We start from the raw sequence: 56,377 nt of genomic DNA on the forward strand, positions 1-56,377 counted from the left end.
CCGACGGCTGCGGTCGTGAACTACCTCGTCACCTCGAGCGCAGTGTCGGACGAACTCGCCTACCAGATGACCAAGCTGGTCTACGAATCGCTGCCGGAACTGGCCAATGCCCACGCCGCGGGCAAGGAGATCAAGCTCCAGGCCGCCGCGACCGGCAGCCCGGTGCCGCTGCATCCCGGCGCGATCCGCTATTACAAGGAAAAGGGCCTGATCAAGTAAGGCCGTTACCTTCGAGGGTGTCATGGCCGGGCTTGACCCGGCCATCCATCTTTCTAAAGATTCTGATTTTCGATGGGTGCGCGGGTCAAGCCCGCGCATGACGTGCAGGGGGGCGGTCGGGGCACTGGACGGGTGCCATCGACGTTGCGGGCACGGCGGGGGACTTATTCAATGCAGCAGCAGGTTGCGGGCGAGGAGCCCATCAAGGTTGAATTCGACAATTTCGAGCATGGCTTTCCGGAGGGCTTCGGCCCGGGCGCGTGGGGGCATCTGGCCTACGCCATCGGTCTCGCCTTTGCGGTGTTCCAGCTCTATGTCGCGGCCTTCAATTATCTGCCGAGCCAGGTGGTCCGCGGCGTCCATGTCGGCTTCCTGATCCTCCTGACCTTCGGCCTGATCGGCAATTTCACCGCCAAGACCGACTTCGGCCGCGCGGTGAGCTGGATCGTCGGCGCGAGCGGCTTCCTCTGCGGGCTCTACCAGTGGATCTTCTATGCCGATTTGATCGCCCGCGACGGCGATCCGACCCACATGGACCTTGCGGTCGGCACGCTGCTCGCGGTCCTGATCTTCGAGGGCACGCGGCGGCTGATGGGCGCGGCGCTGCCGCTGATGTGCGGCGCCTGTCTGCTCTACTGGTTCTTCGGACAGTACCTGCCGTCGCCGTTCAACCATCGCGGCTATGACTTCGACCAGATCGTCACCCATCTCTCGTTCGGCACCGAAGGTTTCTACGGCGTGCCGATCTACGTCTCGGCGACCTACATCTTCCTGTTCATCCTGTTCGGCTCGTTCCTCGAACGCGCCGGCATGATCCAGCTGTTCACCGACGTCTCGCTCGGCCTGTTCGGCCGCACCCGCGGCGGCCCGGCGAAAGTCGCGGTGTTCGCCTCGGGCATGATGGGCACGATCTCGGGCTCCGGTGTCGCCAACGTCGTCACCGTCGGCCAGTTCACGATTCCCCTGATGATCAAGTTCGGCTATCGCCGCGCCTTCGCCGCCGGCGTCGAGGCCACCGCCTCGATGGGCGGGCAGATCATGCCGCCGGTGATGGGCGCGGTCGCCTTCATCATGGCGGAGACGCTCGGCGTCCCCTATTCGGAGATCGTCAAGGCCGCCGTGATTCCGGCGATCCTGTATTTCGCCTCGGCGTTCTGGATGGTGCATCTGGAGGCCGGCAAGCATGGTCTCGTCGGCATGAAGCGCTCGGAGATCCCGAGCGCCTGGAAGGCGCTGGTGGCGCGCTGGTATCTCGTCTTGCCGCTCGCGGCGCTGGTCTACATGCTGTTCGAAGGCTTCACGCCGCTCTATGCCGGCAGCATGGGGCTGGCACTGACCGTCGCGCTGATCCTCGGCGCCAGCATCGCGCTCGGCTTCTCCAACACCGTCGTGCGCTATATCTTCTGGATCGGCCTTGCGCTGGTGGTCGCGGCGGTGTCGCGCCACGGGCTCGAGATCGTTCCGGTCGCGAGCGTCGTCGTCGGGCTGATCGTGATCGCGGCGATCACGCGCGGCGGCCGCGCCACGCTCAGAGCCTGCCGTGACTCGCTCGCCGATAGCGCCAAGTCGGCGCTGACCGTCGGCATGGCCTGCGCCATCGTCGGCACCATCATCGGCATGATGACGCAGACCGGCGTCGGCACCATCTTCGGCAGCTGGATCATCGGGCTCGGCGCCAAGAGCCTGTTCCTGGCGCTGATCATGACCATGCTGCTGTCGATCCTGCTCGGCACCGGCATCCCGACCATCCCGACCTACATCATCACAGCGGCGCTGGCCGCACCCGCGCTCGCCAAGCTCGGCGTGCCGCTGATCGCAAGCCACATGTTCGCGTTCTACTACGGCATCATGGCCGACCTCTCGCCGCCGGTGGCGCTCGCCGCGCTGGCGGCGGCGCCGATCGCCAAGGAAAACCCGGACAAGATCGGCTGGGAGGCGATGCGGATCGCACTCGCGGGCTATGTCATCCCCTTCATCTTCGTCTATTCGCCGGCGCTGATGCTGCAGGCGGGCGATCCGATGCAGGCGCAGCTCGGCTTCTACGGCGCGGTGGCGCTGGCGACCTTCAAGGCGCTGGTGGCGATCGCGCTGTTCGGCATCGTCGCGATCGGATTCCTGTTCACGCGGCTGAGCTTGATCGAGATCCTGGTCGCGTTCGGGGCCGCGCTCTGCCTGCTCGGCGACTTTCCGTTCTCGGACACGGCGGGCTTCACGCTCGCCGCTGCCGTGGTGCTGTGGCAATGGCGGCAGCGGCCGCGCGATGCGGTGGCGGCGGCTTGAGCCTCTGCCTCGCCTCCGCAGGTGTCGTGAAGGCGCTGTCGATCGCGGCCTTTACGCTGGCCTGGACGCATTCGATCGAGAAGACCGCCTGGCAGGAAGACTGGCAGGTCACGCCGGCCGGGCTCGTGCTGCAACAGGCCCGGATCAAGGGCACCGGCGCCGGCATGGAGCCGCCGCCGGATGCGCGTCTCGTCGACGGCTGGTTTCAATGGTCGCCACAACCTCTGCCAAGGGCGGAGGTCGTGCTCGGCAATTCCGGCGCGGCGGGTGAATGGCACCTGTGTCAGGCGGGACGCTGCCAGACGCTGTCGGAGATTTTCGGCCATCCGATCGGTGCTAATGTCACGACGATGAGTGTGTGCAAAAATCCGCAGTAAGAATCCGTAGCCCGCATGAGCGGAGCGATATGCGGGGACACTGCCCCGGATATCGCTGCGCTCATCCGGGCTACAATGACAACAACAGGGAGAACAGGCGATGGATCGGCTCAAGGGCAAGGTTGCGATGGTGGTCGGGGCGGGCTCGATCGGGCCCGGCTGGGGCAATGGCAAGGCGACCGCCGTCACCTTCGCGCGCGAGGGTGCCAGCGTGTTCTGCGTCGATCGCAACGGCGCCGCGGCCGAGGAGACGGTCAAGATCATCACCGAGGAGGGCGGCAAGGCCGCCGCGTTTACCGCCGATGTCTCGCGCGCCGCCGAAGTCGAGGCGATGGTCGCGGCCTGCCTGAAGGCCTATGGCCGCATCGATGTGCTCGACAACAATGTCGGCATCGCCGAGGTCGGCAGCGTGGTGGAAGTCGCCGAAGCCGAGTGGGACCGCGTCTTCGCGGTCAATCTCAAGAGTGCCTATCTGTCGATGAAGCACGTCATTCCCGTCATGATCAAGCAGGGCGGCGGCTCGATCATCAACATCTCCTCGATTGCCTCGATCCGCCATGTCGGCATTTCCTATGTCAGCTACAATGCGAGCAAGGCGGCGATGAACCAGATGACGCGCTCGACCGCGGTCGAGTTCGCGTCCAAGCATGTCCGCGTCAACGCGATCCTGCCCGGGCTGATGAAGACGCCGATGGTGGCGCATTCGGCGGGGCTCGCGCAGAGCTACGCCAAGGGCGACGTCGAGGCGATGTGGCGCGCCCGCGACGCGCAGGTGCCGATGGGGCATATGGGCGACGCCTGGGACGTCGCCAATGCCGCGCTGTTCCTCGCCTCGGACGAATCGAAATATGTCACCGGCATCGAGCTCGTGGTCGACGGCGGCATCACATCCAAGTCGGGGGCCTGAGCAGGCTCATTGCGCCAGCGCCAGGATGCCGCCGGCCAGCGAATGCCAGGCGGCCGAGGTGCTGATCGGCCAGTTCAACAGCTTCACCGCGATCAGCGCCAGCCCGCCATAGATATAGACCGGGTGCGGACGGCCGCGGGTGCGCCAGTCGAACACGATCGCGACGACCAGCAGCAGATAGGCGACGAACGCCGGCGCGATCGTGACCGGGACCGGAGGCGGACCAACCGGTCCGGGTGGCGCGAGGAAGGTCAGGAACCAGCGCGCCACCGCCGCATCGAGGATCGAAATCGACGCAAGCAGCATCAGCCGCTTGTGGGCGTCGCGATCGCGCAGGTAGATGATCGCAAGCGCGAAGACGACGGCAAAGAACAGGATGCCGCTGAGCGGAACGATTGCAAACGCAAGGCCTTCATTGGCCTGTCCGATCGCTGCCGAACGCTTCATGACACTGATCGAGGCCACGATGCCCATCATCGTCATCGCGGTCGCCAGCGATATGCCGATCAATCCGACGCTGCGATGCCGCGCGATCCGCCCCGAGGCCGCAAGCCAGCTCTGCAACACGAAATAGAGCGTCCAGGCGAAGAACAGCAGCCCATGCAGATGGACCACGGGCGGCGTCGACAGCGCGCCTTTCGCCATCGGCAGCCAATAAGTCGGCGCAAAGCCGAGGAAGGCGACCGCCATGCACGACAGCGCCATATAGAAGTAGAAGAACTGCGCCTCGACTTTCGCCGAGGTGCGGGGGGAATTGCGATCAATGAGGATTGTCATGATGTTAGGTCTGACAAACCCGGTGATGGTTCAAACCATCTCGATCGTGGGCTATGCCCGCTGTCGTGCTTCAGGCCTCGACGCTGAGCTCAGCGCGGTCGAGCTCCTCCTCGACCAGATGGAACGCGTCGTCGCCGATCGTCTCGGTGCGGCGCAGCTTGAGCAGGGCCTGACGCGCGGCCGCGATGGCGCGGCGGCGCAGCGGATCGGACGGAAGCTCGCGCGAGGTCAGGCCGCCATCCGGGTCATTCTCGGCGCGCAGCAGCACGGCGCGGTATTCGAGCCGGAGGATCTCGGCTTCCTCGGACGGGTCCTGGTCGATCGCATCGAGCGCGGCGCGAAACACGACGCTGCGGGCACGGGCCGCCTCGCGCCCGACCGGATCGTCGTCATCGAAATTCAGCGCCATAATCAGCGGCCGCAAGGTCAGGCCCTGGATCACGAGCGAGCCCAGCACCACGGCAAATGCCGTCAGCAGGATCAGGTCGCGATAGGGAAACCATTCGGGCAGCGCGAACGCCGCGGCCAGCGTGACGATGCCGCGCATGCCGCACCAGGACACGATGAAGCCGCGCTTCAGGGTGGGCACGGCGTCCACCACATGGGCGGGCAGCCAATGCCGCGCCTTCAACGCGCGCAGCAGGGCGCCGTAGGGCATCACCCAGAGGATGCGGGCGAGGATCACGACGGCGAGGATCGCGGCGGCAAAGCTGCAATATTTCCACCGCACCTCGTCGTCGAGCTCGGACCAGATCGGGCGCAATTGCAGGCCGATCAGCATGAAGGCGAGCACGTTGAGCACGAGGACCACGGTTTCCCACACCGCATAGGACGACACGCGCAGCCGCGCCGAGGTGCGGGCCGGCGCGGTGCGGGCGATGGTGATCGCGTAGGCGATGATGGTGAGGATGCCGGACAGACCGAGATGCTCGGCGACGATCCACACCATGAAGGTGCCGCCGAATTGCGTGATGATCGCGCTCGGCGCCTCGGTGATGCGGCGGGTGATCATCATCCAGACCTGCGCGAACACGTAGCCGGCGGCGAGGCTGCCGACCAGTGCGACCGCAATCGAGGGCACGAACTCGCGGATCTTCATGTGCTCGGCGGCGACGAGACCGACCGCGACACGATAGATCAACAGCGCCGAGGCATCGTTGAGCAGGCTTTCGCCTTCGAGGATCTTCTGGATCCGGTAGGGCAGGCTGACCTGGCGCAGGATCGCAGTGGCCGCGGCCGCGTCCGGCGGCGCCACGATGGCGCCGAGCGCGATCGCGACCGCCCAGGGCATGTCCGGGCGCAGCCAATGCGCGACCACCGCAACCGCCGCCGTGGTGACACCGACCGCGACCACCACCAGCGTCGAGACCGGCAGCCAGTTGTTGCGAAGATCGCGCAGCGAGGTGTCGAAGGCGGCATCGAGCAGCACGGGTGCCACGAACAGCGCCAGCGCCAGTTGGGGTTCCAGCGCCCAGGTCGGGGCCCAGGGCAGCAGGGTCAGCAGCACGCCGCCAAGCGCAAGAAAGGTCGGGTAGGGCACCTTGATCCGCCGCGCCAGCGCCGACAGCGCCACTGACGCGAGCAACAGGCCGATGATCCATTCGAATGTCAGCAAGGCGAACCCCCAAAAGCGGCTTCAAGTGCGGCCCAAACTGCAGCCGATCGGCGCAATTGACGTATAATCCAGCGTGTGGTTTTGCGGCAAATGGCGCCATCGGATATCGGGGCCGGTGGTTCAGGCGCGGGATGTCTTGATGGGAATGCGACGCAACGCTGCAAATCTGGCCATGATGCTGATCTGTGCCTGTCTGTCAGGCGCGCTGACGTCAGGCGTCGTGCGCGCCACGGGCAGCGAGCCGGGCGAGAATGTGCAGGCCAATCCCGGCCCCTGCATTGCCGCGGCTGCGGCAGCCGATGACGACAAGACCATCGAGGTCTGCGGCGCGCTGATCGACAATGAGAAGGCGACCAAGCCCGATCGCGTCAAGGCCCTGCTGGCGCGCGCCGGCGCCTATGATCGCAAGCAGATGATCGACCGCGCGATCGCAGATTACGACACCGTACTCAAGCTCGATCCATCGCTTGCGGATGCCCACAATGCACGCGGCGAGCTGTGGCGGCGCAAGGGCGACCGGCCGAAGGCGATCATGGATTTCGGCGCCGCGGTCAAGCTCGATCCCAACAACGCGGTCGCCAAGGCCAACTACAAATCGCTGTCGCTCGAGCTGGAGCGGATCGGCGCCATGATGGCGGTCGCCGGCAAGCCGAGCTTCGATTGCCGCAAGGCGCGCCGGCCTGTGGAGAAGGCGATCTGCGCCAATCCCGCGCTCGCCGATCTCGATCGCGAGATCGTCGCATCGACATTCCGCACGGTGCGCGAGGCGCAGAACCCGGGCCAGGCGCGCGAGCTGCAACGCGCGCAGGATCAGTTCATCGCCCGCCGCAATGCCGAATTCGGCAAGCCGGGCTACGACCTGCAAAAGGCGATGCGCGAGCGGCTGCAACGCATCAACGGGGTCGACGGATACTAGCCGGCCCCATGGGCCCGGCCGAAGGTCGCGGTCATTTCGGCTTGAAACGGCGCCACTTCCCGTGACAATGGTCGGCAAATGACGCGCGATCGCGCGAGGGAGAAACGCGATGAATAGCCAGCAGAGCCGGTATCATGAGGTGTATGCCCGCTCGCTTCGAGACCCCGAAGGATTTTGGGCGGAAGCAGCGCGCGAGATCGACTGGATCGAGCCGGCCAGGAAGGTCTTCGATCCCTCTGTCGGCGCCTATGGACGCTGGTTCGCCGGCGCAATGGTCAACACCTGCGCCAACGCGCTGGATCGCCATGTCGCCGGTGGCCGCGCCGGCCAGGTCGCGCTGATCCACGATTCCCCGCTCACCAACACGATCACCAAATTCACCTATGCCGAGCTGCTGAAGGAGGTGCAGACGCTCGCCGCCGTGATGCAGGATTTCGGCGTGGCCAAGGGCGATCGCGTCATCCTCTATATGCCGATGGTGCCGGAAGCCGTGGTCGCGATGCTCGCCTGCGCGCGGATCGGCGCGGTGCACAGCGTGGTGTTCGGCGGCTTCGCGGCCAAGGAGCTCGCGACCCGGATCGACGATGCCAAGCCGAAGCTGATCTTCTCGGCGAGCTGCGGCCTCGAGCCCGGCCGCATCGTGCAATACAAGCCGCTGCTCGACGAGGCGATCCGCCTCGCTACCGCCAAGCCCGAGACCTGCATCATCCTGCAGCGGCCGCAGCAGGCTTGCGAGCTCACCGCGGGGCGCGACCACGACTGGGCGACATTGCGCCGCTCAGCGCTCGATGCCGGCAAGGCCGCGCCCTGCGTGCCGGTCGCCGCGACCGATCCGCTCTACATCCTCTACACGTCGGGTACGACCGGAATCCCGAAGGGCGTGGTGCGCGACAATGGCGGGCATCTCGTCGCGCTGAAATGGTCGATGGAAAATCTCTACGGCGTGAAGCCCGGCGAGATCTGGTGGTGCGGCTCCGACATCGGCTGGGTGGTCGGCCACTCCTACATCGTCTACGGCCCGCTGATCCACGGCGCGACCACGATCATGTATGAAGGCAAGCCGGTCGGCACGCCGGATGCCGGCGCGTTCTGGCGCGTGATCAGCCAGCACAAGGCGGTCGCCTTCTTCACCGCGCCGACCGCGTTCCGCGCGATCAAGAAGGAAGACCCCGAAGGCAAGCTCCTCAAGAGCTACGATCTCTCCAGCTTCCGCACTTTGTTCCTCGCCGGCGAGCGCGCCGATCCGCCGACCGTGGAGTGGGCGGAGCAGCAGCTCAAGGTGCCGGTGATCGATCACTGGTGGCAGACCGAGACCGGCTGGTGCATCGCCGGCAATCCGGTGGGCTTGGGCATGCTGCCGGTCAAGCACGGGTCGCCGACGGTGCCGATGCCGGGCTATCAGGTCGACATCGTCGACGAGGCGGCGAAGCCGGTCGCCGCCGGCACCATGGGCTCGATCGTGATCAAGCTGCCGATGCCGCCGGCCTGCCTGCCGACGCTGTGGCAGCAGGACGATCGCTTCAAGGACGCCTACCTCACCGAATTCCCCGGCTACTACAAGACCTCGGACGCCGGCTACAAGGATGCGGACGGCTACGTCTGGGTGATGGGCCGCACCGACGACATCATCAATGTCGCCGGCCACCGGCTCTCCACCGGCGGCATGGAGGAGATCCTGGCCTCGCATCCCGACGTCGCCGAGTGCGCCGTGCTCGGCGTCAAGGATGCGATCAAGGGCGAGGTGCCCTGCGGCTTCCTGGTGCTGAAGGCCGGTGTCACCAAGGCGCCGGATCAGGTCGAGAAGGAAGTCGTGGCGCTGGTGCGCGAGAAGCTCGGGCCGGTCGCCGCGTTCAAGCTCGCGATCACGGTGGCGCGGCTGCCGAAGACCCGCTCCGGCAAGATCCTGCGCGGCACCATCAAGAAGATCGCCGACGGCGAGCCCTGGACCATGCCGGCCACGATCGAGGACCCGAAGGTGCTCGAGGAGATCGGCGAGGCGTTGAAGGGGAAGGCGTAGGCGTAGGCCTAGCGCTTTGCGCGCTCTGAATTGAGACAGCTCGCCGTGTCGCACCCCTCTCCCTAACCCTCCCCCGCAAGGGGGGAGGGAACCCTACCGCCACTGCCTCCCTTACGTAGGACGAATTGAGAGCGTGCGGTTGATGCTGGACCAAGTGAGGTGAGCAAGCTGGTCAGGCTCCCTCCCCCCTTGCGGGGGAGGGTTGGGGAGAGGGGTGGCCCCGGGCATGATCGTCGATCAGGGCACCAACAACGCAATCGGGCGATGCACCATCGAAACGCATTCCGAAGCAAAACGGCCTTGATTTTGATGGATTGCCGGGTCATCCCGGCCTCCAACGTCACAAGTCACGAGATACGGACTCCCGGATGCGATCCATTTCCGCACGCGCGCCCCTCGCATTGCTGCTTGCCCTGCCGCTGCTGGCAGGTTGCCTCGAACGCGGGCGGTCGCCGATCGCGGAGAGCATGGGGGACGACGATCAGTATTGCCAGGCCGGCGGCAAGATCGCGGTCGGCTCGCCTGAATACGTCTCCTGCCGTAAGGATCGCGACGTGCAGCGCCAGAACGCCGAAGCCCGCTCCGATCGCAGGCAGCGCGATCTCGGCGAATACATGATGAACCATCCGGACGTGCACTGAGCGTCGCCGTCGTACGCCTCCACAAACAAAAACGCGGCGGGTTGTCCCGCCGCGTTTCGTATTCCGTCGCTCGAGCTGCGCAGGCCGCGCTTACTCTTCGTCGTCGGGCTTCTTGCCGCCGATCGTCTTCAGCTTGGCGAACACGGCATCGACGTTGAGGTCGTCGTGGCGCTCGATCGGCTGATCGTCCTCTTCCTTGCGCGTGGTCTCGGAGGCCGGCAGCAGCGTGGCGCCGCCGTAGACGGTCGTGGTCGGCTTCTCCTTGGCGGCGCGCTGCACCTCGAAATCGAGCTCGATCTGCGAGCACAGGCCGAGCGTCACCGGGTCCATCGGGGTCAGGGTCGAGGCGTTCCAGTGGGTGCGGTCGCGCACGCTTGCGATCGTGGTCTTGGTGGTGCCGACCAGACGCATGATCTGGGCGTCCTTCAACTCGGGGTGGTTGCGCACCAGCCAGAGGATCGCGCTCGGCCGCTCATGGCGGCGCGACACCGGGGTGTAGCGCGGGCCCTTCTTCTTGGCGGCGGAGGGCAGCACGACCTTGCTCTCCTGGAGCTTGAGGCGGTAGTTCTGGTCGCGCTCGCCGCGCTCGATCTCCTCGCGGGTCAGCTGGCCGTTCGAAATCGGGTCCATGCCCTTGATGCCCTGGGCGGCGTCGCCGTCGGCGATGGCGCGGACCTCGAGGGGGTGCATTTTGGTAAAATCGGCCACCTGATCGAACGTCAGGGCGGTATTGTCGACCAACCACACGGCAGTCGCCTTCGGCATCAGCGGTGCGTTGCTCATGGCAAATCTCCTTTGTGCTTCGCCCACCTCTGTCGAGGCGAAGCTGGTAGTCATCGGCGATGACGGGAATTATGAGGCGTATATAAGCCCTGAGGGGGGAATGGCGCAATGGGCGAGTAAAATCGCCTTGACAGCGCCCGAAAGCAGTCCCAAGTCCTTACCACAACTGGCCGTTCCCCGCCCGCCCGGCGAGGGGTGATTCGGTCCGAAATTGCCCCGAGACAGCCCGATGTCAGCGAAAAAACCCGATCTTAAAATCGTGCTTTGTTCCCCCCGCGGCTTTTGCGCCGGGGTGGTCCGCGCCATCGACACGGTCGAACGCGCCCTCACCATTTACGGTGCTCCGGTCTATGTCCGGCACGAGATCGTCCATAACAAGTATGTGGTCGACAGCCTGAAGACCAAAGGCGCCATTTTCGTCGAGGAATTGGCCGAAATCCCCGACGATACCAACGCGCCGGTGGTGTTTTCGGCCCACGGTGTTCCCAAGTCGGTTCCGGCCGAGGCCAAATCCCGCAATTTCTTCTCGCTGGACGCGACCTGCCCGCTGGTGACCAAGGTCCACCGCGAGGCGGCGATCCACTTCAAGCGCGGCCGCGAGATCCTGCTGATCGGGCATTCCCACCATCCCGAGGTGGTCGGCACCCTGGGCCAGCTGCCTGAGGGCGCCGTGACCCTGATCGAGACGGCTGAGGATGCCAAGACCTTCGTCCCGAAGGATCCCGACAATCTCGCCTTCGTGACCCAGACCACGCTGTCGATCGACGACACCGCGGAGATCGTGGCGCTGCTCAAGGAGCGCTTCCCGAACGTCAACGGTCCGCACAAGGAAGACATCTGCTACGCCACCACCAACCGCCAGCTTGCGGTGAAGAAGGTGGCGCCGGTGGTCGACGCGCTGATCGTCGTCGGTGCGCCGAACTCGTCGAACTCGCAGCGCCTGCGCGAGGTCGCCGAGCGCGAGGGCTGCCCGGTTGCGATTCTTGCCCAGCGCGCCAGCGACATCGACTGGGCGCGCTTCGAAGGCATCACGAGCCTCGGCATCACCGCGGGCGCTTCTGCCCCGGAAGTGATCGTCGAGGAGATCATGGGCGCCTTCGCCGAGCGTTACGAACTGCACGTGGAGACGGTCTCGGCCGCGGAAGAGAACGAGTTCTTCCCGCTGCCGCGCTCGCTGCGGCCCGACGCTGCCGCGGCGGAATAGACCATATGGCGGTCTACACCGACGTTGCCGCCGAAGACCTCGCGGAATTCCTCAAAAGCTACGACATCGGCGAATTGCTCTCCTACAAGGGCATCGCCGAGGGCGTCGAGAATTCGAACTTCCTGCTGCACACCAGCAAGGGCGCCTACATCCTCACGCTCTATGAGAAGCGCGTGGCGGAGGACGACCTGCCGTACTTCCTGTCGCTGATGGCGCATCTCGCCACGCGCGGCGTGTCGTGCCCGCAGCCGGCGCGCAACCGCAAGGGCGAGGTCACGAGCCGGCTTGCCGGCCGGCCGGCTGCGATCATCAACTTCCTCGAAGGCGTGTGGCCGCGGCGGCCGAACGTGGCGCATTGCTCCGGTGTCGGCGAGGCGCTGGCCAGGATGCATCTTGCGGGTGCCGACTTTCCGCTGGTCCGCCAGAACCCGCTGTCGGTCTCCGGCTGGCGGCCGCTGTTTGATCTCGCCGCCGCGCGGGCCGACAGCGTGCAGCCGGGCCTGCACGACTTCATCGCGCGCGAGCTCGATCATCTCGAAGCTTCGTGGCCGGCGGATCTGCCGGTCGGCGTCATCCATGCCGACCTGTTTCCCGACAACGTCTTCTTCCTCGGCGACAGACTGTCGGGCCTGATCGACTTCCCGTTCGCCTGCAACGACATCCTGGCCTATGACGTCGCGATCTGCCTCAACGCCTGGTGCTTCGAGCCGGATCATTCCTTCAACGTCACCAAGGCGCGCGCGCTGCTCAACGCCTATGGCCGCGAGCGGGTGCTGTCGGCTCAGGAAGAGGCGGCGCTGCCGCTGCTCGCGCGCGGCGCCTCGATGCGCTTCCTGCTGACCCGGCTGGTCGATTTCCTCAACGTGCCCGAAGGCGCGCTGGTGCAGCCGAAGGACCCGCTGGAATACGTCCGCAAGCTGCGCTTCCAGCAGAATGTCGTGAGCCTGCGCGACTACGGCATCACGCCGGCAGGATGCGCGGCGTGAGCGACAAGCCGCATGTGATCGTGTTCACCGATGGTGCCTGCTCCGGAAATCCCGGACCGGGCGGCTGGGGCGCGATCCTCCGGTTCGGCGAGGTCGAGAAGGAGTTGAAGGGCGGCGAGGCGCACACCACCAACAACCGCATGGAGCTGATGGCGGCGATCTCGGCGCTGGAAGCGCTGAAGAAGCCCTGCGTGGTCGACCTCACCACCGACAGCCAGTATGTCCGCCAGGGCATCACCGGCTGGATCCACGGCTGGAAGCGCAATGGCTGGCGCACCGCCGACAAGAAGCCGGTCAAGAATGTCGAGCTGTGGCAGCGCCTCGACGCTGCGCTGAAGCCGCATGAGGTGCGCTGGCACTGGATCAAGGGCCATGCCGGCCACGCCGAGAACGAGCGCGCCGACGAGCTGGCGCGCGAGGGCGTGGCGATGGCGAGGTTGAAGGCGTAGGGCGTCGCCGACGGAGCGTAGCTGCGTAGCGTGGGTAGAGCCGCGATTCCTGCGATCTCCATTCCCACAACCGTCATCGCCCGCGAAGCGGGCGATCCAGTATTCCAGAGACGGTGGTGATTGAAACGAGAGGCCGCGGCGTACTGGATCGCCCGGTCGAGCCGGGCGATGACAGTGTGCCTAAGGCGTCAGCTCAGAGCTGACCGAGCAGCGTGTCGCCGCCGGAGACTTCGACCTTGCCCGGGGCGGGCTCGAGGTTGAGCTTCTTCACCACGCCGTCCTCGACCAGCATCGAGTAGCGCTTGGAGCGGATGCCGAGGCCGTTGCCGGAGGCGTCGAGCTCCATGCCGATCGCCTTGGCGAAGTCGGCATTGCCGTCGGCCAGGAACACGGCTTCGTCGCGCTGGTCGGTGTCGCGCTTCCAGGCGTTCATCACGAAGGCGTCGTTGACCGAGACGATCGCGATGGTGTCGACGCCCTTGTTCTTCATGGCATAGGCGTTGAGGAAGATGCTCGGCAGATGCATCTTGTGGCAGGTGCCGGTATAGGCGCCGGGCACGGCGAACAGGGCGACCTTCTTGCCCTTGAAAATATCGTCGGTGGTTTTGACCTGCGGACCCTCGGCGGTCATCACGCGAAACTTGGCTTCCGGCAGCTTGTCGCCAACATTGATCGTCATCGTTGTTCTCCCTCGGTGAAGCGGAATTGTCTTAAACCCGGCGGTTGGACGGCACAATACGAGCTGCTGCGGGAACGGCAATGCCGAAGCGCATTCACCGTTCCGTCATCAGCCGGAAAACCCGCCCGCGTCGAGAAAGGCCTGCTCCTCGGCCGTGGTCTGCCGGCCCAGCACGCGATTCCGGTGCGGGAAGCGGCCGAACCGGCGGATGATGTCGGCGTGGTCCTCGGCATATCTGAGGTTGTCGGGATGGCAGTCATATTGCCGGAACAGCATCACGCAGCGCTGCTGGTCGTCGAGGTCTTCCGAATGCTCGAACGGCAGATAGAGGAATTCGCGCAGCACCGGGTCGGTCCGCGCGTCGACGCCGCGGTCGATGGCGCGCGTTGCCACCTCGCGTGCCAGCGGGTCGGTGGAGAAGGTCTTGCTGTCGTTGCGAAACAGGTTTCGCGGAAACTGGTCGAGCACGATGGTCAGCGCCAGTGCGCCCTCGTCGCTCGCCTCCCACGACGACAATTCGCCGGCAGCCGCCTTCTGCCAGGTGGCGAGGAAGCGGCTCTGGATTTCGGCATCGAAAGCCGCATCGTGCTTGTACCAGCGGTCGCGGCCGGCGTCCCGCCAGAAGGCGAGCACGTCGGCCGGCGTCGCGATGCGCGCGTCAGTCATGTCGAACGTCAGTCCCACTCAGGCTCTACGCCGCCGCCTTTTTCTCGTCGCGCAATTCGCGGCGCAGGATCTTGCCGACATTCGTCTTCGGCAGGTCGGTCCTGAACTCGATCTGCTTCGGCACCTTGTAGGCGGTGAGCTGGGTGGCACTGAACTTGATGATGTCCTCCGCCGTGACGTTCGGGTCCTTCTTGACCACGAAGGCCTTCACCGCTTCGCCGGATTTCGCATCGGGCACGCCGATCACGGCGCATTCCAGCACGCCCGGGTGGCTTGCGATCACTTCCTCGATCTCGTTCGGATAGACGTTGAATCCGGAGACCAGGATCATGTCCTTCTTGCGGTCGACGATCTTGGTATAGCCCTTCTCGTCCATCACGCCGATGTCGCCGGTGCGGAAATAGCCGTCCGCCGTCATCACGCGCGCGGTCTCGTCGGGCCTGTTCCAGTAGCCTGACATCACCTGCGGACCCTTGGCGCAGATTTCGCCGGCCTCGCCGATCGGCAGCTCATTGCCGTCATCGTCGCGGATCGAGAGCCAGGTCGACGGCACGGGAAGGCCGATCGTCCCGGAGAATTCCTCGATCGTGGCGGGATTGCACGTCAGGGTCGGCGAGGTCTCCGACAGGCCATAGCCTTCCGACAACGAGACGCCCGTCACCTTCAGCCACTTCTCGGCGACCGGCCGTTGCGTCGCCATGCCGCCGCCATTGGCGATCTTCAGCTTGGAGAAGTCGAGCTTGTCGAATCCGGGCGTGTTCAGCAGGCCGTTGTAGAGGGTGTTGACCGCCGGAAAGAAGCTGACCTGGTACTTCGACAGCTCCTTGACGAAGCCGGCCATGTCGCGCGGATTCGGAATCAAGAGATTGGTGCCGCCGCACCGCATGCCCAGCAGATAGCAGGCGGTGAGCGCGAAGACGTGATAGAGCGGCAGCGCACAGACGATGACCATCTGTTCGACGATCGGCGGCTTCGCCAGCGCCGGCTGCAGCCAGGCGTCGTTCTGCAGCACGTTGGCCAGGATGTTGCGGTGGAGCAGGGTCGCGCCCTTGGAGACGCCCGTGGTGCCGCCGGTATATTGCAGGAAGGCGACATCATCGAGCGTCAGCGCCGGCTTGTTGAGCCTGGCGGCGCGGCCGGCCGACAGCGCCTCGTTGAAGCCGACGGCGCCCGGGATCGACCATGCCGGCACCATCTTCTTGACCCGGCGCACCACCAGATTGACGATCACGCCCTTGAAGCCGAGCAGGTCGCCCATGCTGCCGACGATGACGTGCTTGACCGAGGTGTTGGGCAGCACCTTCTGCACGGTGGTGGCAAAGTTCTCCAGCACGATGATCGCCTCCGCGCCGGAATCCTTGAGCTGATGCTCGAGCTCGCGCGGGGTGTAGAGCGGATTGACGTTGACCACGGCGAAGCCGGCGCGCAGGACGGCGGCGGTCGCGACCGGGTATTGCAGCACGTTCGGCATCATCAGCGCGACCCGCGCGCCCTTTTGCAGGCCCTTGCTCTGCAGATAGGCGCCGAGCGCCGTCGACATCTCGTCGAGCTCGCGATAGGTGATCGCCTTGTCCATGCAGATGAACGCCTTGCGATCGGCGAACTTCTTGAAGCTCTCTTCCAGCAATTCGACCAGCGACGAATATTGCGTGACGTCGATATCGGCGGGCACGCCGGCCGGATAATGCTTGAGCCAGATGCGCTCCATGATGGTCTTTCCCCTCTCTCAAATTGGCTGATATCCCGGATTGCTTCCGGGTTTTTCGACCCTTGGTCGTATTATTCTTGGCCGCGGTATTTCAGGCAGTATTGAGCGATGCCGCGGCCAATGGCAAGCCGCTGCGCGCTATCGACGCATTGGGAGATCGGAGGAGCGGGGGCCCTGCTAGCCGGCGGGCTTGGCGTCGGCTTTCGGCTTGGCGTCGGCCTTTGGCTTGTCGGCCGATTTGGGCTTCGCAGCCGGTTTTGCCGCCGTCGCCGGCTTGCCGGCGGGCTTTGCGGCGGCCTGTTTGTCCGCGGCCGGCTTCGCAGCTGCGGCATCCGGCTTGGCGTTGGCGTGACGCACCGGCTTGGCCGCCGGCTTATTATCCGACTTGGCCGCGCTCTTGGTCTCACCCTTCGCGTCATCAGCCGTATCGGACTTCTTGCCCGCGACGCGGGTGTGCTTGCCCTTGGCGCGCTTGACCGGCTGCAGCTTCTCGGTGTCGGCCTCGACCGCGGCGATCAGCGCAGCACCGGTCTTGGTCGGCCCCGTATAAACCACGACCGGTTCGGACGCTGCCGCTGGCTGCGCCAGCATGTCGGCCGGTTTGGTCGGCACCGCGGCCTGCAGGCCCGAGGCGAAGAAGCTGACGCCGCCGTCGCCATTGGTGCTGGAGGCCCCGGCGCTGGCGACGGTGTCTTCGGCATCCTCGTCGCTGGCGGGCCGCTTGTGCTTGGCGCCGCACATCTCCTCGCGCAGGTTCGGCGGCGTGGAATCGATCGGCACCAGATTGTCGACGGTGCCGAGCGAGGGCCGCAGCCACGCCAGCCCGTTGTTGGCAAAGCCGCGATCCAGGAGCTGCGCCGCGCGGATCGCGCGCATGCGGCCCGAGGAGGCGCCGAGCACCACGGCGATCAGCCGCTTGCCGTCGCGCGTCGCCGACGCCACCAGATTGTAGCCGGAGGCGCAGATGAAGCCGGTCTTGAAGCCGTCGGCGCCGGGATAGCGGCCGATCAGCTTGTTGAAGTTCTGGGTGATGCGGCGGCCGAAGCGGATCGAGGGGATGTGGACGAAATACTCGTATTCCGGCAGGTCGCGGATGATGGCGCGGGCGAGGATCGCCATGTCGCGCGCCGAGGTGATCTGGCCGTCGGCGGGCAGGCCGTTCGGGTTGACGTAGCTCGTCTGCGTCATGCCGAGCTTCTGCGCGGTCTGGTTCATCATGCCGGCAAAGCCGTCGATCGAACCGCCGACGCCTTCGGCCAGCACCACCGCCATGTCGTTGGCCGACTTCACCAGCATCATCTTCAGCGCGTTGTCGACGGTGACCTGGGTGCCGGGACGGAAGCCCATCTTCGAGGGCGATTGCGACGCCGCGGTCGGCGACACCGTGAGCAGCGTGTCGAGCGACACGCGGCCGTCCTTGACCGCCTTCAGCGTCACATAGGCCGTCATCATCTTGCTGAGCGAAGCCGGATACCACGGCATCGTCGCGTTGTCGGCTTGCAGCACCTTTCCGGTATCGGCCTCGACCACCAGCAGCGCTTCGGCTTGCACGATCTGCGGCGTTGCGACGGCGAGCATCGCGACGGCCAGAATCCATTTCAACGATGGGCGAGGAAATTGCACGAATCCGGTTCCGGTCCTTTGAGACCCGCCTTCAAAAAAGGAGGTCTTGCGATTGTGACGTACGGGTTTCAAGCGTGTCCGGCGCCGCATTGCGGCGATGCAAACCCTATACCGGCTTGCCAGCAGAGAACAGAGGCCGGTCGATTATATCGTGGACGAAATCGGCTGAATTTCGGCAGCCGCCTCAATTGGAAACGCGAGATTTATGGTGCCTCGATGCCGGCGCGCGCGTGCTCCTGGACCATGAACTGGGCCCGCGCGAGATCGGCAAAACGCCCGCCTTTCGCCACCAGTTCATCGAAAGTTCCGCTTTCGATCACCCGTCCCTGGTCGAACAGCAGGATGCGGGTGGCGTGGCGGATGGTCGAGAGGCGGTGCGCGATCACGAACGTGGTGCGGCCCTTCATCACTTCGTCGAGAGCGGCGTTCACCTTGGCCTCGGTGACGGCGTCAAGCGCGCTGGTCGCCTCGTCGAGGATCAGGATCGGCGGATCCTTAAGCAGCGCACGCGCAATCGATAATCGTTGCCGTTCGCCGCCCGACAGCATGCGGCCGCGCTCGCCGGCATGGGTGTCGAACTTCTTCTCGCTGCGTTCGATGAAATCCAGCGCCTGCGCGCGCGCCGCGGCGGTACGTAGTTCCTCGTCGGTCGCATCCGGCTTGCCGACGCGTAGATTGTCGGCGAGCGAGCGGTTGAACAGCAGCGCCTCCTGGAACACCACGCCGATGTTCCGCCGCAGCGCCGTCAGCTTCAGCGCGCGTATGTCCATACCGTCGATCCTGATGATGCCGGACTGCGGATCGAACGCGCGATGCAACAGCGCGATCGCGGTGGATTTGCCGGCACCGGTCGAGCCGACCAGCGCGATGGTCTGGCCGGGCAACGCGGTGAAGGAGAGATCCTCGATCGCCGGCCGCTTGCCGTCATAGGAGAACGAGACGTCGTTGAACTCGACGAGGCCGGACAGCCGTCCGGGATCGACCGCGCCGGGCCGGTCGCGGACCGCCGGCACCGCGTCGAGCACGTCGAAGAATTCCTGCAGGCGCGGTGCTTCCATGAACACGTTGTTGATGAAGCTCACCACCTGCTCGAGCTTCTGGATCAGCATGGTGGCGAACGAGACGAACATCACGATCTCGCCGACCGTGGTGAGCCCCTCATTGTGGAGCGCGATGCCGACGGTGAAGATCGCCAGCACCGTGATCGTGGTCGAGGCGCGCGTGATCACGGTGACCAGCGCCCACCAGGACAGCACCGGCATCTGCACCGCGAGCAGCTTGTCGGCGACGTAGCGCAGGCCCTGCACCTCGGAATCGATCCGCACGAAGCTCTGCACCAGCGCGACGTTGCCGAGCGCGTCGGAGGCGCGCGCCGAGAGGTCGCTGTAATAGGCCTCGACCTCGCTCTGCATGCCGTAGGTCTTGCGCACCACCATCGTGGTCAGCACGGTGAATACGATGCACAGCGCGAACAGCAGGATGGCGAGCCGCCAGTTGATGTAGAGCGCGAGCGGCAAGAGCACGATCAGCGACATGATCGCGGCGAAATGCTCGCGGAAGAAGCCGAGCCACAGCCGCCACAGCGCGTCGGTGCCGTTCAGCATCACCTTCATCAGCCGCCCGGAATGGGTGCCGGAGTGGAAGGTCAGCGGCAGCTGCAGGATGTGCTCGAAATAATCGGTCAGCACCGCCTGGCGCTGGCGGTGCGCCAGCCGGTCGGCCTGTAGTGCGACGATCGCGCTGCAGCCGATCGTGAACAGGCCGAACGCCGCCCAGGCGACCAGCAGCGGCCAGGCTGAATTCGTCGCGAACAGTCCCGTGACCGGCCGGCCCGACAGCACGTCGACGATCTTGCCGAACAGCACCGGCTCGGCGAATTGCGCGCCGGCGAGCAGCATATTGGCGGCGGCGAGGATCCAGCCGAGCCGTGCCTCCTTGCCGAGCAGTTCGAGAACGCGGGTGTAGAGGCGAAGCATGGACATGCCGGCGGGACTCGTAAGCGGTGGACGCTAGGTCAGGCGGGATGCAATCTAATCAGGGATCGCGATGCAGGGCCAGCGGTGACAGCGCGTCATGCTCAGGGTGACGGTAATTGTGGCGAGCGGCTCCCTACGCCGTCGTCCTGGCGAAAGCCAGGACCCATAGCCATCGAATCTGATTGAGAGCGGGATAGTGGCCCCAGCGTCGCGCAACAACAAACGGCCGGGGTAATGGGTCCTGGCTTTCGCCAGGACGACGCTGAACATTTGGCGCAGTTCGTCAGTTATGCATTCGCGTGCTCTCAGTTCACCAGCCGGCTATCAATCGGCGGCAGGAAAGACTCATCGAAGATGTCGGCGGCATGCGGCCGCTTCTGGAATTTGACGTCCTCCGCAAGCTGGTCAAGTGCGCGCTCGAAGCGCTGCGCCTCGATGCCGCCAAGCCCGTTGCGCTTCACCTCGGCGGTCAGGATGTTATCGCGGATGATGGCGGTGAGCCGCTCCAGCTCCAGATCGCGCGAACCGCCATCCATCCGGCTCACCACCTCGCTCGCCGCGCGGGCCGGGTCCTTGACGGTGAGGTTGGTGCCGCCGATCACCGCGCGCACGAACCCCTTCACCACGTCCGGCTTCGCCGCGGCAAGGCGCGGACTTACGATCACCGCAAAGCCGTAGGCCTCGCAGCCGTACTCGGCGAAGCGCAGCACCGCGAGATCATCGGCCGGCACGCCGCGGTCACGCAAGTTGATGGCCGAGAGATAGGAGAAGCCGGTGACGGCATCGACCTGGCCGGCGGAGAGCATCGGCTCGCGCACCGCGGCGCTGATCGTGCTCTGCTTCACGCTCGATAGCTTGATGCCGTTCTGCTTTGCGACCGCGGGCCACAGCCGGATCGAGAGGTCGCCCTCGGCGACGCCGAGGCTCTTGCCCTCCATATCCGCCAGCGCCCTGATGCCGCGGCTCTTGCGGGCAATGATCGCGTAGGGCGCCTGGTTGAACAGCACGAACACCGCCTTGACGGCGGCTGCACCAGGCTTGTCGCGGAAGCGGATCAGCGAGTTGATGTCGACGAGCGCGAAATCGCTCGAACCGTCGGCGACGCGCGCGATCGCGTCCGCCGAGCTGGTGGCGACGTTGGTGCCGACGGCAAGGCCTTCGGCGCTGAACAGGCCGCCCGACAGTGCCATCACGAACGGGGCGGCGGCGGCATCAAGCGGACGGTCGAGCGTGAACTGGATGGTGAGGGGCTGCGGCTGATCGCCGGCCCGCAGCGGCGTCAACGCCGGCCACGCGCCGCCTGCGAGGCCGATCATGCCGGCCAGTATCCAGCGGAGAACGGTGGTCCGACTTACCTGCATCATGAACATCCGGGAGGCGAGACAAAGTGCCGCGCCGGCTGCGCGCCTGCTTCATGACATCGCATGCGCCAAGGCAACGGTCATTTCAAGCTGCAATTTCAAGCGTTATTTGCATTCATTCTGCCCCGGCCAAGGTGAACGTCCGATGACTGCCTTGATTTCACCCTGGGTTGTTCAGCTTGCATTCGGTTTGGGGAACCTAATCTGGAGGGAGTGGTTAGCTTACCAAGGCCCGTGGGGCCGGCTTCCACAAAGGATGACTGCAATGTTTGCGCGAAAAGGTGTTTTTTCGTCCATTGGCCGCGCAGCCACATTGGCAACGGTTGCCGCAGTGGCGTTGACGGCCGTTGAGCCGACGATGGCGTTCGCAGGCTCCGCTCCGGCGGGCAAGGCTGCGGCCGTGACCACATCGCACGGCACGAGCGGCGCGACCGACATCAGCGCGCGCCGTCGTTACTATGGCGGCGGTGGCGCGGCTGCCGCGGCTGCATTCGCCGGCATCGTCGGCACCGGTCTTGCGATTGCCGCGGCGCAGAGCCGCCGCGACTATTACGACTCCTACGGCTATTACGGCGGCCCGGCCTACTATGGCGGTCCCGCCTATTACGGTGGCGGCCCGGTCTATTACGGCGGCGGACCGTATTATGGTTACCACGGCTACTATGGGCGCCGCTCGCAACTGCCCTATACGCCGTACTGACACGACCGCCAGTTCTCGGAACTGTCACAAAGCATCGAATCCACCGGCCGCGGGGCCGGTGGATTTTTTGTCGTCGATGGCGCCGTTAACACGCTGGCGACGCGTTTCGATTAGGCTCGCAGGATGGGTGATTCGATCGAACGGCTTTACCAGGCGGTGATCGCGGCCAAGGATCTTGATCCGGCTACGTCGCGCACGGCACGGCTGTTCCAGCGCGGGCCGGCCAAGATGGCCAAGAAGCTCGCCGAGGAAGCGGTCGAGGTCGTGATCGACGCCATCAGCGGCAAGCCGGACGCGGTGGTCCGCGAGAGCGCGGACCTGCTCTACAATCTCACGGTTCTGTGGGCCTCGGCCGGTGTGAAGCCGGAGGATGTCTGGCGCGAGATGGAGCGGCGCGAGCGGCTGCTCGGGATCGCCGAGAAGCTGCCGAAGTCGCCGGTCAAGCTGCCCAAAACCGCGCCCGTCCCGGTGGTTCGGCGTCGAATTGTCGCGCTGGAGAACCGGCTGCGCAAACGGCAGCCCTAAATCACCTCAAATCAGCCCATTCCCGGCATGGACAAATCCGCTCCATGATGGTTCATCGCGCCCATGTTGAAACGGATTTACGACTGGTGCGTCGAGGCGGCCGACAAGCCCTACGCACTCTGGATTCTCGCGGCCGTCGCCTTCGCTGAGAGCTCCTTCTTCCCGATCCCTCCCGACATCATGCTGCTGCCGATGTCGCTGGCGCGGCCGAAGCGGGCATGGTGGTTCGCGGCGGTCTGCACCGTCGCGTCGGTCGCCGGCGGTGTGCTCGGCTACGCGATCGGCGCGCTGCTCTACGACTCGCTCGGGCAGTGGCTGATCCATCTCTACGGCCTCTCCGACAAGGTCGACGCCTTCCGTGCCTCCTACGCCGAGTGGGGTGCCGTGATCATCCTGCTGAAGGGGTTGACGCCGATCCCCTACAAGCTGGTGACCATCACCTCGGGCTTCGCCGGCTACAACATCTGGCTGTTCATCCTGTGCTCGATCGTCGCGCGCGGCGGCCGCTTCTTCTTCGTCGCGGTGCTGCTCAACCGTTATGGCGATTTCATCCGCGCCGAGCTCGAGAAGCGGCTCGGCCTGTGGGTCGCGCTCGGTGCGATCGTGCTGGTGCTGGGCTTTGTTGTCGCATTCAAGCTGATCTAGCGCAGCGCGGCTTTGCCGATGGCAAGCCTTCGGATACGCTGACGTGTATGGCTTTGACCGGCACGATACGGCGTCCTGATGGAGGTCCGTTAGGACCTGAAGAGGAGGTTATGCTCCGTCTATCGGACGCATTTCCGGGCGTCCGCTTCCATTACGAGGCGGAGGAGCCTCCTGCCGCGGTCGCGGCGCGTGCACAGATGTCAATTCTACTTCGAGTATGGCTCTTCTTCTTCGGCTGGGATACCGCCTATCCGAGGCGTCAGGGTTACTTCGAGAACGGAAATGGCGGAGGGGTCGAGTTCCATTTCGAGGCGAGGCAGCCAGTCCCGTCGATCACGGCAACCTCCTACGGAAGGACGGCGAGCCTGGACGAAAACTTTGATCGGCTCTATGCGGCGACCGGTTGGAAGATTGTGTATCCGAGCTTTTGATCCACTAAGATCATTTGGATTGGACGGGCTGTGCAACCGGAGCGAGCGCTGAACATTCTTCTGGTGTTCCCCAAAGCGATCATCACGGCAAGTCTTGCTACCGGTCTCGCAGTGACCTTCTGTTTTGATGTCGCCTTTTCGCAATCCGCGCCGCCCGCCCTCGGCGTGCAGTCACCGGCGGAGCAGCCAGTCGCGCCTCAGGCGCCACAGATGGAGTTGCCGCCCGCGCCGGTCGAGCGCGAGAATCCCGGGCTGATCAACGAAATCGGAAAGCTGTTCGAGAAGTCGAAGTCGGCGCTGCCGCCGTTGAAGAGCCCGAGTGAGACCTTCAACGACCTGTCGAACCTTGCGCGCCCCTCGACGATGGTGAGCGGACGCGCGGCCTGCGTGGTGGCCTCCAACGGTGCGCCCGACTGCAAGATCGGCGCCGACCGGCTGTGCCAGAGCAAGGGCTTCAAGGAAGGCAAGAGCATCGATATCAACACCTCGGAGAAGTGCTCGCCGCTGGTCTATTTGCCGGGCCACAAGCGCGGCCCGAACGACTGCAAGACGGAAAATTTCGTGACGCGGGCAGTCTGCCGGTAACGCCGGCGAAGCTTACGTCTAGAGCGTGATCAGATGAGGTTGAACTGGATCGACGGCGGAGGTTCACCTCTCCCTTGGGAGAGGTCGGTGCGTAGCGCCGGGTGAGGGGTTACGGTCCCTCGTTAGCCCTGGGGCCCCTCACCCGATTTGCTTCGCAAATCGACCTCTCCCCGATGGGGAGAGGTGAAGTCGTGCGTCTCGAACCGATCCAAGCACAGCTTGCGTCTGGGATGCCAGATGCTTGCGGAAAGCACCGCGTCCGGATGAGGATTTGTCATCCTTGTTGCAGCGCCAAAACGCAATACTTGACAGTGGAAAGATTGCCTTGTTGGTATGACGGTCAGCATTCGCGCTAAAATCAACGATCAAACGCTTTAAGGATCCACCGCCAATGTCCATGCCTGCTCTGTTCAAGGGCCGCCTGTCTCTTCCCGTGATCGGGGCACCGCTGTTCATCATCTCCGTGCCCGACCTCGTCATCGCCCAGTGCAAGGCCGGCGTGGTCGGCTCGTTTCCGGCGCTGAATGCGCGGCCGCCGGAGCTGCTCGACGAATGGCTGTACCGGATCAAGGAAGAGCTCGCCGCCTATGACAAGGCGCATCCGGAGCGGCCGTCGGCGCCGTTCGCGGTGAACCAGATCGTGCACAAGTCGAACAACCGGCTCGATCACGACATGGCGCTTTGCGAGAAGCACAAGGTGCCGATGATCATCTCCTCGCTCGGTGCGCGCGAGGAGCTCAACCAGGCCGTCCACGGCTGGGGCGGCATCGTCTTCCACGACGTGATCAACCAGAAGTTCGCGCGCAAGGCGATCGAGAAGGGCGCCGACGGCCTGATCCTGGTCGCGGCCGGCGCCGGCGGCCATGCCGGCACGCTGTCGCCGTTCCCGTTCGTGTCGGAGACGCGGCAATGGTTCGACGGGCCGATCGCGCTGTCGGGCACCATCGCCAACGGCCGCGCCATTCGCGCCGCCCGCATCATCGGCGCCGACTTCGCCTATATCGGCTCGGCCTTCATCGCGACCAAAGAGGCGAATGCGGTCGAGGGCTACAAGAGCATGATCACCAATTCGTCCGCCGAGGACATCGTCTATTCGAACCTGTTCACCGGCGTGCACGGCAATTACCTGAAGCCGTCGATCGTCGCGGCCGGCATGGATCCGGAAAACCTGCCGACGTCAGATCCCTCGAAGATGAGCTTCGGCACCGACTCGTCCGGCGAGCGCGCCAAGCCGAAGGCGTGGAAGGAGATCTGGGGTTCCGGTCAGGGCGTCGGCAGCATCTCCAAGGTGGTGCCTGCCGCCGAGCTGATCGCTCGCTTCAAGAAGGAATACGACGAAGCGGTCGATCCGGCGCTTGCCTGATGGATCCTATTTTTCGCGTTGACGGCGATCGCGTCGTCACCAGCCCCGATGCCGCGGGTCCTTGGGATCCGCGGATGCAGCACGGCTCCGCGCCGGCCGCGCTCGTGGTGTGGGCTGCCGAAGCCATCCCCACGCCGGTGCCGATGCGGATCGCGCGGGTCACCATCGACCTGATGCGTCCCGTGCCGGTGGCGACGCTGACGGTCGCGAGCAAGATCCTGCGCGATGGCCGCAAGATCCAGCTCTGCGGCGTCAGGCTGCTCGCCGATGGTGTGCTGGTGGTCTCGGCCACCGTGTTGAAGATCAAGCAGCAGGCCGCCGAACTGCCGCCTGATATCGCCACCCTTCCGGTCGAGCTGCCCGGTCCCGACGAAAGCATGGCCGAGCCGGGTAACCTCGCGAACAGTCCGTTCGTGAAATGCATCTCGATGCGCGCCGCGCGCGGCCGCTTCGGCGTGATCGGCCCGGGCGCGATCTGGTTCCGGGTCAACCAGCCGCTGATCGCGGGCGCCGCCGTTTCGCAGGCGATGCGCGCGGTGGTCGCCTCGGATTTTTCCAACGGCACCTCGCCGGCGCTCGATTTCGACCAATGGACCTTCATCAACGCCGACCTCACGGTCAGCCTGGCGCGCGAGCCGGTCGGCGACTGGATCCTGCTCGACGGCGAATCCTGGATCGGGCCTGACGGCGCCGGACTTGCGATGTCGCGGCTCGCGGATGCGCGGGGCTATTTCGGCCGGGCGGTCCAGAGCCTGGTGATCGAGCGGCGCTGACCGGGACTACGCTTCTCCGACCTCTCCTTGAAAAGGGGAGGTCGCTTTGTTCTCCAGAGCAAAGCGGGTGGGGATCACTCTCTCCGCACACAGCGTCGCCCGCGGCTGCCCCCGTCCCGACCCTTCCCCCTTTCAGGGGGGCGAAGAGCAAGCCACGTCTACTGTGCATGGGGTTGTTTTACCGATTCACGCTGCGGGAGCCGCGCCAAGCGGCTGCCCTTGCGGCAAAAATATGTTCGTCCCGCGGGAACGGTTGGCGCCACGAGCGAGTTTCGCTCCCGTTAGGGGGTCCCATGACGCGTATCGATCCCGCCGCCGGTATCGTGGCTCTGGCCGTCCGGCGGCCTTGTGATGTGTCGGCCGGTGTCGATGCCCGGCCGCCACAGGGACAGACGCGATGAAGCCCGGCCCATGCTCCGAACGCGCGGTCATCCTCGCCGCGAGCGAGCGGGATGCCGTCAAGACTGCCCACCTGATCAAGGAAGCCGGCTACTACGCCAATATCTGCGGTGACCTCGCCGAGCTCGAGCGCCAGGTCGCAAGCGGGGCAGGGCTTGCCATCATCGCCGACGAGGCGATCAAGACCGCCGACCTTGCCGGCCTGACGCGCTGGCTGAACGAGCAGCCGTCATGGTCGGATTTCCCCATCGTGCTGATGAGCGAGAAGGGGGGACCCGAGCGCAATCCCGAAGCGGCGCGGCTCGGCCGTGCGCTCGGCAATGTCACCTTCATCGAGCGCCCGTTCCATCCGACCACGCTGGTGAGCCTGGTCGGCGCTTCGGTGCGCGGCCGCCGCCGCCAGTACCAGACCCGCGAGATCCTTCAGGATCTCACCGAGAACGAAAGCCTTCTGCAGACCGCGCTTGATGCCGGCCACCTCGGTGCGCTCGAGCTGCACATGCCCGGTTTCGAGCTCGAAGCCTCCGCGACCTGCAAGCGCTTCTTCGGGCGCCCGGCGAACGAGCCGTTTACCTATCAGGAGCTGCTCGAGGCGGTTCATCCCGACGACCGGCGCCGACGGCAGGAGGTCGTTGAGCACACGCTGAAGGCCGGCGTTGACTACAAGATCGAGTATCGCAACATCTGGCCCGACGGCAGCCAACACTGGGTCGACGTGCGCGCCCGCGCGGTGCGGCGGCCCGACGGCAGCATCCGCTCCCTGGTCGGGGTCTGCTCCGACATCACCGCGCGCAAGACCGCCGAGATCGAGCGCGAGGCGCTGCTGGCGCAGCTCGCCGCCGAACGCACCGCGCTTGCCGAACTCACCGCGACGCTGGAGCAGCGGGTCGAGCAGCGCACCGCCGATTTGATGAAGGAGGTCGCCGCGCGCGAGCGGGCGCAGGAACAGCTCCGCCATGCGCAGAAGATGGAGGCGATCGGCCAGCTCACCGGCGGCGTCGCGCACGACTTCAACAATCTGCTGATGGCGGTGATGGGCAATCTCGATCTGTTGCGCAAGCGGATGCCTGAGGATCCGCGGCTGCGTCGCCTGGTCGACGGTGCGTTGCAGGGCGCCGAGCGCGGCGCCTCGCTGACGCAGCGGCTATTGGCGTTCGCGCGGCAGCAGGATCTGCGCGCGATACCGGTCGATCTCGGCGCGCTGCTGCGCGACATGAGTGAGTTGCTCGAGCGCTCGCTCGGGCCGCGCATCGCGCTGCGGCTCGACATTCCCGAGGGGCTGCCGCCGGCTTGCGTTGATACCAACCAGCTCGAGCTTGCGGTTCTCAACCTCGCGATCAATGCGCGCGATGCGATGCCGGATGGCGGCGTGATCGAGATCCGCCTCGCGGATTCGCAGGCAAAAAACGAGCAGACCAGGAGCGAGCCGGCGCTGCGGCCGGGCAACTACCTGAAACTGTCGGTGGTCGACAGCGGCACCGGCATGTCGCCGGACGTCCTGAAGCGGGCGATCGAGCCGTTCTTCTCCTCGAAGCCGGTGGGCAAGGGCACCGGGCTCGGCCTGTCGATGGTGCATGGACTGGCGGTGCAGCTCGGCGGTGCGCTGCAACTGTCGAGCGCGGTCGGCAAGGGCACCGCGGCGACGCTGCTGCTGCCGGTTGCGACCGCCGCGCCCGAAGCGGCAAGCCCCGTCCCCGCGACGCAGAAGATCAAGCGCTCGGCGGTGATCCTGCTGGTCGACGACGATCCGCTGATCGCGATGTCGACCATGGAGATGCTGGAGGACCTCGGTCACCGCGTGATCGGCGTCAATTCCGCCCAGCACGCGCTCGACATCCTCAGGAGCGATCAGGAGATCGACCTGATGATGACCGATCACGTGATGCCCGGCATGACCGGCATCGAGCTCGCCGCGGCGTCGCGCAAGGTGCGGCCGCAACTCGTTGTCCTGCTCGCCACCGGCTATGCCGAATTGCCCGACGGCATCCAGGTCGACCTGCCGCGGCTCGCCAAGCCCTATCACCAGGATCAGCTGCGCGAGCGGCTCGATCAGCTGCTGGGGCAGGGCGGTGGTCAGCGCGCTCCTGCGGCAAATCCCGGCGCACTCTCACCGTCACCCTGAGGAGCCGCGCAGCGGCGTCTCGAAGGGCGACGGCCCGGGCTGTCGCTGCGATCGGTTGGGACGCGAGTTGAAATAGCCGGGCCGTGCATCCTTCGAGACGGGCGCTGTGCGGCCTCCTCCGGATGACGGTAATGCAGTTTGCGCGTGCTGCGACCTCACCCCACCATGCGGTCGCGGCCGGTCCAGAAGCGGGCCTTCAGCACCTTCTTGTCGACCTTGCCGACGCCAGTCATCGGCAGCTCCTTGACGAACTGGATCTGCTTCGGCGCATGCGCCGAGCCCTTCTTCGCCTTCACCAGGCCGATCAGCTCGTCGGCGTCAGGCGTTGCACCCTCGCGCGCCACGACGACCGCGGTGACGGCCTCGCCCCATTTGTCGTCGGGCACTCCGACCACGGCGACCATCGCCACGTCGGCATGCTGCGACAAGACATCTTCGACCTCGCGCGGAAAAATGTTGAAGCCGCCGGAGACGATCATGTCCTTCTTGCGGTCGAGGATGAACATGTAACCGCGATCGTCCTTGCGCGCGATGTCGCCGGTGTGCAGCCAGCCGCTCTTCAGCGTCTCGGCGGTGATGTCGGGCCGCTTCCAGTATTCGGCCATCACATGCGTGGCGCGCACGCAGATCTCGCCGGCCTCGCCGGTGGCGACCTCCTGGTCGTCCTGATCGAGGATCTTGACCTGGCAGGCGGCGATCGGGAAGCCGCAGGACAGGAACAGCTCAGGCGTCTTCGGATCATGGTCGGCCTTGCGCAGCACCGAGACCGGATAGCATTCGGTCTGGCCGTAGAGTTGCGAGAACACCGGGCCGATCCGCTCGATGCCCTCGACTAGCCGGCTCGGCGACATCGCGGAGGCGCCGTAGAGCAGCAGCTCGAGCGAGGAGAGATCGGTCTTGGGCAGCGCCGGATGATCCAGCATCACATAGATCATGGTCGGCACGAACAGCGTGAAGTTGATCTTCTCGCGCTCGATGGTCTTGAACACGGCTTCCGGATCGAATCCTTTCAGCATGTGCACGGTGCCGCCGCGCATCAGTGTCGGCAGCACTTTTGTACCCGCGACATGGCTGATGGGGGCCACGGTGAGGTAGCGCGGCGTCTCCGGGATCTCGAAGTCGGCGAGGATGGCAGCGGCGAAGCCGCCATATTCGCGGTGGTAGCGCAGCGCGCCCTTGGATTTGCCGGTCGTGCCGCCGGTGTAGTTCAGGGTCGAGATATCGTCCTCGCGCGCGAAGTTCTTCGCGCTCGCGCTGCCGGCATCCTCGACCACCTGCAACAGGTCGGCGCCGTAATCCGCCGGGCCGAGCGTGAACACGGTCTTCAGGCTTGAGGCTTTCGTCGCGAGCTCGCCGCCGCGATCACGGAACGTGATGCCGTCGACGATCAGCATTTCTGCCTCGGAGTCCTCGATCTGGAACAGCTGGTCGTCGAGCGAGCCGAGTGGATGCAGCCAGGTGATCGCGAGCCGCGACAATTGCGCGGCGACGCCGGCGCACCAGCTGTCGGCGCGGTTGGCGGTGAGGAACGCAACGCGGGTGCCCGGCGCGAAGCCCAGCCGCATGAACACGCTCTGCATCCGTCCGATCAGGTCGGTCGCGCCCTGATAGCTGAGCGAGCCGCCCGGCCAGGCGAAGGCGGTGCGCGACGGATAGCGCGCCAGCGCCCGCAAGGTCTGCTCGCACGTGGCCGGAAATGCATAGAGCGGATTGCTCATGTCGTGGTCTCCTCCCGCTTTGTCTTTGGCCTCTTGCGTGCCAATGTTGGCGGCAACGCTAACACAATGATGATGGGAAGAAACAACTTGTCCGCCGATCTTCTCGCGCCTTTTCGCAATCGCCTCCGCCTGCCGCTGATTGCGGCGCCGATGTTTCTGGTGTCGGGCGTCGAGCTGGTGGTAGCCGCCTGCCGTAACGGCGTGATCGGCTCGTTTCCGACGGTGAATTGCCGTGAGACGGAACAGCTCGATGCGTGGCTCGGCGATATCGAGCACCGCTTGCAGGCGCATGAAGATGCGAACGGCAAAGCGGCGGCACCGATCTGTCCGAACCTGATCGTGCACCGCTCCAACGCGCGGCTCCAGCAGGATCTCGCTGTGCTGTTGCGGCACAAGCCCGAGCTCGTGATCACCTCGGTCGGCTCGCCGGCGCCGGTGCTCGCGCCCTTGCACGATGCCGGCGCGCTTGTGTTCGCCGACGTCGCCTCGATCCGCCATGCCGAGCGCGCCGCAGCAGTCGGCGCCGACGGGCTCGTGCTGCTCACCGCGGGTGCCGGCGGCCAGACCGGCTGGCTCAATCCGTTCGTGTTCGTCCGCGCGGTGCGCGGCTTCTTCGATGGCCCGATCGTGCTCGCCGGCGGCATCGGCGATGGTCACGCGCTGCGCGCCGCCGAGGCGCTCGGCTGCGACCTTGCCTATATGGGCACCAAGTTCATCGCGACGCGCGAGAGCATGGCGGACAACAGATACAAGCAGATGCTGGTCGACGCGACCGCCGACGACATCCTGCTGACGACGGCCTTCACCGGCTTGCAAACCAATATGCTGCGGCCCTCGATCGCGGCCGCCGGTCTCAACCCCGACGACCTGCCGGCGCGCGGTGCCATCGACATCGGCAAGGACATCGATATCGGTGCCCGCGAAAGCCGCCCCAAGCGCTGGCGCGACATCTGGAGCGGCGGTCATTCCACCTCGGGGGTGACCGGGGTGCTCGCGGTCGATGATCTCGTCGCCCGGACGGCAGCGGAATACGAGGCGGCGAGCGCGCGGGTACAGCTCGTCTGATCCATCGCAAATCGCAACCGCTCAAACCGCGCCTGTCCGCTTAACGCGGCATTAACCATGCCAGTCCCAACTATGCGTCACGGGATGGTCCGCCGCTACGGCGGGCCGCCCGGCAGTTTGTGGGAATGCACATGGCTTTCGAGGCGCTCTCCAAAACCCCGGCATCGATCGACGAGCTCCGGACCCGGGTGTTCTACGCCCTGCAGCGGCATCCGCTGTGCCGTCAGGTCGAATTCGACATCGTCAGCACGCCGCGCACCCGCCGTACCAACTGGACGGTGAGTATGCACTCGGTCCAGCCCGGCGCGCTCTGGACGGCGCATGAGATCGTGGCCGACATCCAGGAAGCCTATGAGCTTGATGCCGCGGCCTGACTTTTTGGGCCGTTTCGGGACGATTTCACCTATTTGGCGCGGTCATGGCACGGTAACGCCGCATTTCGCGCGCAGTTTGCGCTGACACCGGCCGGGAATGGAGTAGTTTTTGACCAGAGCCATCACCCTCGCCGCGCTGACATGCTTCCTTCTCGCTGGCGCCGCGATCACAGCCATTTTGGGCCGTGACAGCCTGCCGGCGGCGCAGGCCGATGTCGGCCCGGTCGCCAACCGCGCCAGCAAGCAGGACAAGCTCGCGGTCACGACGCTTGCGACTGCCTCGTTTGAGGTGCCCCAGCCGGTCGAGCCTCCCGCCAATCCATCTCCGCTCCTGCTGCGCGCCCAGGCCGCTATTCCCGGCGCGACCGATACGGTGCGCCAGGCCTATGCCTCCGTCGAGCCGGCCGATATCGGCCTGCCGAAGGTCAATGACTCCGTCGATGCGGCCCAGCCGAAGCTCGCCGAGCCCGCTGTTGCCCCCGCGCCGCCGAAACCCAAGGCTGCCGCCAAGCCGGCGCCGCAGAAGAATTACGCCCTGCTCAGCGACGCGCAGATCGCCGGCATCAAGGACCGGCTCAAGCTGTCGTCGTCGCAGGAATATTACTGGCCGGCGGTCGAGACCGCGCTGCGCGCCGTCGCCCGCAAGATCCACGCCAAGCGTCAGAGCGATCCCGCCGCAGGCAACATGCCGATCGATCCAGACTCCGAGGAGGTCCAGCAGCTGAAGTCGGCGGCCATGCCGCTGCTGTTCCAGCTTCGCGAGGACCAGAAGAACGAGGTGCGCTCGCTGGCACGCCTGATCGGCCTCGAGCGCGTCGCCTCGATGATCTGAGCGCGGGGTTCGGGCGAGCCGAACCCGCGCCTCTCCAACATCCGCTCAGCCGAGCCGCATCGACAGCTCGACGTCGCCGCCGAACGGCACCGACAGATAGCCGTTTGACGGGGAGCGCACGCGCGCCAGATAGTTAGGGCTGTACTCGGCGTTGTCGGCGACGACGAAGGCGCCCGGCTTCAGACGGCTTTCCACGAGATCAAGGATATCAGGATAGAGCGCCTTCGCGCCGTCGAGCAGCACGAGGTCGATCGTGTCGGGCAGACCTGTGCGCAGCGTCTCGAGCGCATCGCCCGCGCGGATCTCGACTAGGTCGTCGAGCCCGCCGGCGACGAGATTGTCGCGGGCGCGCGTCACCTTGGACTGCTCGAACTCGCTGGTGATCAGCCGCCCGCCGCCATTGTCGCGCAGCGCGGCGGCAAGATGCAGCGTCGAGATGCCGAACGAGGTGCCGAACTCGACGATGTTCCGCGCCTGCGCACCGCGCGCCAGCATGTAGAGCAGCGCGCCGGTCTCGCGCGAGACCGCGAGCGGCGCATTCTTGAATCGCCCGTAGAGCGCGCGGTAGTCGGTCCTGCTCTGCATCAGGCGCATCCGTTCCGCGTCGGAAAGGTCGGCCACCGCGCGCTGGGTGTCGTCCACCGCGGCGGAAGCGTGCGCGAACAGGCGATCGAGCAGGCCTGCGAGCTGGGGTGAAATGAGGGTCGTCATGTAAGTCTCCGGTCGAACAGCGGCGCGTCCTTGCGCCTCGCCAGAAATACGAATAATTAGTCGCATTCGCTAATCGCATTCCCCAAGGCGTCCATGACCGAACGGCGAACCTCTTCAATTTCCTCGCGAAAACAGCCGCAACAGGCCCGCTCGACCGAGCTCGTCGCGGCCATTCTCGATGCTGCTGTTCAGGTTCTGACGAAGGAAGGCGCGCAGCGTTTCACCACGGCGCGGGTGGCCGAGAAGGCCGGCGTCAGCGTCGGCTCGCTATACCAGTACTTTCCGAACAAGGCGTCGATCCTGTTCCGGCTGCAGAGCGACGAGTGGCGGCAGACCACCAGCCTGCTGCGCGACATTCTTGAAGACGTCACGCAGCCGCCGTTGCACCGGCTGCGCGCGCTGGTGCACGCCTTCATCCGCTCCGAATGCGAGGAAGCCGCAGTGCGCGTCGCGCTCAACGACGCCGCGCCGCTCTATCGCGATGCGCCCGAGGCACGTGAGGTGCGGGCATCGGGCGCGCGCATCGTCGAGGCCTTCATGCGCGAAGCACTACCGAAGACCTCAGGCGCGGTGCGCGCGACGGCGGGCGACCTGATCACGACGACGCTCAGCACGGTGGGCAAGGAATTTTCGGAGAGCCCGCGAAGTCAGGCCGAGATCGAGAGCTATGCCGACGCCATGGCCGACATGTTCTGCGCGTATCTCAAGAGTCTCGGAAAGCGCTGACAGTTAGAGATAGTGCCTGGCGACCAACAGGAACCCGAGCACGCCGCCGGTCACGGCGAAAACCGTCACGCCGTTGCAGAAACTGACGTAGGCGGCCGACCAATAAGGAGCGGCCGGAGAAGCAGGCGCGACTTTCTTCGGTTTCTGAGGCAAGCGCGTATATTCCTGAAAAAGGCGCCGCCACCTGGTCAACACAGGTAACGGCGCCCGTCTGAGGGCTTCAGGGCGAAACCCCGCATGAGCGTAAGCTGCGACGATGAACGGTTCGTATACCGTGCGGCGTCGCGAGCCTGCATGCTCTAGAACGACGCGTAAGCGTTGCGAAACGCGATGGCGCCGGCGAGCGAGCGCGGCCGCGTGCGCACGGCGTGTCCATCGTTGCCGCTCTGCACGATCCACTGGCCGTTCTCGTGACCCACGATCTTGCCGACGTGGTGACGCCAGACGACGATCGCGCCGACCGACGGGCCGCCGGCATTGCTGCCGTATCGCGCCCAGGATCGCGCCAGATTGAATTGCGGACCCGGATCGCCGCCGACCTGGGTGCGCATGAACCAGCCGCACCACGCAGCCGGGCGACCGGAATGTGCGTGTGCATGGTGGCGATGATGGTGATGACGGCCGCGAGCTTCAGCAGCAGACGAAGCAAAGGCGAGGAGCACGGCCACAGCCGCGAGAGTTTTACGCATTACAAAGTCCTCTTGTTGTTGGCAGACCATCCTTGGTGTGGGGGAAGCGCAGCGATGATCTGCGATTTCGTTGCGAAGCGACCGCAGCGGCCGGACGACGCAAGACAGAGGCGGGAACATGGCCCGCTTGGGCCTTTAAGAAACGCGCTATGGCCAAAATATGGCGGTTATTTCTGCTCTGGCGAAGCGGGGTGGCCTGCTCGATTTGCATCGCGCGCGACGGTGCGTGACCGCTTTGTTTCCGATCCCATGCAGGTTTCGCGGAGCAGCCCGGCGGGCGTCGCGCAGTGAAGGCCCGATCAACGATCCGGATGCACTCGCGCCCGCACTGAACGCGCGATTGCGATGGTCAAGAGCGGCCAGCCGGCGCTGCTCGATGTCGTGATGGATCAGCGGTGAAGCGGAGGCGGCGGTCATGACAATCAGTCGATCTGTGAAACGCCTTGCAGCCGTCGCCGCAGTTGCGGGAGCATTCGTCGCCGGCGGTCGATCGTGTTCGCCTTGCTTTGACGAGGTGATGCGAAACGGATGTGGGCGTTGGCTCTCGCGCGTTTCAGATAGCCTAAGGCGACGCGGGCAAAGCGTCCGATTGTCGCGCTGAGCGTTCAGTAAAATGCTGAACTAAACATCAAGCGCAACCGATCCCAGTGTTCTTCGCCATTTGGCGTTGCTGCATTGCGGCGAAATCCCCTCGCATAAATGCACAATTTCGCCCTTCATCGCAGCGTGCAAGAAATCCGCTTGACGGGTTCCTGAATTTAGTAATACGTTTAGTATTACAAGAACGATAAACATCACGCATCGAGCCGATGTGTGGGAGGAGCCCAGCCATCCGGATCCCGATTTCCGGAAGCGTTCTGTCTCGCTCTCCATCATCGCTCATCAACTCGGTTTCGGAGTGTCGGCGTCAATCCGGCAGGATGCGCCGAGCGCGTCAGGTGCTTCAACGATAGGGAGGAAATGGATTATGCGAACATTGAGATGGTTGCGTAGTACGGCAGCGTCCGCGGTCGTTGCGGCCGCGGCACTCGGGGGGCTCGGCGGCGGAGAGGCTGCCGCCCAAGGCAAGCAGCTCACGCTGTGCTGGGCGGCGTGGGATCCGGCCAATGCGCTGGTCGAGCTGGGCAAGGACTTCACCAAGCAATCCGGCATCGAGATGAAATACGAGTTCGTCCCCTGGACGAGCTACGCCGATCGCTTCCTCAATGAGCTCAACTCGCACGGCAAGCTCTGTGACCTGATCATCGGCGACAGCCAATGGATCGGCGGCGCCGCCGAGAACAAGTGGTACGTCAAGCTCAACGACTTCTTCGCCAAGGAGAAGATCTCGATGGACGATTTCGTCCCGGCGACCGTGGTCGGCTACTCGCAGTGGCCGAAGAACACGCCGAACTACTGGGCGCTGCCGGCGATGGCCGATGCGGTGGGCTGGACCTATCGCAAGGACTGGTTCTCGCGGCCCGAGATCCAATCCGCGTTCAAGGCCAAGTACGGCCGCGACCTGGCGCCGCCGAAGACCTATGACGAGCTGAAGCAGGTCGCCGAGTTCTTCCAGGGCCGCGAGATCGACGGCAAGAAGGTCTACGGCGCCTACATCTTCACCGAGCGCGGCTCGGAAGGCATCACGATGGGCGTGACCAACGTGCTCTACAATTACGGCTTCGCCTACGACAATCCGAAGAAGCCGTACCAGATGCAGGGCATCGTCAATTCCGCCGACGCGGCCAAGGGGCTCGAGTTCTACAAGGAACTCTACAAGTGCTGCACGGCGCCCGGCATGACCAACGCCTACATGCAGGAAGGTCTCGACGCCTTCAAGTCCGGCCAGGTCGCGATGCAGATGAACTGGTTCGCGTTCTTCCCGGGCCTCTACAAGGATCCGAATGTCGGCGGCGACAAGATCGGCTTCTTCGTCAACCCGGCCGGCCCGAAGGGGCATTTCACCCAGCTCGGCGGCCAGGGCATCTCGGTGGTCGCAACCTCCGACCGCAAGGACGACGCGCTCGCCTACATCAAGTGGTTCGCGCAGCCCGCCGTGCAGCAGAAATGGTGGCAGATCGGCGGCTATTCGGCGCTCAAGGCGGTGGTCGACGCGCCTGACTTCCCCAAGAGCGCGGCATTCGCGCCGCAATTCCTGGAGTCGATGGGGATCGTCAAGGACTTCTGGGCCGAGCCGTCCTACGCCCAGCTGCTGCTCGACATGCAGAAGCGGGTGCATGACTACGTCGTTGCCGACAAGGGCACGGCGCAGCAGGCGCTGGATCTCCTGGTCAAGGACTGGACCAAGGTCTTCAAGGAGCAGGGCAAGGAAGTCGCCTCGCAATAGCGCCCATACTTCACCTGAACTGGCTTCCCCGAGGGGCGCCTCGGGGAAGCCGACCCAGCCAGCCGATGGACACGATGACGACGATCTCGCAACCCGATCATGCTACGATCCCAGGCGTGAGCACGCCTGCCAAATCCCGCGACGCCCGGCGCGTCCGCGGCCTGTCGGACCGGGCCATTGCCTGGCTGTTCGTCGCGCCGACGATCGCGCTGCTGCTTGCGATCAACATCTTTCCGTTGATCTGGATGCTCCGGCTGTCCTTCACCAGCCTCAACCTCAGCATGTCCTATCTGCCGCTGCGGTTCGTCGGCCTCGACAATTTCAGGGACATCCTCACCGACGAGGACGTCTGGTTCCGCCTGCAGACCACGGCGCAGTTCGTGATCTCGTCGGTGGCGTTGCAGGTGGTCGTGGGCTTCGGCCTGGCGCTCCTGATCAACCGTCAGTTTCGCGGTCACAGCTTCTGGACCACGATCATCCTGCTGCCGATGATGCTGTCGCCGGCGGTGGTCGGCAATTTCTGGACCCTGCTGCTGCAGCCGCAGATCGGTCCGTTCAACTATCTGATCAGCCTGTTCACCGGCGTGCCGCCGAGCTCGTTCAGCATGACCGGGCAGGTGTCGCTCGCGCCGTGGACCATCGTGCTGGTCGATACCTGGATGTGGGCGCCCTACGTCATGCTGATCTGCCTCGCCGGGCTGCGCTCGATCCCCGATTACATCTATGAGGCGGCGGAAGTCGATCGCGCCTCGCCATGGCGGCAGTTCTGGTCGATCACGCTGCCGATGACGGTGCCGTTCCTGATGCTCGCGGTGCTGTTCCGCGCGATCGAGAACTTCAAGATGTTCGACATGGTCAATCTGCTGACCTCGGGCGGGCCGGGCTCGACCACCGAGCTGGTGTCGATCTCGCTGAAGCGCGCCGCATTCGAGAAGTGGCGCACTGGCTACTCCTCGGCGCTCGCCATCATCCTGTTCGTGACCGTGTTCGGTGCCGCCAACATCTACGTCAAGACGCTCAACAAGGTGAAGCAACGATGACCGCTGCCGCCGCCAGATCCACCGCGCATTCGATCGTCGAGGCCTCGCCGCGCACCAAGGCGTTCGCCGGCGGCCTCGTCATCCTCTATGCCGTGATCACGATCCTGCCGCTGCTGTGGATCGTCGCCACCGCATTCAAGTCGCAGAGCGACGCCATCGCCTATCCGCCCAAGGTGATCTTCGAGCCGACCCTCGAAGGCTATGTGAACCTGTTCACCGTGCGGACGCGCCAGACGCCGGACTTCATCGCCAAGCTGCCGCCGCCCGAGACCTGGTACGACCAGCTGGTGCGCAAGCGGGACATGGTGATCGCCGGACCGTCCAAGGTCGTGCCGCGTTTCGTCAACTCGCTGATCATCGGCTTCGGCTCGACCTTCCTTGCGGTTTTCCTCGGCACGCTCGCGGCCTACGCGTTCTCGCGCTTTCGCATTCCGCTGGCCGATGATCTGCTGTTCTTCATCCTCTCGACGCGGATGATGCCGCCGGTCGCAGTGGCGATCCCGATCTATCTGATGTACCGGCAGCTCAACCTGACCGACACGCGGCTCGGCATGATCCTGCTCTACACCGCGGTGAACGTCTCGCTCGCGGTCTGGCTGCTCAAGGGCTTCATCGACGAGATTCCGCGCGAGTATGAGGAGGCGGCGCTGGTCGACGGCTACACCCGGCTGCAGGCGTTGCGCAAGGTGGTGTTGCCGCAGGCCGTCACCGGGATCGCCGCGACCGCGATCTTCTGCCTGATCTTCTCCTGGAACGAGTACGCCTTCGCGGTGTTGCTGACCAGCGGCGAGGCGCAGACCATGCCGCCCTTCATCCCCTTCATCATCGGCGAGGGCGGACAGGACTGGCCGGCGGTTGCCGCCGCGACCACGCTGTTCGTCGTCCCGATCGTCATGTTCACCGTGCTGTTGCGCAAGCATCTGCTGCGCGGCATCACCTTCGGAGCGGTGCGCAAATGAGCGGGGCTGTGATTGCCAAAGGTGGAATATCTCGCTGGTTTCGCCGCGGGCCGTGGGAGACCGTCGCGATGACCCTGATCGGAGGCGGCATCATCATGCTGGTGCAGCCGTGGTCGATCGATCTCTACAGCTACTCCTTCGTGACGATTCTGGCCGGCACGGTCGGCTTCGTCATCGTCAGCCATTTTCCGGAATAAGGCCATGGCACAGATCCGCATCGAAAACCTGCGCAAGTCGTTCGATCAGTTCACCGCGGTGGAAGGCTCGACCTTCACGATCGACGACGGCACCTTCTTCGCGATGCTCGGGCCCTCCGGCTGCGGCAAGACCACCACCTTGCGCATGATCGCCGGCCTCGAGCTGCCGACCGAAGGCAAGATCCTGCTCGACGGCGAGGACGTCACGTTCCACCGCGCTGCCGCCCGCGATATCGCCTTCGTGTTCCAGCTGTTCGCGCTCTATCCGCACATGAATGTCGGGGAGAACATCGGCTTCCCGCTGAAGTGCCAGGGCATGGCGAGGCGCGAGATCCGCGAGCGGGTGCAGGAGACCGCGCGGATGTTGCGGATCGAGCATCTGCTGTCGAGCAAGACCTCGAAACTCTCCGGCGGCGACCGGCAGCGCGTCGCGCTCGGGCGCGCCATGGTGCGGCGGCCGAAGGCGTTCCTGATGGACGAGCCGCTCGGCGCGCTCGACGCCGAATTTCGCCATCTGATGTGCGGCGAGCTGCGCGACCTGCACGATCGCGTCAAGGCGACTACGGTCTACGTCACGCATGACCAGCTCGAGGCGATGTCGATGGCCGACCAGATCGCCGTCATGAACAAGGGGCGGGTCGAGCAGATCGGCACGCCGCAGGAGGTCTATGACCGGCCCGCCAGCATGTTCGTCGCCGACTTCATCGGCTCGCCGTCGATGAACTTCCTGCGCTTCGAGGGCGGCCTGCGATCCGGCGACCGCGCGGTCTCTTTCCACGACACCAGGCTTGCGGTGCCGGAGATCCGCGAGGACCGTGCCAGTGCGCCGCTGGCGCTCGGCGTCCGTCCGGAACACATCCGCTTCGCTGATGCGGGCGCCGTTCGCGGCGAGGTGTTCGGCGCGGAATATCTCGGCACCACCCAGATCGTCACCGTCGACACGGCCTATGGCCGGGTCGCGGCGCGGCTGCCGTCCAGCGCGTCGGTGCGGATCGGCGAGACCATCGGTCTCGAATTCAATGCCGCGCGGCTGGCGCTGTTCGACGTCGGCAGCGGCCTTGCGATCCGGACCGCCAGCGAGGAGGGCCCGCGCCATGGCTGACGTCTCCCTGCGCAACGTCAACAAGCGCTTCGGCGCGGTGGAAGCCGTCCGCGACCTCTCGCTGACGGTGAGCGACGGCGAGTTCCTGGTCCTGCTCGGGCCGAGCGGCGCCGGCAAGACCACGACGCTGCGGCTGATCACCGGACTGGAGAGCCCGGATACAGGCTCGGTGATGATCGACGGGCACGACGTGACGCACGATCCGCCCGGCTCGCGCGACATTGCGTTCGTGTTCCAGCAATATTCGCTGTATCCGCATCTCACGGTCTACGACAATCTGGCGTTTCCGCTGCGCTCTCCGGCGCGACGGGTGGCGGAGCCGATCATCCGCAAGCGCGTCGAGCAGACCGCGGAGCTGCTGCATATCGCAGGCAAGCTGAACAACCGCGCCACCCGGCTATCCGGTGGCGAGATGCAGCGGGTGGCGATCGGCCGTGCCCTGGTCCGCGATCCCTCGATCTATCTGATGGACGAGCCGCTGTCCTCGCTGGACGCAAAGCTCCGCAGCGAACTACGGCTCGAACTGAAGCGGATCCAGATCGAGCTCGGCGCGACCATCCTCTATGTTACGCACGATCAGGTCGAGGCGATGACGATGGCCTCGCGCATCGGCGTGATCAAGGACGGCCGGTTGCTTCAGCTCGGCACGCCGCGGGAGATCTACGAAAGCCCGTCCAGCAGCTACGTCGCCTCGCGGCTCGGCACGCCCCAGATCAACTTCCTGCCGGCGCGCCTGCTCTCCGACGTCGCGATGCCGCCGGGAACCGAGACGGTCGGCATTCGCACCGAGCATCTACAGCTCGCCGCGCGCAATGGCGGCCAGATGGTCGGCCGCGTGCATCGGGTCGAGCACCTCGGCGAGCAGAATCATATTCATCTGGACTATAAGGGCGAAACGCTGGTGACGCTGGCGGATCCGCATCAGCCGCTGCAGGCCGGCCAGGAGGTCGACTTGCATCTGGTACATCCGTTGTGTTTCGACCGTGCGGGGCAGCGCATTGCCGCGGCGGGTCATGAGAGGGGCGAGAGGATCGGATAGATGTCGGTGCCATCAGAGACATTGAAGTCGTTGGTCAAGGCGGCCGCAGAGCAGGTCATCGCCAGCGCGCCGGAGCTGACGAGCCTCGATCAGGCGATCGGTGACGGCGACCACGGGACCAACATGAAGCGCGGTTGCGAGGCCGTGCTCGGCAAGCTCGATGCGATCTCGGCGCAGCCGCTCGACGAGGCGCTGAAGATGATCGGCAAGACCCTTGTCATGACGGTCGGCGGCGCCTCCGGGCCGCTCTATGGCAGCTTCTTCCTTGCCGCCGGCGAGGCGCTGTCGCACGACAAGCAGCTGCCTGACGATCTCGCCGATGTGTTCGGCAGCGCCGTGGATGCGGTGAGCGCGCGCGGCCGCTCGCATGTCGGCGAGAAGACGATGCTGGATGTGCTGGTTCCGGTGCTGGAGACGTTGAAGACGGCGGCCGGCCAGCCGGATCTGATCGCGCGGGTGCGCACCACCGCGGCCGAGGCGGTCGAGCGGACGGTGCCGATGCAGGCCACCAAGGGGCGCGCCTCGTTCCTCGGCGCCCGCAGCGTCGGGCATGTCGATCCCGGCGCGCGGTCGAGCTGCGTGCTGGTGCAGGCGGTGTGCGCGGGCCTGGAGGCACGCCCATGACCGACACCGTAGGGATCGTGATCGTCTCGCATTCCAGCGACATCGCCAAGGGAACCGCCGACATGGTGCGGCAGATGGTCGGCAGCGAGGTCAAGGTGGCGTTCTGTGGCGGCAATCCCGATGGCGGATTGGGCACCAGCGTGCCGCTGATCATCGACGCCATCAATGCCGCCTGGTCGCCGAAGGGCGTCGCGGTGCTGGTCGATCTCGGCGGTGCCGAGACCAACAGCGAAATGGCGGTCGAGATGCTGGAGTCTGCGCGACGCGATCTCGTTGTCGTCTGCAACGCGCCGATCGTCGAGGGCGCCGTGATGGCGGCGACCGAGGCGGCGGGCGGTAGCTCGCTGGCCCAGGTCAAGGCGGTGGCCGAGGAACTCTCTGCCGACTGAGATGTCGGCGATGCGATGAATGGATGATGAGCATGCTTGATAGAGCGGACGGACAGAACTTCACCGGCAATGTGCGGCTGGTGCATGCGGTCGGCATGCACGCGCGCCCGGCGGTCAAGCTGACCAAGCTCGCCAAGAAGTTCCAGGCCCAGATCTCGGTGCGGGTCGCCGGTGCGCCGGAGTGGATCAATGCCAAGAGCGTGGCCAAGATCATGGCGATGCGCGCCGCGCACGGCAGCACGATCGAGATCAAGGCCTCCGGCAGCGATGCCGAGGCCGCCGTCGCGGCCCTGGTCGATCTGGTCGCCAGCGATTTCCCGGATGGAGCAGGCTAGCATGCAGGGCGGCGCTGCAGGATCGGCCTACCGCGGCAGGACCGCCTCGATCGGCTTTGCCCATGGTCCGCTGGTCCGCGTCGATGCGGGCGCGGGCGGCGAGCGGGTCGCCGGTACGCTGGTCGAGGAGGCGCTCGCCTTGCGCAAGGCGATCGATCTCGCGAGCGGGCAGATCGCCGATCTTGCCGCCACCGCCGGCGGCGAAGCCGCGCAGATCCTCGAATTCCAGGTCGCGTTGCTGGAGGATGAGGATCTGATCGAGATGATCTTCGCGTCGATCGGCGAGGGGCGTCCGGCCGACGTCGCATGGCGTTCGACGCTCGACGAGCAGATCGCGGCGTACAATTCGGCCGAAGACGAATATCTGCAGGCGCGGTCGTCGGATCTTGCCGACCTGCGCGATCGCGTGGTCCACATCCTGCGCGGCGACCAGGGCGAGCCGCTCAAGATTCCGAGCGGAGGCGTCGTCTGCGCCGACGATCTGCCGCCGTCGCGCTTCCTGGAGATCGACTGGTCCGGCGGCGGCGGCCTGGCGTTGCTGCACGGCAGTCCGACCAGCCACGTCGCGATGCTGGCGCGGGCGCGCGGCATCCCGATGGTGGTGCAGCTCGGCGCCATTCCGGATGCCGGCGCCACCGCGCTGCTCGACGGCGAGGGCGCGACGCTGGAGCTCGACCCCAGCGCCGAGCAGGTGCGCATCTTCGAGAAGCGGCGCGAGAGCCACCGCAAGAGCCGGGCATCCGCCCGCGCGATCCTGCGGCGGCCGACCGCCTCGTGGCGCGGCGAGCACATCAAGCTCCTGATCAACATCCAGCGCGTCGACGATCTTGAGCATGCCGACGCGCAATATGCCGACGGCATCGGCCTGATGCGGACGGAATTTCTGCTCGCCGGGCAGGGCGCGCTGCCGGATGAGGAGACCCAATTCCAGGCCTATGACGCGGTGTTGCGCTGGGCCGGCCAGCGGCCCGTCACGATCCGCACCTTCGATGCCGGCGGCGACAAGCCGGTGCCCGGCTTTACGTTCGACGGCGAAGCCAATCCATTCCTCGGCGTGCGCGGCCTGCGGCTTTGTCTCGCCCGGCCCGAGGTCTTTGCGGTCCAGCTTCGCGCGCTGGCCCGCGCCGCGGTGCATGGCAATCTCAAGGTCATGTTCCCGATGGTGACGCAGGCCGACGAGCTCGAGGCGGGACGGAAGCTGTTCGCCGACGTCGTGCAGCGCTTGCAGGCGGACGGCATTGCCGCGATGCTGCCGGAGCTCGGAATCATGGTCGAGGTTCCGGCGGCGGCACTTGCGGTCTCGAGCTTCAAGGCGGCGTTCTTCTCGATCGGCTCGAACGATCTCGCGCAATATGTCCTGGCCTGCGATCGTTCCAACGGAGCTCTTGCCCCCCTGATGGACCCTCTGCATCCCGCAGTGCTCGAATTGATCGCGCGGACGGCGGAGCACGGCCGCCGCGCCGGCATCAGTGTCAGCCTGTGCGGCGACATGGCCGGCGATCCGCGCTGCCTGCCCGCGCTGCTCAACTGCGGGCTGCGCGAATTGTCCGTGAATGCCTCGGCGCTGGCCCAGATCAAGCAGACCATCGACCGGCTGAGCAGCGGAGGCAGTGTTGGCTGACATGGCGGCCGATGAAGCGCCCGAAGCCGGCGCCGTTGCGGTCTACAAGCGCATCTTCAAGGAAGTGCTGGAGAGCCGCCCGTCCGGCATGCGGCTGCGCCTCGCCCATGCCATGGGCAAGAACCGCTCTTTCGTCAGCCAGATCAGCAACCCGGCCTATCCGGTGCCGATCCCGGTGCAGCATCTCAACACGATCTTCGATGTCTGCCACTTTCCGCCGCAGGCCAAGACCGCCTTCTTGCGCGCCTATGCCCGCGCGCATCCACGCCGCGTCGGCCGGCTGAGCGAGGGATCGCATGAGCGCACGCTGACGCTGCATCTGCCGGATCTCGGCAGCGCAAAGCGCAATGCCGAGCTCGACACCCTGCTCCAGGAATTCACGCGGCGCCTGATCGGCATCATGCGGGAAAAATAGGCGAAAACGCCGGACCGACGAAGCGGGAGGACACCATGAAGAAGTTCATCAATGCGGTCGACAACGTGCTCGGCGAAAGCCTCGACGGCTTCGCGGCCGCGCATGCCGATCTGGTCACGCTGGGCGCCGAGCGCAAATTCGTTCGCCGCCGCGAGCTGAACCGCAACAAGGTCGCGCTGGTCTCGGGCGGCGGCAGCGGGCATGAGCCGCTGCATGCCGGCTTCGTCGGCCACGGCATGCTGGATGCCGCCTGTCCCGGACAGGTGTTTACCTCGCCGACGCCGGACCAGATCGTCGAGGCCGCGCAGGCGGTCGCGGGCGATGCCGGCGTGCTGTTCATCGTCAAGAACTATGCCGGCGATCGCATGAATTTCGAGATGGCGGCCGAGATCGCGGAAGGCAAGACCGCCACCATCGTGACCGATGACGATGTCGCGGTCGAGAAATCGACCTACAGCATCGGGCGCCGCGGCGTTGCCGGCACCTTGATCGTCGAGAAGATCGTCGGCGCGGCCGCCGAGAAGGGCGCCGATCTCAAAACCTGCGTGGCGCTCGGCGAGCGGGTCAACGCGCGGACCCGTTCGATGGGCGTGGCGCTGACCAGCTGCACGGTGCCTGCCGCGGGCACGCCGACCTTCGCGCTCGGCGAGGACGAGATGGAGATGGGCGTCGGCATCCACGGCGAGCCGGGCCGCCGCCGCGTCAAGCTCGCAGCGGCGGACGCAATCGCATCGGAAATGACGACCGCCATTGCGGAGGATCTCGCTGCCCCCGCCGGCTCCGAGGCGCTGCTGCTGGTCAACGGCTTCGGCGGCACGCCGACCATCGAGCTCTATCTGATGTACAATGCGGCACGCCGCATGCTCGAGCAGCGCGGCCTGCGCATCGCCCGCTCGCTGGTCGGCAGCTACGTCACCTCGCTCGACATGGCCGGCTGCTCGCTCACGGTGAGCCTGCTCGACGCCGAGACATCCGCGTTGTGGGACGCCCCGGTCCGCACGGCCGCATTGAAATGGTGAGAGTTGGGGCTGGCGGCAGCACGAAACTTCGTTGAGCCAGTCCGCCTTCGCCAAGGCTACGGCGGGACAGCCTTCGCTGCTTCGCATGGATAGAATTGCGTCTGGCTTGCCAAGCCGTCGCTGCGAAGCAGCGAAGGCTGGTGCCCCTGGCCGATAACAGATTAGTGAAATAACCATTTGATTTATCATACGATTTCATCTTCGATCGGCGCCAATACCGACAGGAATACCGACAAACTGACGCGCGCGTTAGCTGCAAAAAATAAATGCGGGCTCCCTGGCAGCAGGCACGCGCCATAGCAGTGCCATCTGCGTGATCTCCTCGACCGGAATCGAGCCTTGGCTCGAGATCGTAGCGGATCGACCTAGATGATATATCGTGAGGTTATCGAGGGGCGGCCTGTCAGGCTTATCACCTCCATGTCGTCCCACGATACCGAGCGAAACACTCACCCTCGTGCCGGACGATTTCGGGAGTTTTTTTACTGCCGGGCGCGAGACTGGCGCCGAACGGGGCAACAAAGCGCGCTGATCTTCGATCTACTAGACGTCCATCGACAACGGTGTGCCGAACACATTGAACAATGCCGCGCCGGTCACGGGCTGCGTTCTGGCGTTGCGGCGGCCACGGCGCATACGGCTTCCGCGTGACCGATGAGATGCTCCTCAACGAAGATGACGCGATCGATGGTGGTGTGATGGAAGCCCAACTCACCCACGACTCGGAGAAAAATTGTCGATGATGGTAAGAGGTGGTGCGGCACCGTCTTCGCAAGCGCCAGAAGAACAATATCCGCTGCACCTATATCGTGCCGTCTATTCGGCCGAACATATGCGTCCAATACCGCATTGATCTGATCGCTCGACGGCTCGCGCGACGACGCGCCGCTGCGCAGATCGGCGGCTAACCTACTCTCGTTTCTACCCTTGGCAGCGAAGCGTGATAGTCATCAACGCTATCGAGGTCGATCATGGTTTTGCCTCCCATCTTGTAAGCTCTGATTTTGTCGCGGGCGATCAGCTCATAAGCCTTCGTCCTTCCAAATTTGCCGTAGCGGCAGCCATCCTTGAATTCGACGAGCCGACGCCGCTTATTGCTATCGTTGTCAGCCATGGTACCTGCATGCGCTTCAATGATCTCTGCCGCAACCGGATCAAGCCTGCCGAACCGCATCTGCTGCTAAAAGGATATTCGAAGGGCGTAGTAAGAATGGAAACAATGGCGAACAGCTTGGACGGACTCCTATGGCGGAATACGTCTCCACAAGGTTCGGTTTAGAACGCTTGAATGCAAACAGTTCAAAGGCAGTCGTCCAGTCTAGAGGCAGCGCAAAGCCTTTGCCGACAAACAGCGTTGTCGATCTCTCTAAGAGACTTATCGAATCGCTGAACTGTCCTCGTGAGACGGACCTCGGAAGTTTCCTCTGGGCCGGCCCCCGGACAAGCAAAGATCGCGGGACAGTTCACTCCTAATTCTTGAAAAGTTCGGCGAACGGATCTAGATTCGGGCAATGCCGCCTTCGTCGGCTAGGCCGCTGCCTTGGCAAAGGACTTTTGGTCCAACGACTATTCTTCCACTTAGTTCTCGCGACCGATTCCCCTCATTCGGCCGATGAGACGAGCAGCGCGTCTTGACCCGGCCGAGATGAAGGACGTTCGCATGTTCTCGACGCTCGAAGGCGCGAAGAAATTCGCCAAGAATCTCAATTCGTTGTTCGAAGACAGCGGGATCATTTTTCCGCTTAATCGCTGCCAGAAGGCCGCCGCGATCGCGGGTGGCTTTCGAGATTGGCACGACCTCAGCAGATCGATGGCAGGGTCGGATCGACCCGTCGATCCTGGCGCATTTCGCCGCAGGCTGATCGCGTCTCTGCCCCAGCCATGTTGGATACCAGTATTGTTTTGGTTGGATGAGGGGAAACTGGAAACAGCGGATGGCGACGGACTCTCGCACAACTACTATCGCGCCGTCGTGCCCTACGTTTTCTCGTCTTCTGTCATTCACCGAAGCAAGTCCGCTCTGCTTCGGCGTGGCTCTGGTCCGGGACAGCGGTTGCGGGAATCGATGGTCGTCTCGCTCTTGCTCGGAGGAAAAGGCAGCAAGAGATTGATCCCGCACCTCGAGCCGGACACCTTAGCGCTCGTCGTTTCCGGCGACACGACACGTCTTTTCGGCATCGATGCAGAGCATCCTCGGTTCGAGAAGGATTTAGCCTCTCTCGTGGCGGCCGGCATATTCGAGTACGAAGACGGAATCCTGCGAGTTCTGCCCGCGGACAAGGACGAGGTCGCCGAGCACGCTGCCAGAGGGTTCACCGACCGCGCGCAGTATTTCGCAGGCATCGGCGGCGACGAGGCGGTCGAAGCTCTTGCCGTCGCGCTCTCCGCAACCGGAGTCGAGCAGGGTATGCGTGTGGCGGAAGCAGTCGTCGGAAAAGGTTCGGAGACGCACCTCACGCCGTCGGGGCCCGTTCTCGAGATGTTGTCCAAGCTTGCAGGGGATGGACAACTGATTGCCGTTTCCCGGGCTTGGCGCGTGTTCTCGATGATCCATCCAGAGAGCGCCAACTTCGTGCGCGAGTCGGTGCCGGCGAAGATCTCGTCACTCTATCTTCTCCGCAACCGCGGGATCGATGCCGACAAGATCGTCGAGTGGATGTCGACGAGATCGGAATGGGCGGAAGAAGTGAAGGCTGCCCTACACGATCCGGTACGCTTCAAGAGCACCGTCGACGAGATGGCCGACTCGATAGAGGCGGCGCGCTAGACGACGGGTCTTGCGACGCGTTTTTCCATACGGCCGGTGGGAGAACCAAGAGCGTGGTCGCAGCGGCATGTGCAATCGCGCGCATTCGTACTTGCTATGTTCGATCCTATAGATGAACGATGGACCGCTTGGCCCGTCGATAGACGGGTAGACGAGACAAACAAACCAACGCGAGGTCGATGGCCAAAACACGCTTGCGCCTCGATTGACAACCCGCTGCGCAACTCGCACGGAGGCAATTGGCGATCGCTATTCGGGGTCGGAGATGGCATGTAGATGAAAATACGGGGATTTCTGGCCATTCCAATGTGGCCGCCTATCGAGGTAGGATTTTGCAGGGACGACTCGACTCGTGGCTTTGGCAGTCGGGCCTCTTAAGGCAAGAAGGGACAGTTCGTGTGGATTGAATCGGTGCGGATTGAGGGAGGGATCCTCAATGGCTTCGATCAGCAGTTTGATCCGAAGCTGAACGTACTTATTGGCGGACGGGGAACCGGCAAGAGCTCGGTTATTGAGCTGTTGCGCTTCTGCCTAGGTGCGAGTTCATACACCGACCCTGGGGAGCAGGAGGCGGCTGAGCATGCCTTGGGCGTTCTGGGCGATGGACGTATCTCGATTGTGCTGACAGATGGCAAATACCGCGTAGAGGTTTCCCGAACGGCCCAAGATATCGAACCCGATGCTTCTGACGAATTCTCGAGCCCCTTCGTATTTTCGCAGGCAGAGATCGAGACGATCGGCCTCCAGGCGCAATCGCGCCTGCGTCTGGTGGATGGCTTCCTCGCGCCCGAGGCGCAACGGCTTGCTGAGAGCACGGGCGCGGCACGAATCCGGTCGGCTACGGCGGAGATCCGAACGCTACTGGCGGAGATCGATGACATTGCCGAGAAGACTTCTGAGCTCCCGAAACTTCAAGCGCAGTTGACGACGGTCAAGGCGCAGAGCGCAGCCCAGAGTCAAGTGCACAAGGAAATCGAGGCACAGCGCAAGGCCTTGGGTGAGGTTACGCCGCAACTTGCCGCAGCGCGTGTCCGTGCGGAGGCGATCGGCCGTGCTGCTGATCAGGTTGGTGCTTGGAGCCAACGACTGGACGAAATAATCGAGCGCAAGCCGGACCTCGAGCCTTGGCCCGCTCAGGCCGGGACGGCTGATGAATTGGTGGATTTACGAAAGCGGGAACGGCAGGCCGGCCATCGACTAGGCGGTGCGCTTGAAGAATACTTGTCTATCGCGTCCGAATTGGAGCGTAAGAAGACCACTGCGGCCAGCCAAAAGGCGGGATTCGAAAATCGCGCACGCGATATTCGCCAGAAAATCGAGGAAAAGCAGAAAGGCGCGAGCGCGGTCGACAAGCGCATCAGTGACCTTACGCAGCAAATTTCTGTCCTGATGTCCCTGGTCGATCTGCGAAAAGAACGGGAAGCGCGCGTGAAACAGCTTGCAACACAGCGTACAAAAATGCTGGCGCAACAGGAAGCATCCCGCGAAGCGCGTACGAAAGATCGTGAGCGGATAGTCAGCGCTCTCAATAGGGCTCTGGGACCGGCGGTCCGGCTTGGCGTTGTCCCTTATGCGCAGCAGCTTGAATATGTCAGCAGCCTGACGGCCGCATTGCGGGGGAGTGGGCTCCGATACAAGGAGCTCGCGGAAAGGATCGCCGAGACATACAGTCCCCAGGAAATTGCGCAGCTCGCTGAAAGTCGCGATATCAAGGAAATCGCTGCCACGCTGGAAATCACCGACGAGCGGGCGTTGCGACTGTGCGACGCGTTGCGCGAGCAGTCTGGTGCGGGGCTTTTCACGGCGCGGGTCGAAGACGATATTCGGCTCGAATTGATGGACGGAACAGATTATAAAGGCATCGATTTCTTATCGATGGGTCAGCGGTGCACAGTCGTTCTGCCTATTATCCTTCACCATACCGAGCGGATGATCATTCTTGACCAGCCGGAAGATCATCTCGACAACGCCTTCGTGGTTGGAACCCTGGTGAAGGCGATTGAGGCTCGTGGCAAAGGCGCCCAGACGATCATCGCGACCCATAACCCGAATATCCCGGTGCTGAGCGAAGCCGCGAGAGTGATCCACCTCGATTCGGACGGCAGCCAATGCTTCGTTCGGGCTGCCGGCAATGTGACGGCGCCACGGATCGTCGATGCTATCACCACCATCATGGAGGGTGGCCGAGAAGCTTTCGCAAGACGAGCGGATTTCTACGCGAAGAACCAGCCCAATGTCGCCAAGCGCTGACACAATTCTCCGGCGGTTGCGGTCGGAATCGCCAACCGAGAGACTGGAAGCGGCCCGCTATCTGGCAGACCATGCTCTGCCGGAACACGAGACGATCATTCGGGAGGCAGCAGCGAATGAACCCGTCCGCTGGATAAGAAGTGCACTTCGCCGAGCCGTGGCGCGCATCTCGCCCAACCCGGAAGCCAGCTCGTTTCCGACCTCGGTCGACAAGGACGATCTGCCCGCAGGCTTCGCTGCGCAAGTCTATGCCGAAGCGCTGGAGACAACTGCGTCACAGCTCATGCATGAGATCGAGCCTTTGCTGGGCGGATTGCGATTGGCGGCCGAGACGGAGATCGAGAACTTCGATGCGTCGGCAACCCGGCGAGGCCTTGATCGGTTGGATCAATTTCTGGAGGCGCTGTCGCGGCTGCGGCGCGCCGCGAGCGCACCAAGAATCGAAGAGTTTGCGCTGGACGAAGCGATAATCCGCTGCATTGAAGAAGCCCAACTGCCGGAGGGCTTGCAAATACAGCGCCCGGGCCCCCGTCCTTGCATTGTGGAAGGTGATAGTGGACTTGTGTCGTTGGCGTTCACCAACGGGCTTCGAAATGCCATTGAGGCGACAGCGGCGCTGGGCGGAGGTCGTAGTCTTTCACCCATCGTGGTGACGTGGGGCACGACAAACGTTGAATATTGGGTTTCGATCGTGGATGCCGGGATTGGTTTCAAAGGTAACCTGCAACGGGCATTTGACATTGGTACCACAACGAAATCGGGCCACCTCGGGATGGGTCTGGCAATAGCTCACCAATCGCTTGCCTCGATGGGTGGTCAGGTGTTCCTGGTACCGAACGAACGGGGTGTCCGGTTCGAAATGCGCTGGCCGAAGAAGACGGATTAATCATGCGCGTCCTTCTCGTCGAGGATAAAACGGAATTCGCGCAGCTCGTCGAGAAGGCCGTTCGCTCGATTCCGGATTGTGAGTTGGTCTGGTGTGCCAGCCGGGATAGCGCCCTGGCTCGCCTCGCAGCTGAATCGTTCGACCTCGTCGTGCTGGATCGTCGGATCCCAAGCATGGATGATGTCCTCGATGATCACGCTGATCACGGATGGCGCGTATTTCAGCACGTGCGCGAGAATCTGCCTGGAACGCCGGTCTGGTTTCTGACGGGTAGCGAGGATGCCGATTTTGTCGTTGAGCTCAATAACGAGTTCGGCAGGACCGCCGACGTCCACGGCCGCCGCCAGAACGAGCAGATGTATCAGGTCTGCTGGAAGAAACGCATCTCTGAATGCGTCAAGCGGCTGCGTGACTTTGCCGAGCACCGGGCGATTTTGGAGCGCATTGCTGTCAATAGTCTGGGCGGGTCGCCCGTTCTGACCGTAGAAGAGTATCGCACGTTACGGATGTTCGGGCGCCAACGTAACGGAGCTGTCGTCGACTGTGTGGTGCTCGGCGGTGGGTTGTCGAGCTCGCGCGTTCTCAAGGTTGTTGTCAAGGAGGCCAACGGCGCGGTTCTCCTTACCGCTGTGGCGAAAGTTGCGCCGCTGCCGGTCATCCGCGACGAAGCCGAACGGTATCAGAACCATATTACACGGCTGGCACCAGGAGGATTTCCACCTCTTACGGAACGTATTGAAGTAGGTGCCGGCAATACGGGGGCAATCTTCTACGGCATGGTCGGCGCCAAGGTCCAAAGTCTCTTCGAGCGCCTTGCAGGCAATCATCCGGAAACCGCGGAACTCCCGGCTCGTCTCCGCGCGCTAGAGCATGGTTGGTATCAGGGCAAACAAACAACGCGAGTCCGTGTAGGCCAGATTCGACGGCGTTTTATCGGTGACCCGCAGTTGCCCGCGATCGAGAACGAACTGGACGGCATCGACACGACGGCGGTTGAGGACAAGGAGATAAACGTCTCACAGTGCTGCCAGCACGGCGACTTTCACTGTGCGAACGTCGTGTTCGACGAGACGGACCGCGCCATGGTGATCGATTTTGGCGACGTGGGCGGTGCGGTCTCTGCAATTGATCCGGTGACGCTTGAGCTGAGCACGGTCTTTCATACGCAGCATACGAGCCTGCCCGCAGACTGGCCAACCGAGGCCCACATGACGCAGTGGGTCGACGTGGAGCGCTATGTTGAAGGGTGTGCGTTCGGTCCATTCATTCGTGGGTGCCGTGCATGGGCGCTTGCCGAGGCCGCGTCGGAGGATGAGGTCATCGCTGTGGCCTACGGCTACGCTTTGCGTCAGCTGAAATACGCGGATACTGACAAGGCGCTCGCTCGGGCACTTATTCGGGCTTGCATAGCAAGACTAGCGCGGTGAACGCTGGGTCTAGAGAAGCATGCTTTCCATCTGCATGTGGCGTTCCGCCTCGTCGAGTAGCCAATCGACGTGTGCATCGCCCTCTTCGACATCAAGGTCATTTGCCTTCGCGAATTCGTGGCCGAGAATATCCCGTGCCTTTGGCTTCGAGTACCCCAATTCCACGAGCTCGCTCATCTCACGAAAGGTGTCGTAGGCGCTCCTCCGGTGCTCGTGGTAGTCGTCGATAGCATCGATGAGCGGTCGGTTGCCGAGCGCAAGCGTGATCGCGCTTTCCCAATCCACGTCGTGAGGCACATGTGGCGTCGCCATGCCGACGAGCAGGCGCACATTGCCAATCGTGAGGTTGTTTTCAGTTAGTCCAGGTGTGCGTCGCTTGACCTCCGCGATGATGTTTCTGCAGTCTTGGCAGACAAGCTTGTTGATGTGCGAACCGATGATGATCTGGCTCGTCGCGCGTGTCCGCCGGCGCCAAAGGCTGTCGGGGTTTTCTTCTGGTTCGAATTCGCAGACGCGATGAATGTGGGCCGTCCAGAGCCCCCGATTCGACTTCCGGCAAATTTCGTGTTTCGAGCGATCGCAGCTCGGACAAGACCAGTCACTGCCCGCCATAACCCAAGGCTTGTGATCCTGTTTTTGACGGTCGATCTCGGCGAACTCGGATTCGCTTGGAACCTCTCCGCGAGGTTTTCGCTTAGGTCTGGGTGAATTGCCTGCGCTCTCATTGGACGTCGAACGCGCCTCGATTGCGCTCGCCAGACCAAAGTTGCGTTTCTCGGATGAGGCCCGCTGAAAAATGCTGTAAATGATGTCGCGATCCTGCAGATACGCAAAAGACCGCTCGCCTGCGGCTACTTGTCGGCGATGGCGTCCGGAAACGACCCGTTGTGCCATGCGTCTAGTGAAATCGAGCCGATCCGCAACATCGTCTTTGGCGAGAAGCCATGCGGCTTTGGCCTTGCCGAGATCGATCTCATGCAGTCGATTTGGAGCGACATCAATGAATGATGCGATCTCGGACGGTGTAAAGGTAAAGTCGCTGTCGATCTCTTTCGCTAGTTCCAGCTTAGCGCGGCCTTCGGCAAGGTTGCAGTCAATGCAGATCAGGGTCTGCTCGAAACGTTCTACGAGAAGCATGAGCGCATTCTCGGCGCGGCCGACCTGGATGATGGTCTCGCGATCGTCGCTATGAAGCCTGTGCTCCCGGAAAATACGCTTTGCACGATCAGCAAGATGGTCATGGTGATACTCAAGCCGGCAAAGCAGCACTCCGCCGCTGCTCACACGCGCAATATGTGGCTTCTCACGTTGGCAGCACGGACAAATCCAATGCTGCCGTGTGGACGCCCACCCGCGATTGAGATCCAGTTTGGCGGCTGAGAAATGCGCGAGCAGAGCCTTTGTTTGGGCACTCCATCGTCCGTCACGGAACGGAGCAAATAGCGCGAGCTCTTCATCCGCCAACCGCGTGATATCCGGGATCGCAAGTGTGACCGTGTAGCCAGCGTCTTTCTCCAATGAGTCCATTGCGTGGATACCTCATCCTAAATCAGTACCGGCAACTTCACTTTTGGTCGCCGCTGACCCGCTGACATCGAGAGGTTTCGGTGTCGTGCAACGATCCGGAGCGTCGCTGCGCCGTGATGAAATAGCCGGAAGGCATCCGCGACGGCTCGGTCGACAAAGGTCGTGGTAGTCTGCGCGTCTGCCGGCAAGGTCAACGTTCCCTTAGGCGCGCCATGCTGCCAACCACGCGCGGCGCGGAATGTTATGACCAATTGCCCAAAAGTCGGATATGCGTGATCGAGATGGGCGTCAGGGAAAGCAAGCAACTCGCCGGTAAGGTCGCAAGGGACGCGGCCGGTGCTATCCGCGAAAGCGGTGAAATGACGCTTCTTCGCCGCCAGGAGATCCGCCGCCACGGCGGCACGGCAGGCATCATAGAACTCCTGCGCATTCGACTTCGGCTGCCCCTTTACAGCCTGGATATAGCTAAAGTCGGTTTCGCTGCCGTCGACCCGACGCACCCAAAAGCCGGGTGTTGAAAAGCCTTCGCCAGCATTCTGGCGCCGGAAAAAATAGTCTATTCCGCGCCCAATCTTTGCCGGTCCGTCGACGATGACGGCATCGTAACGCTCAAGAAGGGCGACAAGATCATCGTGATCAAGATAGTCCTCGACGGTTTGCTCGTCGGCATATCGTCTGAGCATATTCTTGAAGTGATCGAGAGCGCCAGTTTGCGCCTTCCAGAACCGGCCATTCGGAAGGGAAACAGATTTGGCCATTGCATGGAGCCCATTTAAGCGAATGTCGATAAAGCGCCTCAGCGTGAACGTAGGAGATGTGCAAGTTCGGCGCGTCCACACGGGCCCACGATCCATTAGCGGCTACGGGCTGATCATGGCATAATTGTTATTGCCTCTTGCAGACCTTGATCCTCTCGCGTGTGATACGTTCACCTACATGCTGATCGCTGCGGCCCTCGGCATTGACCATAAACTCGTACTAATCATTGAATCAGGCCAGCCCCTCTAAGATGCGACAATTGATCAAACTTCCACTTCTTGTCTGCAATGAAGTCAACTCGATCATCGAGCTCTACAAGAAAGTCCAGTGAGCGCCGGTTGATCTGCAGGATGCCGAACTTCTGCTCGTACATCCTCCGAACGTCGGCATCGTCACGAGGGAATACGGCGTACCACGGAATCTTTCTATCCTGTCTAAGACGATAAAGTTCGGCCCCTATGTCCATGTCCATGAAAGCGTATCCGATAAACAGCACGCAGCTCTGGTTGAAGTCGGAAAGGAACCGTTCGATCATACCTTTGTAATCGCCAATCATGCGAAAGTAATCGAACATTGTAATGACGAGCCCTCCTTGCCCGATTTGGCGCGCTGCAAGCTCCATCGTGCCGTGCGGTTTGAACAAAGGCATTCTGGGCGCCGGGGAATCGAGGTGCGCTGCATTGTGCCTTAGGAAAATCTCCTCCGTTTTTGGTTGCCCGATCTGGAGGCGCCAGCCCTTTTCGATGAGCTCATCATAATTCGTAGTGAAGAGCGCTTTCGGTCCGAGAAAGGGAAGTACAGCGTGTTGCCAAAGAGGTCGGGTACAGTCGAACCGCGCGGTCAGATATTCCTC

At 64.0% G+C, this 56,377-nt stretch carries 56 protein-coding genes (2 of these 56 cut by a window edge); 40 read left to right on the plus strand and 16 right to left on the minus strand.

Translation table 11 applies throughout. From position 1 onward, the window contains the following. The 4 genes from BI327_RS14080 to BI327_RS14095 form a co-directional block, all read left to right on the plus strand. On the plus strand, positions 1–219 hold the final stretch of the coding sequence (locus BI327_RS14080; protein WP_076862121.1) for a TAXI family TRAP transporter solute-binding subunit. It extends 729 nt beyond the left edge of the window; 219 of the gene's 948 nt are visible here — the last part of the coding sequence; its start codon lies beyond the left edge, outside the window; the stop codon is at positions 217–219. A gap of 171 nt (positions 220–390) precedes the next feature. Then, positions 391–2,499 carry a TRAP transporter permease gene (locus BI327_RS14085; protein WP_076860899.1) on the plus strand — a complete coding sequence of 703 codons (2,109 nt, stop codon included), beginning with the start codon at positions 391–393 and terminating at the stop codon, positions 2,497–2,499. Continuing rightward, positions 2,460–2,876, plus strand: coding sequence for a DUF1850 domain-containing protein (locus BI327_RS14090; RefSeq protein WP_076860900.1), 417 nt, complete (start codon positions 2,460–2,462; stop codon positions 2,874–2,876). Before BI327_RS14085 ends, BI327_RS14090 begins: the two co-directional genes overlap by 40 nt. A gap of 100 nt (positions 2,877–2,976) precedes the next feature. Beyond that, positions 2,977–3,783, plus strand: a complete 807-nt coding sequence (locus BI327_RS14095) for an SDR family NAD(P)-dependent oxidoreductase (RefSeq protein ID WP_076860901.1) — start codon at positions 2,977–2,979, stop codon at positions 3,781–3,783. A 6-nt stretch (positions 3,784–3,789) separates the two neighbouring features. Here BI327_RS14095 and BI327_RS14100 read toward each other — a convergent pair whose 3' ends face one another. Together BI327_RS14100 and BI327_RS14105 are read right to left on the minus strand one after the other, a co-directional pair. Continuing rightward, complete coding sequence (locus tag BI327_RS14100) at positions 3,790–4,560, minus strand: hypothetical protein (protein ID WP_076860902.1); 771 nt, start codon at positions 4,558–4,560, stop codon at positions 3,790–3,792. A 70-nt stretch (positions 4,561–4,630) separates the two neighbouring features. Beyond that, entirely contained in the window at positions 4,631–6,175 is a 1,545-nt protein-coding gene (locus tag BI327_RS14105; protein ID WP_076860903.1) for a cation:proton antiporter, read from the minus strand. Between the two features lie 145 nt (positions 6,176–6,320). On the opposite strand from BI327_RS14105, the gene BI327_RS14110 reads away from it, so the two are divergent. The 3 genes from BI327_RS14110 to BI327_RS14120 all read left to right on the plus strand — a co-directional run bounded on the left by BI327_RS14110 (position 6,321) and on the right by BI327_RS14120 (position 9,749). After that, a complete protein-coding gene (locus tag BI327_RS14110) occupies positions 6,321–7,091 on the plus strand; it encodes a tetratricopeptide repeat protein (RefSeq protein ID WP_076860904.1) in 771 nt (256 codons plus the stop codon). A gap of 109 nt (positions 7,092–7,200) precedes the next feature. Beyond that, entirely contained in the window at positions 7,201–9,108 is a 1,908-nt protein-coding gene (locus BI327_RS14115; protein ID WP_076860905.1) for a propionyl-CoA synthetase, read from the plus strand. Between the two features lie 368 nt (positions 9,109–9,476). Continuing rightward, positions 9,477–9,749: a hypothetical protein gene (locus BI327_RS14120; protein WP_076860906.1), complete on the plus strand. Its 273-nt coding sequence runs from the start codon at positions 9,477–9,479 to the stop codon at positions 9,747–9,749. Positions 9,750–9,839: 90 nt separating this feature from the next. Here BI327_RS14120 and BI327_RS14125 read toward each other — a convergent pair whose 3' ends face one another. Continuing rightward, positions 9,840–10,532: a DUF1013 domain-containing protein gene (locus tag BI327_RS14125; RefSeq protein WP_076860907.1), complete on the minus strand. Its 693-nt coding sequence runs from the start codon at positions 10,530–10,532 to the stop codon at positions 9,840–9,842. A 229-nt stretch (positions 10,533–10,761) separates the two neighbouring features. On the opposite strand from BI327_RS14125, the gene ispH reads away from it, so the two are divergent. Genes ispH through rnhA form a run of 3 tightly spaced genes read left to right on the plus strand, consistent with a single transcriptional unit; the run spans position 10,762 to position 13,171 of the window. Then, complete coding sequence (gene ispH / locus BI327_RS14130; protein ID WP_076860908.1) at positions 10,762–11,736, plus strand: 4-hydroxy-3-methylbut-2-enyl diphosphate reductase; 975 nt, start codon at positions 10,762–10,764, stop codon at positions 11,734–11,736. A 5-nt stretch (positions 11,737–11,741) separates the two neighbouring features. Next, the gene (locus BI327_RS14135; RefSeq protein WP_076860909.1) at positions 11,742–12,722 is read left to right on the plus strand and encodes a homoserine kinase; all 981 of its coding nucleotides are present in this window, start codon (positions 11,742–11,744) and stop codon (positions 12,720–12,722) included. After that, on the plus strand, positions 12,710–13,171 hold the full coding sequence (rnhA, locus tag BI327_RS14140) for a ribonuclease HI (protein ID WP_076860910.1): 462 nt from the start codon (positions 12,710–12,712) through the stop codon (positions 13,169–13,171). The genes BI327_RS14135 and rnhA overlap by 13 nt, the downstream gene beginning before the upstream one ends. A gap of 193 nt (positions 13,172–13,364) precedes the next feature. Here the strand turns inward: rnhA and BI327_RS14145 are convergent, their stop codons facing one another. From BI327_RS14145 to BI327_RS14170, 6 genes are all read right to left on the minus strand, one after another. Further along, positions 13,365–13,850 (minus strand): peroxiredoxin, encoded by a 486-nt coding sequence (locus BI327_RS14145; protein WP_018269652.1) that lies wholly within the window; start codon positions 13,848–13,850, stop codon positions 13,365–13,367. Positions 13,851–13,958: 108 nt separating this feature from the next. Then, the gene (locus tag BI327_RS14150) at positions 13,959–14,516 is read right to left on the minus strand and encodes a DUF924 family protein (RefSeq protein ID WP_076862122.1); all 558 of its coding nucleotides are present in this window, start codon (positions 14,514–14,516) and stop codon (positions 13,959–13,961) included. Positions 14,517–14,541: 25 nt separating this feature from the next. Next, positions 14,542–16,224 (minus strand): long-chain fatty acid--CoA ligase, encoded by a 1,683-nt coding sequence (locus BI327_RS14155; RefSeq protein WP_076860911.1) that lies wholly within the window; start codon positions 16,222–16,224, stop codon positions 14,542–14,544. Positions 16,225–16,401: 177 nt separating this feature from the next. Further along, complete coding sequence (locus tag BI327_RS14160; protein ID WP_167386890.1) at positions 16,402–17,802, minus strand: D-alanyl-D-alanine carboxypeptidase family protein; 1,401 nt, start codon at positions 17,800–17,802, stop codon at positions 16,402–16,404. Positions 17,803–18,050: 248 nt separating this feature from the next. Continuing rightward, a complete protein-coding gene (locus BI327_RS14165) occupies positions 18,051–19,829 on the minus strand; it encodes a glucan ABC transporter ATP-binding protein/ permease (protein WP_076860913.1) in 1,779 nt (592 codons plus the stop codon). A 299-nt stretch (positions 19,830–20,128) separates the two neighbouring features. Beyond that, positions 20,129–21,184 carry an ABC transporter substrate-binding protein gene (locus tag BI327_RS14170; protein WP_076862123.1) on the minus strand — a complete coding sequence of 352 codons (1,056 nt, stop codon included), beginning with the start codon at positions 21,182–21,184 and terminating at the stop codon, positions 20,129–20,131. Positions 21,185–21,449: 265 nt separating this feature from the next. Between BI327_RS14170 and BI327_RS14175 the strand changes: the two genes are divergently transcribed. From BI327_RS14175 to BI327_RS14210, 8 genes are all read left to right on the plus strand, one after another. After that, complete coding sequence (locus BI327_RS14175; RefSeq protein WP_076860914.1) at positions 21,450–21,884, plus strand: hypothetical protein; 435 nt, start codon at positions 21,450–21,452, stop codon at positions 21,882–21,884. A gap of 123 nt (positions 21,885–22,007) precedes the next feature. Beyond that, positions 22,008–22,409, plus strand: coding sequence for a phosphoribosyl-ATP diphosphatase (hisE, locus tag BI327_RS14180; RefSeq protein WP_076860915.1), 402 nt, complete (start codon positions 22,008–22,010; stop codon positions 22,407–22,409). A gap of 63 nt (positions 22,410–22,472) precedes the next feature. Beyond that, the gene (locus tag BI327_RS14185) at positions 22,473–23,054 is read left to right on the plus strand and encodes a YqaA family protein (protein WP_076860916.1); all 582 of its coding nucleotides are present in this window, start codon (positions 22,473–22,475) and stop codon (positions 23,052–23,054) included. A gap of 110 nt (positions 23,055–23,164) precedes the next feature. Then, positions 23,165–23,485, plus strand: coding sequence for a hypothetical protein (locus BI327_RS14190; RefSeq protein WP_076860917.1), 321 nt, complete (start codon positions 23,165–23,167; stop codon positions 23,483–23,485). Between the two features lie 81 nt (positions 23,486–23,566). After that, entirely contained in the window at positions 23,567–24,070 is a 504-nt protein-coding gene (locus BI327_RS14195) for a hypothetical protein (protein ID WP_394329862.1), read from the plus strand. Positions 24,071–24,461: 391 nt separating this feature from the next. Next, the gene (locus BI327_RS14200) at positions 24,462–25,433 is read left to right on the plus strand and encodes an NAD(P)H-dependent flavin oxidoreductase (protein ID WP_076860919.1); all 972 of its coding nucleotides are present in this window, start codon (positions 24,462–24,464) and stop codon (positions 25,431–25,433) included. After that, entirely contained in the window at positions 25,433–26,206 is a 774-nt protein-coding gene (locus tag BI327_RS14205) for a thioesterase family protein (RefSeq protein WP_076860920.1), read from the plus strand. The genes BI327_RS14200 and BI327_RS14205 overlap by 1 nt, the downstream gene beginning before the upstream one ends. A 397-nt stretch (positions 26,207–26,603) precedes the next feature. Further along, on the plus strand, positions 26,604–28,727 hold the full coding sequence (locus BI327_RS14210) for a hybrid sensor histidine kinase/response regulator (RefSeq protein ID WP_076860921.1): 2,124 nt from the start codon (positions 26,604–26,606) through the stop codon (positions 28,725–28,727). A gap of 155 nt (positions 28,728–28,882) precedes the next feature. Here BI327_RS14210 and BI327_RS14215 read toward each other — a convergent pair whose 3' ends face one another. Beyond that, a complete protein-coding gene (locus tag BI327_RS14215; RefSeq protein WP_076860922.1) occupies positions 28,883–30,445 on the minus strand; it encodes an AMP-binding protein in 1,563 nt (520 codons plus the stop codon). 66 nt (positions 30,446–30,511) lie between these two features. Here BI327_RS14215 and BI327_RS14220 point away from each other — a divergent pair, with 66 nt between their 5' ends. The 3 genes from BI327_RS14220 (at position 30,512) to BI327_RS14230 (ending at position 32,716) form a co-directional block, all read left to right on the plus strand. Next, positions 30,512–31,510: an NAD(P)H-dependent flavin oxidoreductase gene (locus BI327_RS14220; protein WP_394329856.1), complete on the plus strand. Its 999-nt coding sequence runs from the start codon at positions 30,512–30,514 to the stop codon at positions 31,508–31,510. A gap of 131 nt (positions 31,511–31,641) precedes the next feature. After that, a complete protein-coding gene (locus BI327_RS14225) occupies positions 31,642–31,884 on the plus strand; it encodes a hypothetical protein (RefSeq protein WP_076860923.1) in 243 nt (80 codons plus the stop codon). 109 nt (positions 31,885–31,993) lie between these two features. Then, a complete protein-coding gene (locus tag BI327_RS14230) occupies positions 31,994–32,716 on the plus strand; it encodes a hypothetical protein (protein ID WP_076860924.1) in 723 nt (240 codons plus the stop codon). Positions 32,717–32,761: 45 nt separating this feature from the next. On the opposite strand, the gene BI327_RS14235 is transcribed toward BI327_RS14230, so the two are convergent. Further along, positions 32,762–33,427: an O-methyltransferase gene (locus BI327_RS14235; RefSeq protein ID WP_076860925.1), complete on the minus strand. Its 666-nt coding sequence runs from the start codon at positions 33,425–33,427 to the stop codon at positions 32,762–32,764. A 93-nt stretch (positions 33,428–33,520) separates the two neighbouring features. Between BI327_RS14235 and BI327_RS14240 the strand changes: the two genes are divergently transcribed. Continuing rightward, the gene (locus BI327_RS14240; RefSeq protein WP_076860926.1) at positions 33,521–34,153 is read left to right on the plus strand and encodes a TetR family transcriptional regulator; all 633 of its coding nucleotides are present in this window, start codon (positions 33,521–33,523) and stop codon (positions 34,151–34,153) included. Between the two features lie 3 nt (positions 34,154–34,156). Here the strand turns inward: BI327_RS14240 and BI327_RS42310 are convergent, their stop codons facing one another. Beyond that, positions 34,157–34,306, minus strand: a complete 150-nt coding sequence (locus BI327_RS42310) for a hypothetical protein (protein ID WP_159450447.1) — start codon at positions 34,304–34,306, stop codon at positions 34,157–34,159. Between the two features lie 146 nt (positions 34,307–34,452). After that, positions 34,453–34,704, minus strand: coding sequence for a hypothetical protein (locus BI327_RS14245; RefSeq protein WP_076860928.1), 252 nt, complete (start codon positions 34,702–34,704; stop codon positions 34,453–34,455). Positions 34,705–34,749: 45 nt separating this feature from the next. Between BI327_RS14245 and BI327_RS41630 the strand changes: the two genes are divergently transcribed. From BI327_RS41630 to BI327_RS14330, 18 genes are all read left to right on the plus strand, one after another. After that, complete coding sequence (locus BI327_RS41630) at positions 34,750–35,133, plus strand: hypothetical protein (RefSeq protein WP_143271599.1); 384 nt, start codon at positions 34,750–34,752, stop codon at positions 35,131–35,133. A 676-nt stretch (positions 35,134–35,809) separates the two neighbouring features. Beyond that, the gene (locus tag BI327_RS14250; RefSeq protein ID WP_076860930.1) at positions 35,810–37,168 is read left to right on the plus strand and encodes an ABC transporter substrate-binding protein; all 1,359 of its coding nucleotides are present in this window, start codon (positions 35,810–35,812) and stop codon (positions 37,166–37,168) included. Between the two features lie 65 nt (positions 37,169–37,233). Further along, positions 37,234–38,208, plus strand: a complete 975-nt coding sequence (locus BI327_RS14255; RefSeq protein ID WP_089025481.1) for a carbohydrate ABC transporter permease — start codon at positions 37,234–37,236, stop codon at positions 38,206–38,208. Continuing rightward, complete coding sequence (locus BI327_RS14260; protein ID WP_076860931.1) at positions 38,205–39,167, plus strand: carbohydrate ABC transporter permease; 963 nt, start codon at positions 38,205–38,207, stop codon at positions 39,165–39,167. Before BI327_RS14255 ends, BI327_RS14260 begins: the two co-directional genes overlap by 4 nt. Further along, on the plus strand, positions 39,164–39,364 hold the full coding sequence (locus tag BI327_RS14265; protein ID WP_076860933.1) for a hypothetical protein: 201 nt from the start codon (positions 39,164–39,166) through the stop codon (positions 39,362–39,364). The genes BI327_RS14260 and BI327_RS14265 overlap by 4 nt, the downstream gene beginning before the upstream one ends. A 4-nt stretch (positions 39,365–39,368) precedes the next feature. Further along, a complete protein-coding gene (locus BI327_RS14270) occupies positions 39,369–40,466 on the plus strand; it encodes an ABC transporter ATP-binding protein (protein WP_076860935.1) in 1,098 nt (365 codons plus the stop codon). Next, positions 40,459–41,505 carry an ABC transporter ATP-binding protein gene (locus BI327_RS14275; protein ID WP_076860937.1) on the plus strand — a complete coding sequence of 349 codons (1,047 nt, stop codon included), beginning with the start codon at positions 40,459–40,461 and terminating at the stop codon, positions 41,503–41,505. Before BI327_RS14270 ends, BI327_RS14275 begins: the two co-directional genes overlap by 8 nt. Continuing rightward, on the plus strand, positions 41,506–42,129 hold the full coding sequence (gene dhaL, locus BI327_RS14280; RefSeq protein WP_076860939.1) for a dihydroxyacetone kinase subunit DhaL: 624 nt from the start codon (positions 41,506–41,508) through the stop codon (positions 42,127–42,129). Beyond that, positions 42,126–42,518 carry a dihydroxyacetone kinase phosphoryl donor subunit DhaM gene (gene dhaM / locus BI327_RS14285; RefSeq protein WP_076860941.1) on the plus strand — a complete coding sequence of 131 codons (393 nt, stop codon included), beginning with the start codon at positions 42,126–42,128 and terminating at the stop codon, positions 42,516–42,518. The genes dhaL and dhaM overlap by 4 nt, the downstream gene beginning before the upstream one ends. A gap of 32 nt (positions 42,519–42,550) precedes the next feature. After that, the gene (locus tag BI327_RS14290; RefSeq protein ID WP_245321063.1) at positions 42,551–42,853 is read left to right on the plus strand and encodes an HPr family phosphocarrier protein; all 303 of its coding nucleotides are present in this window, start codon (positions 42,551–42,553) and stop codon (positions 42,851–42,853) included. 1 nt (position 42,854) lies between these two features. Then, positions 42,855–44,474 carry a phosphoenolpyruvate--protein phosphotransferase gene (gene ptsP / locus BI327_RS14295; RefSeq protein WP_076860943.1) on the plus strand — a complete coding sequence of 540 codons (1,620 nt, stop codon included), beginning with the start codon at positions 42,855–42,857 and terminating at the stop codon, positions 44,472–44,474. A gap of 1 nt (position 44,475) precedes the next feature. Then, positions 44,476–44,889: a hypothetical protein gene (locus tag BI327_RS14300; RefSeq protein ID WP_076860945.1), complete on the plus strand. Its 414-nt coding sequence runs from the start codon at positions 44,476–44,478 to the stop codon at positions 44,887–44,889. A 35-nt stretch (positions 44,890–44,924) separates the two neighbouring features. Beyond that, complete coding sequence (dhaK, locus tag BI327_RS14305; protein WP_076860947.1) at positions 44,925–45,908, plus strand: dihydroxyacetone kinase subunit DhaK; 984 nt, start codon at positions 44,925–44,927, stop codon at positions 45,906–45,908. 940 nt (positions 45,909–46,848) lie between these two features. Further along, positions 46,849–47,187 carry a hypothetical protein gene (locus tag BI327_RS43665; protein ID WP_347337674.1) on the plus strand — a complete coding sequence of 113 codons (339 nt, stop codon included), beginning with the start codon at positions 46,849–46,851 and terminating at the stop codon, positions 47,185–47,187. A gap of 381 nt (positions 47,188–47,568) precedes the next feature. Further along, positions 47,569–48,675, plus strand: a complete 1,107-nt coding sequence (locus BI327_RS14315) for a hypothetical protein (protein WP_143271600.1) — start codon at positions 47,569–47,571, stop codon at positions 48,673–48,675. 396 nt (positions 48,676–49,071) lie between these two features. Then, the gene (locus BI327_RS14320) at positions 49,072–50,925 is read left to right on the plus strand and encodes an AAA family ATPase (RefSeq protein ID WP_076860951.1); all 1,854 of its coding nucleotides are present in this window, start codon (positions 49,072–49,074) and stop codon (positions 50,923–50,925) included. Beyond that, complete coding sequence (locus BI327_RS14325; RefSeq protein WP_076860952.1) at positions 50,909–51,811, plus strand: sensor histidine kinase; 903 nt, start codon at positions 50,909–50,911, stop codon at positions 51,809–51,811. Before BI327_RS14320 ends, BI327_RS14325 begins: the two co-directional genes overlap by 17 nt. Before the next feature lie 2 nt (positions 51,812–51,813). After that, positions 51,814–53,238 carry a response regulator gene (locus BI327_RS14330; protein ID WP_076860954.1) on the plus strand — a complete coding sequence of 475 codons (1,425 nt, stop codon included), beginning with the start codon at positions 51,814–51,816 and terminating at the stop codon, positions 53,236–53,238. A gap of 9 nt (positions 53,239–53,247) precedes the next feature. Here the strand turns inward: BI327_RS14330 and BI327_RS14335 are convergent, their stop codons facing one another. The 3 genes from BI327_RS14335 to BI327_RS14345 form a co-directional block, all read right to left on the minus strand. After that, positions 53,248–54,765: a hypothetical protein gene (locus BI327_RS14335; protein WP_076860956.1), complete on the minus strand. Its 1,518-nt coding sequence runs from the start codon at positions 54,763–54,765 to the stop codon at positions 53,248–53,250. A gap of 17 nt (positions 54,766–54,782) precedes the next feature. Beyond that, a complete protein-coding gene (locus BI327_RS14340) occupies positions 54,783–55,523 on the minus strand; it encodes a DCL family protein (RefSeq protein WP_076860958.1) in 741 nt (246 codons plus the stop codon). A 224-nt stretch (positions 55,524–55,747) separates the two neighbouring features. Next, positions 55,748–56,377, minus strand: partial view of an SIR2 family NAD-dependent protein deacylase gene (locus tag BI327_RS14345; protein ID WP_089025482.1) — the 3' portion only. Its footprint extends 330 nt past the window's final position; 630 of the gene's 960 nt are visible here — the last part of the coding sequence; the start codon falls outside the window, past its right edge; it ends in the stop codon at positions 55,748–55,750.

The sequence above is a fragment of the Bradyrhizobium mercantei genome (assembly GCF_001982635.1).
Taxonomy (GTDB): domain Bacteria; phylum Pseudomonadota; class Alphaproteobacteria; order Rhizobiales; family Xanthobacteraceae; genus Bradyrhizobium; species Bradyrhizobium mercantei.

Bases quoted from the DNA above. Each gene is read 5' to 3' on its own strand.
- BI327_RS14205 (WP_076860920.1), top strand. From the start codon at position 25,433: ATGGATCCTATTTTTCGCGTTGACGGCGATCGCGTCGTCACCAGCCCC.
- BI327_RS14340 (WP_076860958.1), bottom strand. From the start codon at position 55,523: ATGGCCAAATCTGTTTCCCTTCCGAATGGCCGGTTCTGGAAGGCGCAA.
- BI327_RS14275 (WP_076860937.1), top strand. From the start codon at position 40,459: ATGGCTGACGTCTCCCTGCGCAACGTCAACAAGCGCTTCGGCGCGGTG.
- BI327_RS14090 (WP_076860900.1), top strand. From the start codon at position 2,460: ATGGCGGCAGCGGCCGCGCGATGCGGTGGCGGCGGCTTGAGCCTCTGC.
- BI327_RS14245 (WP_076860928.1), bottom strand. From the start codon at position 34,704: ATGCGCACCCAGGTCGGCGGCGATCCGGGTCCGCAATTCAATCTGGCG.
- BI327_RS41630 (WP_143271599.1), top strand. From the start codon at position 34,750: ATGGTGGCGATGATGGTGATGACGGCCGCGAGCTTCAGCAGCAGACGA.
- rnhA (WP_076860910.1), top strand. From the start codon at position 12,710: ATGCGCGGCGTGAGCGACAAGCCGCATGTGATCGTGTTCACCGATGGT.
- BI327_RS14125 (WP_076860907.1), bottom strand. From the start codon at position 10,532: ATGAGCAACGCACCGCTGATGCCGAAGGCGACTGCCGTGTGGTTGGTC.
- BI327_RS14120 (WP_076860906.1), top strand. From the start codon at position 9,477: ATGCGATCCATTTCCGCACGCGCGCCCCTCGCATTGCTGCTTGCCCTG.
- BI327_RS14085 (WP_076860899.1), top strand. From the start codon at position 391: ATGCAGCAGCAGGTTGCGGGCGAGGAGCCCATCAAGGTTGAATTCGAC.
- BI327_RS14220 (WP_394329856.1), top strand. From the start codon at position 30,512: ATGATGATGGGAAGAAACAACTTGTCCGCCGATCTTCTCGCGCCTTTT.
- BI327_RS14135 (WP_076860909.1), top strand. From the start codon at position 11,742: ATGGCGGTCTACACCGACGTTGCCGCCGAAGACCTCGCGGAATTCCTC.
- BI327_RS14200 (WP_076860919.1), top strand. From the start codon at position 24,462: ATGTCCATGCCTGCTCTGTTCAAGGGCCGCCTGTCTCTTCCCGTGATC.
- ispH (WP_076860908.1), top strand. From the start codon at position 10,762: ATGTCAGCGAAAAAACCCGATCTTAAAATCGTGCTTTGTTCCCCCCGC.
- BI327_RS14270 (WP_076860935.1), top strand. From the start codon at position 39,369: ATGGCACAGATCCGCATCGAAAACCTGCGCAAGTCGTTCGATCAGTTC.
- BI327_RS14225 (WP_076860923.1), top strand. From the start codon at position 31,642: ATGGCTTTCGAGGCGCTCTCCAAAACCCCGGCATCGATCGACGAGCTC.
- BI327_RS14335 (WP_076860956.1), bottom strand. From the start codon at position 54,765: ATGGACTCATTGGAGAAAGACGCTGGCTACACGGTCACACTTGCGATC.
- BI327_RS14300 (WP_076860945.1), top strand. From the start codon at position 44,476: ATGGCGGCCGATGAAGCGCCCGAAGCCGGCGCCGTTGCGGTCTACAAG.
- BI327_RS14115 (WP_076860905.1), top strand. From the start codon at position 7,201: ATGAATAGCCAGCAGAGCCGGTATCATGAGGTGTATGCCCGCTCGCTT.
- BI327_RS14160 (WP_167386890.1), bottom strand. From the start codon at position 17,802: ATGCTCGCCGTCGCAACGCCGCAGATCGTGCAAGCCGAAGCGCTGCTG.
- dhaK (WP_076860947.1), top strand. From the start codon at position 44,925: ATGAAGAAGTTCATCAATGCGGTCGACAACGTGCTCGGCGAAAGCCTC.
- dhaL (WP_076860939.1), top strand. From the start codon at position 41,506: ATGTCGGTGCCATCAGAGACATTGAAGTCGTTGGTCAAGGCGGCCGCA.
- BI327_RS14265 (WP_076860933.1), top strand. From the start codon at position 39,164: ATGAGCGGGGCTGTGATTGCCAAAGGTGGAATATCTCGCTGGTTTCGC.
- BI327_RS14185 (WP_076860916.1), top strand. From the start codon at position 22,473: ATGTTGAAACGGATTTACGACTGGTGCGTCGAGGCGGCCGACAAGCCC.
- BI327_RS14175 (WP_076860914.1), top strand. From the start codon at position 21,450: ATGTTTGCGCGAAAAGGTGTTTTTTCGTCCATTGGCCGCGCAGCCACA.
- hisE (WP_076860915.1), top strand. From the start codon at position 22,008: ATGGGTGATTCGATCGAACGGCTTTACCAGGCGGTGATCGCGGCCAAG.
- BI327_RS14210 (WP_076860921.1), top strand. From the start codon at position 26,604: ATGAAGCCCGGCCCATGCTCCGAACGCGCGGTCATCCTCGCCGCGAGC.
- ptsP (WP_076860943.1), top strand. From the start codon at position 42,855: ATGCAGGGCGGCGCTGCAGGATCGGCCTACCGCGGCAGGACCGCCTCG.
- BI327_RS14100 (WP_076860902.1), bottom strand. From the start codon at position 4,560: ATGACAATCCTCATTGATCGCAATTCCCCCCGCACCTCGGCGAAAGTC.
- BI327_RS14155 (WP_076860911.1), bottom strand. From the start codon at position 16,224: ATGGAGCGCATCTGGCTCAAGCATTATCCGGCCGGCGTGCCCGCCGAT.
- BI327_RS14145 (WP_018269652.1), bottom strand. From the start codon at position 13,850: ATGACGATCAATGTTGGCGACAAGCTGCCGGAAGCCAAGTTTCGCGTG.
- BI327_RS14170 (WP_076862123.1), bottom strand. From the start codon at position 21,184: ATGCAGGTAAGTCGGACCACCGTTCTCCGCTGGATACTGGCCGGCATG.
- BI327_RS14330 (WP_076860954.1), top strand. From the start codon at position 51,814: ATGCGCGTCCTTCTCGTCGAGGATAAAACGGAATTCGCGCAGCTCGTC.
- BI327_RS14255 (WP_089025481.1), top strand. From the start codon at position 37,234: ATGGACACGATGACGACGATCTCGCAACCCGATCATGCTACGATCCCA.
- BI327_RS14290 (WP_245321063.1), top strand. From the start codon at position 42,551: ATGCTTGATAGAGCGGACGGACAGAACTTCACCGGCAATGTGCGGCTG.
- BI327_RS14315 (WP_143271600.1), top strand. From the start codon at position 47,569: ATGTTCTCGACGCTCGAAGGCGCGAAGAAATTCGCCAAGAATCTCAAT.
- BI327_RS14165 (WP_076860913.1), bottom strand. From the start codon at position 19,829: ATGTCCATGCTTCGCCTCTACACCCGCGTTCTCGAACTGCTCGGCAAG.
- BI327_RS14260 (WP_076860931.1), top strand. From the start codon at position 38,205: ATGACCGCTGCCGCCGCCAGATCCACCGCGCATTCGATCGTCGAGGCC.
- BI327_RS14150 (WP_076862122.1), bottom strand. From the start codon at position 14,516: ATGACTGACGCGCGCATCGCGACGCCGGCCGACGTGCTCGCCTTCTGG.
- BI327_RS14250 (WP_076860930.1), top strand. From the start codon at position 35,810: ATGCGAACATTGAGATGGTTGCGTAGTACGGCAGCGTCCGCGGTCGTT.
- BI327_RS14215 (WP_076860922.1), bottom strand. From the start codon at position 30,445: ATGAGCAATCCGCTCTATGCATTTCCGGCCACGTGCGAGCAGACCTTG.
- BI327_RS14110 (WP_076860904.1), top strand. From the start codon at position 6,321: ATGCGACGCAACGCTGCAAATCTGGCCATGATGCTGATCTGTGCCTGT.
- BI327_RS14235 (WP_076860925.1), bottom strand. From the start codon at position 33,427: ATGACGACCCTCATTTCACCCCAGCTCGCAGGCCTGCTCGATCGCCTG.
- BI327_RS14190 (WP_076860917.1), top strand. From the start codon at position 23,165: ATGCTCCGTCTATCGGACGCATTTCCGGGCGTCCGCTTCCATTACGAG.
- BI327_RS14240 (WP_076860926.1), top strand. From the start codon at position 33,521: ATGACCGAACGGCGAACCTCTTCAATTTCCTCGCGAAAACAGCCGCAA.
- BI327_RS14325 (WP_076860952.1), top strand. From the start codon at position 50,909: ATGTCGCCAAGCGCTGACACAATTCTCCGGCGGTTGCGGTCGGAATCG.
- dhaM (WP_076860941.1), top strand. From the start codon at position 42,126: ATGACCGACACCGTAGGGATCGTGATCGTCTCGCATTCCAGCGACATC.
- BI327_RS14095 (WP_076860901.1), top strand. From the start codon at position 2,977: ATGGATCGGCTCAAGGGCAAGGTTGCGATGGTGGTCGGGGCGGGCTCG.